This window comes from Tenacibaculum agarivorans (assembly GCF_001936575.1).
Classification (GTDB): Bacteria; Bacteroidota; Bacteroidia; order Flavobacteriales; family Flavobacteriaceae; genus Polaribacter; species Polaribacter agarivorans.
This window is the reverse complement of the sequence record NZ_MSMP01000006.1, coordinates 115344-173014: the sequence shown is the minus strand read 5'-3', so window position 1 is coordinate 173014 and position 57671 is coordinate 115344. Positions and strand designations below refer to the sequence as shown.

Annotated in this window: 40 protein-coding genes (2 of these 40 cut by a window edge); 20 read left to right on the top strand and 20 right to left on the bottom strand. The window is 31.6% G+C overall.

From position 1 onward, the window contains the following. The 8 genes from BVC87_RS06475 to BVC87_RS06440 all read right to left on the bottom strand — a co-directional run. Nucleotides 1-1124 carry the beginning of a M4 family metallopeptidase gene (locus BVC87_RS06475; RefSeq protein WP_075341541.1) on the bottom strand. The gene continues 3073 nt to the left of window position 1, outside the view, so the window shows 1124 of its 4197 coding nt (coding positions 1-1124); the start codon lies at nucleotides 1122-1124; its stop codon lies off the left edge, out of view. Nucleotides 1125-1541: 417 nt separating this feature from the next. Continuing rightward, nucleotides 1542-6269, bottom strand: coding sequence for a hypothetical protein (locus BVC87_RS06470; protein WP_075341540.1), 4728 nt, complete (start codon nucleotides 6267-6269; stop codon nucleotides 1542-1544). A gap of 11 nt (nucleotides 6270-6280) precedes the next feature. After that, nucleotides 6281-9400 (bottom strand): leucine-rich repeat domain-containing protein, encoded by a 3120-nt coding sequence (locus BVC87_RS06465; RefSeq protein ID WP_075341539.1) that lies wholly within the window; start codon nucleotides 9398-9400, stop codon nucleotides 6281-6283. A gap of 30 nt (nucleotides 9401-9430) precedes the next feature. Further along, nucleotides 9431-13870, bottom strand: coding sequence for a hypothetical protein (locus tag BVC87_RS06460; protein ID WP_075341538.1), 4440 nt, complete (start codon nucleotides 13868-13870; stop codon nucleotides 9431-9433). A gap of 325 nt (nucleotides 13871-14195) precedes the next feature. Next, the gene (locus tag BVC87_RS06455; RefSeq protein ID WP_075341537.1) at nucleotides 14196-16061 is read right to left on the bottom strand and encodes a helix-turn-helix domain-containing protein; all 1866 of its coding nucleotides are present in this window, start codon (nucleotides 16059-16061) and stop codon (nucleotides 14196-14198) included. 11 nt (nucleotides 16062-16072) lie between these two features. Next, nucleotides 16073-17713 (bottom strand): tetratricopeptide repeat protein, encoded by a 1641-nt coding sequence (locus tag BVC87_RS06450; RefSeq protein WP_075341536.1) that lies wholly within the window; start codon nucleotides 17711-17713, stop codon nucleotides 16073-16075. 112 nt (nucleotides 17714-17825) lie between these two features. Next, entirely contained in the window at nucleotides 17826-19601 is a 1776-nt protein-coding gene (locus BVC87_RS06445; RefSeq protein WP_075341535.1) for a tetratricopeptide repeat protein, read from the bottom strand. An 81-nt stretch (nucleotides 19602-19682) separates the two neighbouring features. Then, nucleotides 19683-21392, bottom strand: a complete 1710-nt coding sequence (locus BVC87_RS06440; RefSeq protein WP_075341534.1) for a 7TM diverse intracellular signaling domain-containing protein — start codon at nucleotides 21390-21392, stop codon at nucleotides 19683-19685. A 232-nt stretch (nucleotides 21393-21624) separates the two neighbouring features. Here BVC87_RS06440 and BVC87_RS06435 point away from each other — a divergent pair, with 232 nt between their 5' ends. Both BVC87_RS06435 and BVC87_RS06430 read left to right on the top strand, forming a co-directional pair. Next, on the top strand, nucleotides 21625-22530 hold the full coding sequence (locus BVC87_RS06435) for a hypothetical protein (RefSeq protein WP_075341533.1): 906 nt from the start codon (nucleotides 21625-21627) through the stop codon (nucleotides 22528-22530). Between the two features lie 97 nt (nucleotides 22531-22627). Then, nucleotides 22628-24169 carry a glycine--tRNA ligase gene (locus tag BVC87_RS06430; protein ID WP_075341532.1) on the top strand — a complete coding sequence of 514 codons (1542 nt, stop codon included), beginning with the start codon at nucleotides 22628-22630 and terminating at the stop codon, nucleotides 24167-24169. 488 nt (nucleotides 24170-24657) lie between these two features. Here BVC87_RS06430 and BVC87_RS06420 read toward each other — a convergent pair whose 3' ends face one another. Further along, a complete protein-coding gene (locus tag BVC87_RS06420) occupies nucleotides 24658-26322 on the bottom strand; it encodes an SGNH/GDSL hydrolase family protein (protein ID WP_075341530.1) in 1665 nt (554 codons plus the stop codon). A gap of 15 nt (nucleotides 26323-26337) precedes the next feature. Beyond that, the gene (locus tag BVC87_RS06415) at nucleotides 26338-29160 is read right to left on the bottom strand and encodes a TonB-dependent receptor (RefSeq protein WP_200799170.1); all 2823 of its coding nucleotides are present in this window, start codon (nucleotides 29158-29160) and stop codon (nucleotides 26338-26340) included. Nucleotides 29161-29346: 186 nt separating this feature from the next. Between BVC87_RS06415 and BVC87_RS06410 the strand changes: the two genes are divergently transcribed. Together BVC87_RS06410 and serS are read left to right on the top strand one after the other, a co-directional pair. Continuing rightward, on the top strand, nucleotides 29347-30279 hold the full coding sequence (locus BVC87_RS06410; protein ID WP_075341528.1) for a bifunctional riboflavin kinase/FAD synthetase: 933 nt from the start codon (nucleotides 29347-29349) through the stop codon (nucleotides 30277-30279). Nucleotides 30280-30337: 58 nt separating this feature from the next. After that, nucleotides 30338-31612: a serine--tRNA ligase gene (gene serS / locus BVC87_RS06405; protein WP_075341527.1), complete on the top strand. Its 1275-nt coding sequence runs from the start codon at nucleotides 30338-30340 to the stop codon at nucleotides 31610-31612. A gap of 53 nt (nucleotides 31613-31665) precedes the next feature. On the opposite strand, the gene BVC87_RS23670 is transcribed toward serS, so the two are convergent. Beyond that, entirely contained in the window at nucleotides 31666-31809 is a 144-nt protein-coding gene (locus tag BVC87_RS23670) for a hypothetical protein (RefSeq protein ID WP_200799167.1), read from the bottom strand. Between the two features lie 124 nt (nucleotides 31810-31933). On the opposite strand from BVC87_RS23670, the gene BVC87_RS06400 reads away from it, so the two are divergent. From BVC87_RS06400 to BVC87_RS06375, 6 genes are all read left to right on the top strand, one after another. Next, the gene (locus BVC87_RS06400) at nucleotides 31934-33706 is read left to right on the top strand and encodes a tetratricopeptide repeat protein (RefSeq protein WP_099098834.1); all 1773 of its coding nucleotides are present in this window, start codon (nucleotides 31934-31936) and stop codon (nucleotides 33704-33706) included. Nucleotides 33707-33737: 31 nt separating this feature from the next. Beyond that, nucleotides 33738-34067 (top strand): DUF4286 family protein, encoded by a 330-nt coding sequence (locus BVC87_RS06395; protein WP_075341525.1) that lies wholly within the window; start codon nucleotides 33738-33740, stop codon nucleotides 34065-34067. 3 nt (nucleotides 34068-34070) lie between these two features. After that, the gene (locus tag BVC87_RS06390) at nucleotides 34071-34694 is read left to right on the top strand and encodes a M23 family metallopeptidase (protein ID WP_075341524.1); all 624 of its coding nucleotides are present in this window, start codon (nucleotides 34071-34073) and stop codon (nucleotides 34692-34694) included. Further along, entirely contained in the window at nucleotides 34684-35511 is an 828-nt protein-coding gene (rsmA, locus tag BVC87_RS06385; RefSeq protein WP_075341523.1) for a 16S rRNA (adenine(1518)-N(6)/adenine(1519)-N(6))-dimethyltransferase RsmA, read from the top strand. The genes BVC87_RS06390 and rsmA overlap by 11 nt, the downstream gene beginning before the upstream one ends. Continuing rightward, nucleotides 35480-36829 (top strand): magnesium transporter, encoded by a 1350-nt coding sequence (gene mgtE / locus BVC87_RS06380; RefSeq protein ID WP_075341522.1) that lies wholly within the window; start codon nucleotides 35480-35482, stop codon nucleotides 36827-36829. The genes rsmA and mgtE overlap by 32 nt, the downstream gene beginning before the upstream one ends. 95 nt (nucleotides 36830-36924) lie before the next feature. Continuing rightward, a complete protein-coding gene (locus BVC87_RS06375) occupies nucleotides 36925-37515 on the top strand; it encodes a DUF5025 domain-containing protein (RefSeq protein WP_075341521.1) in 591 nt (196 codons plus the stop codon). 57 nt (nucleotides 37516-37572) lie between these two features. Here BVC87_RS06375 and BVC87_RS06370 read toward each other — a convergent pair whose 3' ends face one another. Then, a complete protein-coding gene (locus BVC87_RS06370; RefSeq protein WP_075341520.1) occupies nucleotides 37573-37998 on the bottom strand; it encodes a MarR family winged helix-turn-helix transcriptional regulator in 426 nt (141 codons plus the stop codon). Nucleotides 37999-38208: 210 nt separating this feature from the next. Between BVC87_RS06370 and BVC87_RS06365 the strand changes: the two genes are divergently transcribed. The 5 genes from BVC87_RS06365 to BVC87_RS06345 all read left to right on the top strand — a co-directional run bounded on the left by BVC87_RS06365 (nucleotide 38209) and on the right by BVC87_RS06345 (nucleotide 42652). Next, a complete protein-coding gene (locus BVC87_RS06365; protein ID WP_075341519.1) occupies nucleotides 38209-38970 on the top strand; it encodes an SDR family oxidoreductase in 762 nt (253 codons plus the stop codon). A gap of 12 nt (nucleotides 38971-38982) precedes the next feature. Next, entirely contained in the window at nucleotides 38983-40206 is a 1224-nt protein-coding gene (locus BVC87_RS06360; RefSeq protein ID WP_075341518.1) for an acyl-CoA dehydrogenase family protein, read from the top strand. Continuing rightward, a complete protein-coding gene (locus tag BVC87_RS06355; RefSeq protein WP_075341517.1) occupies nucleotides 40206-41273 on the top strand; it encodes a phosphotransferase family protein in 1068 nt (355 codons plus the stop codon). The genes BVC87_RS06360 and BVC87_RS06355 overlap by 1 nt, the downstream gene beginning before the upstream one ends. A gap of 6 nt (nucleotides 41274-41279) precedes the next feature. After that, nucleotides 41280-42104, top strand: a complete 825-nt coding sequence (locus BVC87_RS06350) for an SDR family NAD(P)-dependent oxidoreductase (RefSeq protein WP_075341516.1) — start codon at nucleotides 41280-41282, stop codon at nucleotides 42102-42104. Nucleotides 42105-42178: 74 nt separating this feature from the next. Beyond that, on the top strand, nucleotides 42179-42652 hold the full coding sequence (locus BVC87_RS06345; RefSeq protein WP_159439328.1) for a nuclear transport factor 2 family protein: 474 nt from the start codon (nucleotides 42179-42181) through the stop codon (nucleotides 42650-42652). Here the strand turns inward: BVC87_RS06345 and BVC87_RS06340 are convergent, their stop codons facing one another. The 3 genes from BVC87_RS06340 to rsmI are packed head-to-tail and all read right to left on the bottom strand — an operon-like array spanning nucleotide 42653 to nucleotide 45111. After that, complete coding sequence (locus tag BVC87_RS06340) at nucleotides 42653-43330, bottom strand: LysE family translocator (RefSeq protein WP_075341514.1); 678 nt, start codon at nucleotides 43328-43330, stop codon at nucleotides 42653-42655. Nucleotides 43331-43352: 22 nt separating this feature from the next. Then, nucleotides 43353-44399, bottom strand: coding sequence for a ferredoxin--NADP reductase (locus tag BVC87_RS06335; RefSeq protein ID WP_075341513.1), 1047 nt, complete (start codon nucleotides 44397-44399; stop codon nucleotides 43353-43355). 40 nt (nucleotides 44400-44439) lie between these two features. Further along, complete coding sequence (rsmI, locus tag BVC87_RS06330) at nucleotides 44440-45111, bottom strand: 16S rRNA (cytidine(1402)-2'-O)-methyltransferase (protein WP_075341512.1); 672 nt, start codon at nucleotides 45109-45111, stop codon at nucleotides 44440-44442. Between the two features lie 135 nt (nucleotides 45112-45246). Here rsmI and BVC87_RS06325 point away from each other — a divergent pair, with 135 nt between their 5' ends. Both BVC87_RS06325 and BVC87_RS06320 read left to right on the top strand, forming a co-directional pair. Further along, on the top strand, nucleotides 45247-45843 hold the full coding sequence (locus BVC87_RS06325) for a hypothetical protein (protein ID WP_075341511.1): 597 nt from the start codon (nucleotides 45247-45249) through the stop codon (nucleotides 45841-45843). A 12-nt stretch (nucleotides 45844-45855) separates the two neighbouring features. Then, a complete protein-coding gene (locus tag BVC87_RS06320) occupies nucleotides 45856-46230 on the top strand; it encodes a DUF6326 family protein (RefSeq protein ID WP_075341510.1) in 375 nt (124 codons plus the stop codon). 6 nt (nucleotides 46231-46236) lie between these two features. Here BVC87_RS06320 and BVC87_RS06315 read toward each other — a convergent pair whose 3' ends face one another. After that, nucleotides 46237-46812 (bottom strand): Crp/Fnr family transcriptional regulator, encoded by a 576-nt coding sequence (locus tag BVC87_RS06315; RefSeq protein ID WP_075341509.1) that lies wholly within the window; start codon nucleotides 46810-46812, stop codon nucleotides 46237-46239. Nucleotides 46813-46865: 53 nt separating this feature from the next. Further along, nucleotides 46866-49166 (bottom strand): FdhF/YdeP family oxidoreductase, encoded by a 2301-nt coding sequence (locus tag BVC87_RS06310; protein ID WP_075341508.1) that lies wholly within the window; start codon nucleotides 49164-49166, stop codon nucleotides 46866-46868. A 189-nt stretch (nucleotides 49167-49355) separates the two neighbouring features. Here BVC87_RS06310 and dxs point away from each other — a divergent pair, with 189 nt between their 5' ends. The 3 genes from dxs (at nucleotide 49356) to BVC87_RS06295 (ending at nucleotide 54551) form a co-directional block, all read left to right on the top strand. Further along, the gene (dxs, locus tag BVC87_RS06305; protein ID WP_075341507.1) at nucleotides 49356-51134 is read left to right on the top strand and encodes a 1-deoxy-D-xylulose-5-phosphate synthase; all 1779 of its coding nucleotides are present in this window, start codon (nucleotides 49356-49358) and stop codon (nucleotides 51132-51134) included. 293 nt (nucleotides 51135-51427) lie between these two features. After that, nucleotides 51428-53392: an FAD-dependent oxidoreductase gene (locus BVC87_RS06300; protein WP_075341506.1), complete on the top strand. Its 1965-nt coding sequence runs from the start codon at nucleotides 51428-51430 to the stop codon at nucleotides 53390-53392. After that, nucleotides 53382-54551: a hypothetical protein gene (locus tag BVC87_RS06295; protein WP_159439327.1), complete on the top strand. Its 1170-nt coding sequence runs from the start codon at nucleotides 53382-53384 to the stop codon at nucleotides 54549-54551. The genes BVC87_RS06300 and BVC87_RS06295 overlap by 11 nt, the downstream gene beginning before the upstream one ends. A 141-nt stretch (nucleotides 54552-54692) precedes the next feature. On the opposite strand, the gene BVC87_RS06290 is transcribed toward BVC87_RS06295, so the two are convergent. The 3 genes from BVC87_RS06290 to atpA all read right to left on the bottom strand — a co-directional run. Next, nucleotides 54693-55184, bottom strand: coding sequence for an energy transducer TonB (locus BVC87_RS06290; protein ID WP_075341504.1), 492 nt, complete (start codon nucleotides 55182-55184; stop codon nucleotides 54693-54695). Between the two features lie 94 nt (nucleotides 55185-55278). Then, the gene (atpG, locus tag BVC87_RS06285) at nucleotides 55279-56139 is read right to left on the bottom strand and encodes an ATP synthase F1 subunit gamma (RefSeq protein ID WP_075341503.1); all 861 of its coding nucleotides are present in this window, start codon (nucleotides 56137-56139) and stop codon (nucleotides 55279-55281) included. A 63-nt stretch (nucleotides 56140-56202) separates the two neighbouring features. Next, a protein-coding gene (gene atpA / locus BVC87_RS06280) for a F0F1 ATP synthase subunit alpha (RefSeq protein ID WP_075341502.1) crosses the window boundary here: on the bottom strand, nucleotides 56203-57671 show its 3' portion. The gene runs 112 nt beyond the window's last position; only the last 1469 of its 1581 coding nucleotides appear in the window; the start codon falls outside the window, past its right edge — the gene reads right to left on this strand; its stop codon occupies nucleotides 56203-56205.

Sequence of the window (57671 nt, the reverse complement as noted above, 5' to 3'; positions counted from 1 at the left end):
CCATCACCGTATAACATAAAACCAGTCGTATCATTCAATGCTGCCCAAGCTGCATTGGTCCAATTCGCATCATAATGTACCATAGATAATAATGAACTATTAGAACCATTATAACTATTCCAATTGTGTTCATTTTTCCAATAATCGTATATCTGTGCGGTACCCCAATGTACATCAATAGCATAAATATTATCGTCAGTAGCCATTTCTACGGCAGACCAATTGTTATCTGCATCGGTAAATTCATATATTGGGCCGTTCACATAGTCTGTTCCCTCTCTCATATCTACCGTAATAATTCCTTTTTTAGTCCCTAAACCTTGTGTTGATAAATTCCATGTACTTTGAGCCGCTCTAGTTTCATCATTTAGGATATAATTACTTCCATCAGATTTGGTTTCAAAATTCACACTTCCTGTGTAGGCTGCAAATCCTGATGCAGAAGCCATTAAAGAAGCTCCAAAGTTTCTTGTTTCTTTGGTATGACTGTGTGAAGTATGATTCTCTTCTTCAAAACAAGCAAATAATTGATTTTTATATTTTAAGATTTTACCCGTATTCGCATCGACATATAAAATCCCTAACTTCATTTCAGGTTTCGTAGCCCCTACAGTTACTGCATAAGCTAAATTAATTTCACCAGTTCTTCTATTCGGTAAAATAAGTAACTCTAGTTTAGGTTTCGTCAATTTAGACAAGCCATCTCCTGGCCAAAACACACCTTTCCCCATGTGTTGTTCTGCTATAGAAATTATAGCTTGTTCAGACAATCTTGGTCTGGTATTTACTTTGGAAACGTCATAATAATTTCCGTTATACGAATCTAATTGGCCATTTTTCTTATGCACTTTAACTTGTCCATATTCAACTTTCAAACCTTGATAGTATTGTTGAAATGTTTCGTGATTATTTTTACGCTTGTCAGTTCTTGCACTCTGTCTTCTAAATTCAGATCCGGCTGTTGATTTCAGTTCTGAATTCAATATACTTTGAGCGTTTAATTTCTTTTTTGCCTTAGCTATTTTAGTTAATGAAACTTTTTCTAATTTTTGCTGTTTTTGTTGTCCAAAACCATTTGTAAAAACGATCAATGACACCATAAGTAATAGTAATTTATTTTTCATAAATAAATAGTTTTTGGGGATATATTGTTAATTCTTTAATGTAAAATTCCACATGTGTCTCATCAACACGAAGGACTTAAACCATTTTTGAAATATAATTTCACATCAATAATTTTTTGCTTCGATTATCGAGAAGTCCTTGGATTGTTCTCGATAGTTCTGCTGAACTTGATTCAGTACATTTTTTACTACGTTAATACTTCATAAAAAATACTCGAACTGACATGTGCGAAAAAATTAATCGTAAATCCTATTAAATATTACAGATTTGCTTTGCTATATATTCGTTGCTAAAGTAGTATGAGGGACTAGTAAAAATCAAAAAATCATAGGGGGCAAAACAGGGGGCATAACCACAAAACACTGTTTTACAAGTATTTTCACAAACATTTATTAGATCTACCCCCTATTTTATGATTAAAATTGTTCTCCTTTACCTACGTTTTGAAGTAATTGGTTTACATCACTATTCTGGATTTGACCATCCATATTCATATCGTAAACCGTATATCCTGATTTTCCTATTTCTTGAACTGTAAGATTTACATCTGCATTTTGAATTTGACCGTCGTCATTAGTATCACCAAGTGGGATTCCAAAATATCCATTTCCTAAATCAATCATTGCATTTGTTCCTCCATTTATACTGTTTGTATCTGTAAAATCAATAGCTGTAGTAATTGTATTTAATGCATGTGTTACACTAGAACCTATAGTTAAGTGATTTCTATGTGTGATGGCTATATAATATTCTCCTTCCCAAGCTGTAATGGTTGGATTTGAGGTTCCATCTACATCCACTATATTTCCATTCTTTAATAACAAGGCTGATTTTCTAAACTGTATTTGAGTAGGATCATCTTTGCTTCTCAGTTGAATTTCCACCCAATCTACTACAGCTGTATCACCAGTAGTATCAAAAACAGTAGCTTCACAAGTAATACCGTCTATGTAAGGCGATGTAGTTGGTAACAAGTCATTTGCTCGTAACGTATCATCCATGGTATTGGTTGTGCTATCAAAAGGACCTTGTAAAAATACTTGAGTATCTACAACACACGATTCACAATTAGTACTAAACGTTGATTGACTATCTATAACCGTCCAATTATTGATTGCATAATCCACATCATCTACCTGAATACAAAACAGGTTTGGATTACCATCTGCTTCCATTCTAGAAAAGTTACTATTGTTCCCGTTATTGATTTTTAATATGGATAGATTTGCATCATCAACTCGAAGATCATTTAGTTGTATATTTTTTGAAATATCTAATGCAATTAAGTTTGTTTCTCCTAAATCTAATGTTAGTAATGAGAATAATGACGAAACATCAATCGTTTCTATAGCTGTTCCATCTGCATAGATCGTAGCTAAATTATTCAAGTTATCCCCAAAAATTACTGTAGTTAATAGTGGATTATCATCAATATCAATTCTTGTTAATGCTGTATTATTTGTAAAATCTAAACTTGTTACCTGATTTAAATCGATATCAAAATCTTTTAATGCCGTGTTTTTAGATAGATCAATACTAGTTAAATTATTAGATTCTAAATTAATGTCTTCAAGTAATGTATTTTCAGAAAAGTCTACGGAAGAAAGACTATTGTAGCTTAGATCAGCATTTTCTAATATCGTATTCTTTGTTAAATCGATAGAAGTAAGATTATTATTATCTAAATCGAAATTTTGTAGATTGATATTTGTTGTAAAATCGATAGCATCAATATTATTATTATCAATTTCTGCTGATTGTAGTAAAGTACAACCTGTAAAATCAATAGCCGTTAAACTAGTCATATCATCAGCATCTACCTTAGTTAAATAAATATTATTTGTAAAATCTAAACTGGTAAAATTATTTTTATCACAATCAATTTCTTCTAGTTTCAAGTTTCCAGAAAGATCTAAGGTTGTTAATGAATTTATAGAACAATTTAATGATGTTAACGATGCGAAATATTCAATTCCCGTTAAATCTGAAATACTTTGGCTATTTACATCTAAATCGGTTAAGAAAAAGATATTCTCGAACGGGACTTGATTGTCACCACTATTATCATCATAGACTGCTAAAGCCGTTTCAAATGCAGCATCTGGAATAGCAATATAAGCAGTACATTCCGTTTCATTAAAATTGGTTTGATTATCAATATCAGTGAAATTTGTAGTCGCATAACTTACACTATCTACTAGAATACAAGTTAGATTTGCATTACCGGTGGCATCAAAAGAACTTAAAATGGTATTTGCTCCATTTTTAATATTTAACACTAATAAATCATTCGTGTTTACATCCAAGCTGGTAAGATTTATCAAGCTAGACACATCTAAAAGTTGTAATGTATTAGTACTTAAATTGATGCTTTCTAAGTTCGTATTCCCTGAAAAATCAGCAGTTTTTAATTGATTTCCACTTGCATTCAATGTAGTTAAATCAGTAAACCCTTCAATACCTGTTAAATCAACTATGTTTTTGTTTGAAACATCTAAGTTAACAAGGTTTTCAATACTACTATTTGGAATAAAGTTATCATTTGCTATATCGTCTAGAATTGAAAGTGCTGCTTCAAAATTATCATCAGGAATGTAGGTGTACGAATCACAACCAATACTATATTCAACAGCTGATGTAAAATTATTGGTTGCATAATTTACATCATCAACTGATACACAAGATAAATCAGTATTTTGTCCAATACTTAAATTAGTGATTTGTGTTACATCAATATTTCTAAGATCTAAACTTCTTAAATTATTGCTATAAAGTTGTATTGTTGTAAGCTTTGTATTATTGCTTAAATCTAAAGTTTCCAGTTGATTAACACCTGCACTTAAAAAGGTAAGGTTAACAGCATCTGTGAAATCTAATGCAGTTATATCACCAGTATTTACTTGAAATAATTCTAAAGCTGTATTTCCATCTAAAACTAAAGTAGTTAGATTACTATTTCCACTTCCATCAAGAGTTTTCAGATTTGTAAGTCCAGAAAAATCAAGGCTTTCAAAGTTACTACTACCAAAACTAAAAAACTCTAATGCTGTATTACCTGACAAATCGATGGTAGACAAAGTTGTGTTTTTTACTAATAAACTTTCTAGATTAACTAGCGTAGTTACATCTAAATTAGTTAATGGATTTTCATCTAATTCTAAATATGTTAATGCAGTATTATTTGATACATCAATACTACTCAAATTACAGTTTTCAGCTAATAAACTTGTTAAATTATAATTATTAGAAAGGTCTATTCCTCCACTTAAATTTAGATTGCCAACAGAAAGGTATTCAAGGTTTTCATTTTTAGATAAGTCAACACTTGTTAACGTATTATTTCCAATAAATAGTGTTTTTAATGCTATGCTTTTTGAAAAATCTACAGTAGTAATTTGGTTACTATTAGCTCTTAGTTCTTCTAATGCTGCAAAAGCTTCGATACCAGTAAGGTTTGCAATATTCTTACTTCTAATGTCAAGACTTGTAATAGTTTGTACTCTATCTCTAGGTACTTGTCCATCTCCAGAAAGATCATCATAACCCAAAGCTTCTAAAGCGGCTTCAAAATTAGCATCTGGAATACTTACATACGTACAATCCGTCTCATTAAACGTTGTAAACTCATCAATACTAGTCCAATTTGTCTCACTATAGGCAACATCGTCTACCAACACACAGGTTAAACTACTGTTATCAGAAATACTAAATGTACCTATACTGGTATTATTACCGTTTTTAATATTTAAATAGCTTAATTCATTTTCACTTAAATAGACTCTATATAGATTTGTGTTGTTAGATAAATCTAATGAGGAAATATTATTCTCTCTCAAGTCTAATCTTGTAAGCGAAGATAAATTTGAAACGTCTATGGAACTGATTATACATTTGTCCATGATAATTTCATCAATAGCAGTCAAGTTTCCGAAGGTTACAGTTGTTAATAGTTCATTTTCCTCTGCATTGATATCAACTAAGTTATTGTTATCGGGAAAATGTAAATTTGTAAATAGATTTTCTCCTAAGTCTACTTCAATTAAAGCTGTGTTTGTAGTAAGGTCAATAGTAGTTAAGTTATTTTCTTCTAAGTCTAATTCTTCTAATAAGACATTGTTTATTAAATTAATTGAAGTAATATCATTGAATGATAAATTGAGTTCCCTTAATTTAGCATTTGTAGTTAAGTCAATACTTGTAAGATTAGAAAAAGAGATTTCTAATTCATCCAGTTCCGTATTAGTACTTAAATCAATACCTGAAGAAAAGTCATTACCCGAAGCAGATAAATAACTAATTAATCTGTTATTTGATAAGTTTAATCCAGTTAAATTATTTCTATAAACTCCCACTCTTTCAAGTAATGTATTTCCGCTTAAATCAATACTTGCCAATTTATTATCTCCAATATTAAGTACAGTTAAATTAGAACAAGTGACAAGATTAACACTGGTAAGATCATTAAAGTCACAGTTTAGCTCTTCTAATGCTGTATTTGTACTTAAGTCTAATGTTGTTAATTTATTTCTACCTATTAGTAACTGTTTAAGTTTTATGTTTGCTGATAAATCTATATTCGTTAATGAATTAAAGTTACAGTTCAGTTCTTCTAGCGAGACAAAACTTTCAATACCTGTTAAATCTGAAATGTTTTCATTTGATATATTTAATGAGGTAATTTCATAGATACTATTTGTTAGTACTCGACCATCATTTTGAAAATTATCATAGCCTAGCTCCCAAAGTTTATTCTCAAAATTAGTATCTGGTATACTTGTATACTCAGGAAGTACAGTAAGTGTAACATATTCCGAAGAGTCTGACTCGCTACAATCATCAAGGATAGATGCAGCATATTGATATCCATCATATTCAGCAGGAATATTTTCTAACGTCAATGTTGTAGTTTTAGCTCCAGAATAAATATCATTATTAGAAATTATAGATGCTGTACCAACTCCAGTACTTCTATACCAGTACACTTCTTTATAATTGGCAGCTTCTATTGAAAATTGAACCGTTCCGTTTTCTAATACTGTTACAGATACTGGTTTTTTTGTAATTATTGGGTCCTCATTGCATTCTTGTGAAAAAATCAAAAATGGGATGCTTAAAAAAAAGAGTATAAGTAGTTGTTTTTTCATGATGTTTTGTCTTAAAATTGTTCTCCTATACCTATGTTTTGTAGAATGGTATTTACATCAGAGTTTTGTACCTGCCCGTTCATGTCTACATCAAAAATACTATATCCTGAAATCCCAATTTGTAAGACCGTATTTGATATATCTGCATTTTGAACTTGACCGTTTTCATCTACATCACCCATAGGCATAGCAAAATATCCATTACCCATGTCTACCAAAGCACTAGTGCCATTAAAAACATTTGCTACAGTTTTCATATCTAATTCTAGTGTACTTTCACTGCTTAATGTATGAGTAGTATTAGAGACTATAGTCAAATGGTTTCGATGAGCAATAGCAATATAATAGAGTCCTGACCAAGCAGAAAATTCTACATTTTCTGTATTTACTCCTACAATCAACCCTCCTTGTTGAAGTTTTGCAGATTGTCTATATAAAATCTCATTAATATTATTTGGATTTCTTAGTTGTATCTCAACCCAGTCTACTATTGAAGTATCGTCTGAACCACTAAATGAACTCCCTTCAAAAACGGCTCCATCACCATATGGAGAAGTTGTGGGTAGATAACCTTCATCATTTAAATCGTCTCGCATTAATGTAGGGGCAGTACCAGAATTATCAAGTTCAAACGCACCTTCTAGAACTACAGAAGGGCTCACTAATAATGTCTGGCAATCTAAACTAAAAACTGTTTGACTATCCTTATTCGTCCAATTAGTATTTGAATAGCTCGGATTATCAACCTCTACACAGTATAGGTTTGTATTATCCTTTATATTTATAAATCCGATATTTCCATTGTTCCCATTTTGAAGATTTAATGAACTTAAATCTGTTTCAAAAAGGGTAATACTTTCCAAACCTATATTGGTTGATAAATCTAAAGTTACTACAGAACTTCTATATAACTCTAATTCTCTTAATACTGCGGCGTCGGTAAGATCAATAGATTTTAGATTTGGCGTTTCAAAGGCAATTAATCTAGTTAATTCATTGCTAGTACTTACATCTAAGGTATCAATTAAGGTTCTGTATACATATAATTCTTCTAGAGCTTCTGCATTAGTAAGATCTATACTTGAAATATCACTCTCATATATATTAATTGTAGTTAATGATGAGGTATTGGAAGCATCTAATGATGAAGTTATTGCCGCTGAAGCCTCTAATGACAATAGATTGTCCATACCGCTTATATCTAAATCTACGATATTATTACCTTCAATGTCTAGTACTTGTAATGCTTTAAAATCTTTGATACCAGTAAGGTCTGTAATACTAGCGTCAGATACGTTTAATGTAGTCATTACTTCGATTAAAGCAGTAGGAACTTGCCCATCTCCTGACTCATCATCGTCTATTAATGTTTCCAAAGCTGCTTCAAAATTAATATCAGGAATCTGTGTATAACGACAATAGGTATCACTAAAATTTGTGCTGCTATTTTTACTCCAACCGCTTAAATAAGTTACATTGGCATCATCAACTAAAATACAAGTCAGATTCGGATTATTTCTAACGTCAAAACTATTAATTTTAGCGTTATTTCCGTTTTTAATATTTAATGAATATAAGTCGGCATTGTAAGCTCTAAATTCTGTTAGGTTAACACATTTAGAAAGATCCAAAGCGGAAAGGTTAGTCCAAGCTACATCTAAATCATCTAGTAAAGTATTATTGGTAACATCTAGTGTTGACAGGTTAGAAGTAGATAGATCAGCATACTCTAGTAATACTGCATCGCTAATATCTACTTCAGAAATATTCGTTTGATTTAAGTCTAGGTATGTTAATTTAGATAACCCTGTTAAGTTTATTGTTTCTAAAGAAGTAGCTTCATTTAAATCAACACTTTCTAACAGTGTGTTGTTTGAAAGATCTATAGTTGAAAAACTATTTTCTCTTAAAGACAAACTGGTTAATGCAACAAAATCTTCAATTCCTGTTGTATTTTGAATGCCTTTTTCATTAAGAGAAAGTGAGGTTAAATTTTCAATATTAATGGTTGGTACTTGTCCATCATTGGCAATATTGTCATAAGCGGATAATGCATTCTCAAAATTAGTATCAGGAATTTGCGTATATCTACAAAAGTCTTCTGTATAAATATCTGTGGATTGTACATTTGTCCAATTACTTTGAGCATAACTTAGATCATTAACAGCGACACATAAATTCTGATCACCATATAGGGTGGCGAATGTAATATTTGAGTTATTTCCATTTTGTACGTTGATATATTTGGTAGCAGAAGAAACTACAACTAATTGTTTCAATAAGGTATTCTTTCGGAAATCAAAAGATTCAATGCTATGTCCAGTCACTTGAATATCTGTTAAAACGACATTTTTAGAAACATCTAAACTGGTTAAATCAGAGGTTACTAATACTAACTCTCTTAAGGCTATTAATTCACTCAAATCAATTTCACTGAGAGGATTCCTACTCAAGGTTAATGTTTCTAAGACTTCTAAATTTTCTCCATTAAAACTTGTGATATTATTATCTGATGCATTTACCGTATTTACATTCGGATTGAATTGAAGATCTAAGCTAGTTAAATTGTTATCGTTACAATACAATTCTTCTAAATCTCCTAGATTATTTAAGGTTAAACTAGAGATATCATTCTCAGAACAGTCAATAACTTCAAGAAAATCGGAAGAACTAAAATCAATACTAGAAATATTGTTTCCTGAACAGTATAAAAAACTAATATCTGTTGCTGAAGTGATATCTATACTATTCAATTCGTTATTTTGGCAGTATAGTTCTTCCAAACTATTGATACCTCCAATATTCAGACTTGTTAATGCGTTATCATTACAACGTAAAATGGCTAAAGTTGATAAATCACTAACATTTAAACTTGTTAAATTGTTTCCCGAACAATTCAATTCTTCCAGAAAAATAAAATCTTCAATACCCGATAAGTTATTAATTCCTAAGTTAGAAACATCTAGTTTAGCTATATTTTCAATTTCTTCAGTTGGAATCTGATTATCTCCAGGATTATCATCATATTTAGCTAAAGCTGCTTCAAAATTATCATCTGGGATTTGTGTGTATTGTGCATTTATAGTAAATGCTATTACATTAAATACTACAAATAGTATATACTTTTTCATTTTGATCGTGATTTAGTTTCTGCTTATTGCTTAAAATTGCTCTCCTTTACCAATATTTTGTAAAATGGTATTCACATCGGCATTTTGAACTTGACCATTCATGTCCACATCAAAAATGTTGTACCCCGAAACCCCAATTTGCAAAACTGTATTTGATATGTCTGCATTTTGAACTTGACCATTTTCATCAATATCGCCTAGTGGTATTCCATTGTAACCATCTCCTAAATCTATTAATGCTGAAGTTCCCCCTGAAATATTTGATGCATTTGTAAAATCTATAGTATCAATAGTACTCGTGAAGGAATAGATTGTATTGGATACAATGGTTAAATGATTTCTATGCGCAATACCTACGTAAAAATCACCTTGTAGTTGACTGAATGGTACGGGGGAAGTACCATCAGTATCTACCACAGTACCATTTCTCAGTAATAAGGCAGATTTTGTATCTACGATTTCTGTAATGTCAGTTGCATTCCTTAATTGTACCTCAACCCAATCTACTACTGCATTTTCTCCAGTAGTATCAAAAACCGTAGTTTCACAAGTTTCATTTGAGTTATACGGAGAAGTAGTTGGAATTAATACCGTGGTATTATCTCGTAAATTATCATGCATGATGATATTATTGACACCTAACTCAAAAGCACCTTCTAAAATAACTTCTAAAGCAACAGCAAAATTATATCCACAATCTTCATTAAATGAAGTTTGATTATCTATGTAATAAACATCATTAATTTTTGAAGTTGCATCTACAGCATCATCTACTTGCACACAAGTTAAGTTTGAATTTCCAGTGGTATCTATGTAAGTGAAATTACTATTGTTTCCGTTTTTAAGATTAACAGCAGTTAAATTACAATTATAAGCACCTAAGTCTATTAGACTAGTATTACTACTCAAGTCTAAATAGCCTTCAATTGGATTATCATAGATATAGAGTTCTTTCAATAATGGATTGTTGGTTACATCTATACTCGTTAAATTATTTTCCTCTATGTAGACTTGTTCCAATAAATGATTATTTGAAAGATCTATAGCAGTTAAAGAACAAGATGAAAGAAATACATTGATTAAAGCAGTATTTTGAGAAAGATCAATAGTTGATAGATTACCATTTTCATCTAAAAATATTTCTTGTAATAGTGGATTTTGAGTAAGATCTATTTCAGATATGTTATTTCTCCAAAGGTCTAAAGTTTCTAATAAAGGGTTTTGGGTAACATTTACAGTTGTTAAATTACTATTATTAGATATGCTTATACTGGTAAGCTCAGGGTTCCCTGAAAAGTCTATACTCGTTAAATTACTAGCAATTGAGTAACGGAAACTTGTAATGCTTACGAAATCTTCTAACCCTGTAAAATCTGAGATTACACTACTCCTAAAATTTAATCCTGTTAAGCCGCTTGCACGAGCTGAAGGCACTTGTCCATCCTCTGCAATATCATCTATAAAGGCTAATGCAGCTTCAAAAGCTGGATCTGGTATTTGTGTATATCCGCAATCTGTTACCGTAAACGTGACATTGCTATCAATATTAGTAAAGTTGGTATTTGCATAAATTACATTATCAACCAACGTACATACTGATACCGAATTATTGGTAAGATTAAAGTCTGTAAGTAGGGTATTATTCCCATTTCTTAAATTAAGGTCCGTTAATGCATTGTCTTGACAATATAATGTCTCCAAATTTATATTCGTTGAAACATCTAAACTTGTAATCCCAGTATTTTGGCATTGCAAATCGGTTAATGCTGTAGCTCCTGAAACGTTTAAAGAGGTTAGTCCTCCTACGTTGTAACAATGTAACGTAGTTAATGCTGTATTTGTAGAAACATCTAACGCCGTAATTTGCGTTTGATATACATACAATTCTTCAAGTGCAGTAGCTCCGTTTGTATTGATAGAAGTTAAAGGAGCACTGTTCGCATTTACAATTTCTAAGGCCGTGTTTGTGCTTAAATCTAAACTTGAAATTTTAGATGTATACAACTGTAATTCTTTTAAACTTACCGCACCTGTGGTATTTAAATTCGCTAAAGAACTACCATAACTTGTAATTTTTTCTAAAGCTGTATTTGTACTTACATCCACACTGGTGAGATTTGTAATGTTAAATATACTTAGCTCTTTTAAGCTAGTAGCTCCTGTTAAAGTTAATGTACTTAAGTCATTTGCACTATTACAATGTAAGATTTCCAATGCAGTCATGTTACTGACATTTACGGTTTCAATATTTGTAGATTCTGCATAAATCTCTTTAATCACGGTATTTCCACTTAAATCTAATGTCTGAATTTGATTAGAAGAAACAGTCAAAATTTCTAAAGAAGTGAAATCTTTAATCCCAGTGATATCTGATATAGTAGAACCACTTAAATCTAAATTAGTTACTGATTGAATAAATGCAGTAGGAGCTTGACCATCTCCATTAATATTATCATATCCTAAATCGAATAATCGTGTTTCAAAAGCAGTATCTGGAATGGAAGTATAAGTTAAAGAACAAGCCGAAGTTGTATATACACTAGCATCATCAATATCTGTCCAATTTGTAGTTGCATAACTTGCATCATCTACAGAAACACAAGTTAAGTTGGTATTACCAGAAAGATCCATATCTACTACAGCCGTATTTCCTGTGCTTTTTAAGTTTATAATAACAAAAGCACCATCTATTAATGACACTTCTTCCAATAATGGGTTACTACCCAAATCTATAGACAAAAGCCCTAAATTTTCCGCAGTTAACACAGTTAAAACCGTATTTTTAGACACATCAATAGTTCGTATGAAAGTACTTGATATGTTAATATCATTCAACAAAATATTTTTTGAAAGGTCTAAACTTGTAAATGGATTGTTATCACATATTAAAGTTTCAAGTAAGGTATTTGAACTAACATCTAACGCAGCTATTTGGTTGTTTTGACAACGTAAATGTTTTAATTGAGAATTATTACTTACATCTAAACTGGTTAAACTATTACTGTAAATGTTTAATTCTTCTAAAGCAGTGAAAGCTTCAATACCCGTTGCATCTGAAATGTTATTATTAAAAACACTTAACGATGTAACTCCACTAATCAAATAACTTGGTACTTGCCCATCTCCAGAAAAATCATCGTAACCTAAAGCTTCTAAAGCTGCTTCAAAATTAATATCTGGTATTGCTGTATAATCACAATTAACCGTATTAAATACCACTCCAGTATCTATATTGGTAAAATTTGTTTGTGCATAGGCTACATTATCAACTAGTATACAACTTAAACTAGAATTTCCTGTGGCACCAAAATCTCTAATACTTGTATTATTTCCATTTTTAATGTTTAAAGAAGTTAGGCTATTATTGCTAACATCTAATCTTTCCAATTTTGTACTTAACGAAAGATCTATTTCAGTAATAGCATTTCCATCTACAAACACTCTTCGTAAAAGTGTATTCTGAGATAAATCAAGACTTGTTAGTAAGTTACCAAAAAAATCTATTATTCTTAATTTGGGATTTTTTGATAAATCAATAGTGTCTATTTGATTTTCAGCTAACTCCAATTCTTCTAGATTAACTAGAGCACTCACATCTATTGCTGTAAGTGAATTACTATTAGCAATTAATTGCGTTAACGAGGTAAAATATTCAATTCCTGATAAACTACTGATGCTACTATTAGAAACATCTAAAGTCAATAAGCTTTCAATGTCAGCAATAGGTACTTGACCATCAGAGGCAACATCGTCGTAAGCACTTAAAGCAGCTTCAAAATTGGCATCTGGAATTGGAATGTAATCACAACTTGTATTTATGAATCTTACTCCACTATCAATGTTTGTGAAGTTTGATTCTGCATAAGAAATATCATCTACAATAATACATGTTAAATTCGCATTTCCCGTGGCGCTAAAACCTCTAAAATTTGTGTTATTTCCGTTTTTAATGGTTAACGACGATAAATCATTATTGCTAACATCTAATCGTTCTAAAACTGTATTTAGTGAAATATCTACACTTGTGAGTAAATTGCTATCCAAATAAGCATTCTCTAATACATCGTTTTCCGAAAGATCTATACTGGATAATTGATTACCAAAAAAATCTATTTCAGTTAATTTAGTATTCGCTGTTAAATCAATAGCTGTTAATTGATTTTCAAAAAGTGTAAGAACTTCTAAATCGACAAGATTACTTACATCAATACTTGTTAATGAATTTCCATTAGCTGTTAATTGGGTAAGCGAAACAAAATCTTCGATACCTGACAAACTACTAATATTTTTATTCGCCACATTCAGTGTTGTTAAACCCTGAATACTAGAAGTTAGTATTTTACCATCACCAGGTGTATTATCTAAAGAAGATAATGCGGCTTCAAAATTGGCGTCTGGAATTAGAGTGTATTGTGCGCTTGCACTAAATACAATACAATTAAGTACTATGAATAGTAAACATTTTTTCATGAGGGTGATTCAATAAGTTTTAATATCCTTTACGTTAAAAGCTTACACAGCTTTCTATTTAAAATCTTTGAGTCGCTGCTTCAAATTTTTTAAATCATTCAAATGCTTTCTCAAGAATTCTTCTTGATTTTTCATATACGTTGATGAATCCCATTTTACAAAGTGTAAAATGGTACTCTTCATTCTGAATATGCTTTTAAAAAATTCCTGTTTTAACATCGTTAGTGTTCTGGGTTCAAATTCGATGCTAAAGTATAGTGGAAGGGGTTTCAGATCCAAAAAAAGACAGGGGGCAAAATAGGGTGCACAGATTTAAACCATTGACTTACAAAGATATAATGTAATCATCTAAATTCTCTTCTGAAGATAAATTTAGCTTTCTTTTTAAACGAAAACGAGAGGACTTTACAGCTTCTAATGAAGTGTTTCGTATACTTGCCACTTCTTTTCTACGTAACCCAATTCGTATTAATGAACAAATTTCAATATCTGTTTTGGTTAAATCTGGATGTAACTTTCTTAATTTTTTGATAAACTCAAAGTTTGCTCGTTCTATGTTTTGTTTGATCAACATTAACTTCTCATTATCTGCCTTACTTACTTTTAAATCTACAATGATGCTTTTTAGGGTAATCCCTTCTTTTTCATTAGATAGCTTTTGCAAATTTTCAGCAATTCGTTCCTTAGACTTAATATGTTGCATCGTCTCAGTTAGCAACTCATTGATTTCTTCGGTTTTTGTAGCAATCTTATTATTGAGTAATATATTTTGATAGGCTTGCTCTTTTAGCTTTTGTTTGTTTTTGATGTAAATGATTAGACTAATTCCTGCGAAAAGTAAAAAGAGTATTCCTGTAATCGCATTCCTTCTATTTGCAGCCAGTTTTTTCTCCGTTTCTAATTGTTTAATTTCAGCCTCTTTTTCTGAAATCTCTCTCAAGCGTCTTTCGGTTTCAAATTCTGCTTGGTAATATAAAAACGTGTTGTTTTTCTGTATTTCATAAATAGAATCTTTAACCTTAGCATTAATTTCATAAAGTTTAGCTACTTCTTTATAATCACCTTTTTTGCTTAATATATCTGCCAATTTTTTTCGTGCTGTGGTCTGTGCACTTAATCTATTGGTAGTTTTTATATTAGATAACGATTCCAATATCGGTAGTAAAGCTTTATCATTTCCAGTGAGTTCGTAATAAGCGGCTTTTGCCATTAAAACATCTGTTTTCAAGTATTGAGATACGTTTTTTTGTGTTCGCTCTTTTAGTTGCTCCATGTATTTTTTTGCTTCAGAAACATTTTTCTTTTTACATGCTAATAACAATTGATAGTTCAAAATAAATAATTCTTGATATGGCTTATAATAAGGATCACTAACACTATCTTTTACTGAAATCATTTCTTTTATATTCAATTGCATCTTATCCAAATCTTCTAACTTGTAATATGCATTTACATTTTGCCCTAAAAGTTGTGCTAACAAAGCAAAGTTTCGATTCTTTTTTGCCTTTTTAACCAGACGCTCTCGTTCTTGTATACTTTTTGCAACAAATCCATTATTACTGTATAATGAGGTTAATTCTGAACCTACCAATAAAGCATAATACTTATCTCCTAACAGTTCATACAATTGTTCAGCTTCCTTAAAATTCTGTATAGCTTCTAAAAATGCATTTTTATCGGTAAGCGCTTGTCCACCAAAAAATAAGGCATCTGCAGCAAAAATAGAATCCCCACTTTTTAAAAATAGTGACGCAGAATTCTCATAATCTTCAGCTGCGGCATCGAGTTGTTCTTTGTTGTAGTTAATAGCTGCGCGTTTCAATAGTAAATGACCTAAAGAGCTTTCTTTGGTATATTTCTCTTTAAAACCTAAAAGAGAATCACATAATTGTTCTGCCTTTTCATTTTGACCTACATTGATATAATACTGGATTAAAAAACGAGATTTTGAAGCCATTAAATCATACTCCTCTGAAACTTGTGCTAAGTTTAGATACTCTTTAAGGTAATTTTCTTGCTCTTTTTTATTCGCTCTAATCAGTTCTTTGGTTAAATAATCAAGTACATCCAACCTAGCTTTTTGATTTGTAGTCTTTTCTAATACTGATTGTAAAGAATCTATTTTATGTTGTGCTACGCTATAATTACCTAGTAAAACAAAAACGACTAAAGGTATAATATGTTTAAACATCTGTTGCTTTTTTAGAGTGAATTGATATATTGATCTAAATCTTGATTAGAAGTCAGGTTTAGCTTTCTTTTTAACCGAAAACGAGAGGATTTTACGGCTTCTAATGAAGTGTTTCGTATACTCGCCACCTCTTTTCTACTTAAACCTATTCGAATTAATGAACAAATTTCTATATCTGTTTTCGTAAGATCAGGATGTAGTTTTTTTATTTTTTTGATAAACTCAAAATTTGCCTGTTCTATATTCTGCTTAATCAGCATCAATTTGGCATTATCTGCTTTATTTGCTTTTAAATCTGCGATAATGTTTTTAAGTGTTATCCCTTCTTTTTCATTAGATAACTTTTGTAAATTATCTGCTATGCGTTCTTTAGACTTAATGTGCTGCATTGTTTCTGTTAACAACTCATTAATCTCTTCTGTTTTTGTGGCTATTTTATTATTAAGCAGGATATTTTGATAGGCATGTTCTTTAACTTTTATTGCCTTTTTGAAGTAAAAGAAAATCATGATTCCAGAAATAATGAGTAATAACGTTACTACAGACCAAAACTTAGTATTAGCCTGCTTCGCCTGACGCTCTTCTATTACCATCCTATCAGCAACTATGGTAACACTGTCTATGGATTTTTGAACTTCATACTTTAGTTTAGCATCTAAGTCTGCCAGCTCTTTATATTTTTCCGCATTCCGAAGAGAATCTCTCAATATTGCATGATCCTTATGAACTCGAAACCCTTCTTCAAATCTTTTGTTTTTTTCTAGAATGTCTAAAAAATATGGATACTCTCGCATTAGACGATCCTTCTGTCCTGTACTTTTTAGATAATTTATAAACTGCCTTTTTAAAATATACGCCTTGTTGTGGTTCCCTAACAAACTATAACTTGTTGCTATTTCAGAGAGAGCATTCATTTCCGCAGCTTTAAACCCTAATTGTATGTAATTCTTATAAGCTTTTTCTCTTAGTTTTAAAGCTTCCCTATGCCTTCCGTTATCACTTAAAACTTCAGCATACTGCATACGATTTATCGCCCCAATATTTTTATCACCTAAAGAATCAACAAACTTAATAGCTTTTTTAAAGTAATATTCAGCTTTTGGAAAACTATCCATATTTGCATAATGACTTCCATATAAATTTAATATTGTTGCTTTAAAAGAGTGTACTGACTTCCCCTTGAGAATGTTACGCTGTGTCATTGCATAAGCCGAGTCATAACATATTTTAGATTTCTCATACTCGCCTTGCCTAACCCATATGATACCCATTAGATAATAAGAATAGGCATTATCGTCTGGATCTCCGTAGTCTTTTTTAAATTTTATAGATTTTGATAGTAATTTAAATGCCTTATCAAATTCTCCTTCATAAATACTAGCAATACTTAGTCTGTTCAACACATCTGCTTTCCTATTTTTGAAATATATTTTATCTGGATACTTTTTTATTAGTGTATCTAAAGTTGGTATTGCATTAGTAAAATAGTCTTTTGCTTTAGTATAATCCTTTTCAAAAATATGTTTAGCCTTTACAAATTCTTTTTCAAACTCTGTACTATCTTTTTCAAAAATATTTTTTTGAGCGTTTATTTTTTGAGTAATTACCAGAAAAAACACAATGCGAAAAAGTAATCTAATTCGAGAATTCATGAGTGAGGGTTAAAAAGTGAAAACTTAAATAGAGTACCAAAGAATAAAAAATCCTTTTAAAAAAAAATAAAACAAAGGGTTCAAAGGGGGTGCAACAAGTTAAAAAACTAATTTACAACCCTTCAACATATCTATCTAAATTTTCATTTACAGAAAGATTTAGCTTTTTCTTCAATCTAAAACGTGAAGATTTTACGGCTTCTAATGATGTATTTCGTATGCTAGCTACCTCTTTTCTACTCAAACCTATTCGAATTAATGAACAAATTTCGATATCTGTTTTAGTCAAATCTGGATGTAGCTCTTTTAATTTTTTAATAAACTCAAAATTTACCTGTTCTATATTTTGCTTAATCAACATGAGTTTAGCATTATCTGCCTTATTCGCTTTTAAATCTGCGATAATACTTTTAAGCGTTATTCCTTCTTTTTCATTAGATAGCTTCTGTAAATTATCTGCTATGCGTTCTTTAGATTTTATATGACGCATAGTTTCGCTTAGCAATTCATTAATTTCTTCAGTTTTGGTGGCTATTTTATTATTAAGCAAAATATTTTGATAGGCATGCTCTTTTATTTTTTGCTTATTTCTTAGATAAAGAACACTAAAAATTGCTAAGAAAAGTACAGTTAGTAAACCTATGACTGAATTTCTTCTGTTATTTACCAATTGCTGTGCTATTTGTAAACGTTTTTTCTCTTCAGTAAATTGTAAACTATCTCTATATTTTTGTTTATCAACTTCATGACTGATTTCTAGATTTTTTATTCTTTGTTGGCTCTTTGTGTTATAGACCTCCTTATTTAACTTCATGTAAGATTCTAAATCTTTAAGAGCCAAAGTGTTTTTATCTAATTCTTGATACATTTTGTAACGATTCTTATAAGCATTCATTAAGCTATGTTTTGACTTTACCTTAATCGCTTTATCTATTGCTGAATTTAGATACAATAGTGCTTTATCATACTTTTTAAGTCCCATATAAGTACGGCCTAAATTACTTTCTGTAGCTATGATTGATAGTCTTTTATTTATTTTTGTTACATAAGCGTAATATTCTAATAATAGCGGAAGCGCTTCTTTAAACCTGTCTGTTTTTGTAAGCATAACTGCCTTATTTCCTCTAGATTGCTGACCCCCTTCTTCATTATTGGCTTTTTTATGGTAATAAATTGCTTGATTTATTGAATAAAAAGCAGAATCTTGATATTCTTGTAACTGGTATACCCTTGATAGCATATCATAATTATTACCCAAACCTACATACCTTTTAAAGTGTTCATTAATTGCTATTGCTTTTTTAAAATATGTTTTAGCTTTTGAATATTCATTTTCATTTTTGTAAACAGATGCCATATTGTGATATGTAATTCCTAACTTCACAGTATCAGCAACTTCTATAAGTAATTTCTCGGCAGCAAAATAATGTTCTAAGGCCTCAGCATACCTACTTAATCTTCTTTTATAAATTCCTAAGTGTATTAATACTTTAATTTTTTGATCTCGAATGTCATAATCTGCATTTTTAAAGGTTTTAAGTATTTGAGTAGCGTAAATAGGTATTTTATCAAAATCTCTACCTTTTTGATGACCGCAAAATTTTAGGAGTGCTTCTACTTCTAAAGAATCAGTTTTTGCCTCTACCAGTTTTTTTGCTAAAGATCTTAATGTAGAATCTTTAACAATAGCAGTATATTCCTTAAGATATTTTTCCCGATCGTCTTTATAACCAGTAATAAACTTTTTAGTAATCTTATCTATAGAGATGCGTTTTGATTCTTCTCTATTTATAGTATCATTTATCTTTTTTGTGGATGCTATTTTACCTTGCCCTATTATACTGATGGTAGATAATAAAAAAAGAGAAAAAAGGATACGTTTAAACATGTAAGGGAAATTTAATGCAAAGTAATACATTACTTAATCTAGTACGGATTCAAAAAAAGGATATGAATTTAGACCTACGCTTTATAACTTCTTAATATATCTATCTAAATTTTCATTTATAGAAAGATTTAATTTTTTCTTCAATCTGAAACGTGAAGACTTCACAGCTTCTAATGATGTGTTTCTAACACTTGCTATCTCTTTTCTTCGTAAACCCACTCTAATTAACGAACAAATTTCTAAATCTGTTTTGGTTAAATTTGGATGCAAATCTTTTAATCTATTAAAGAACTCATTATCCAACTCTTCCATTTCACTTTTAATCTTAATCAAGTTGGCATCTTCAACCAATTCTGATTTTACATCAGCAATAATATTATAAATAGAAATAGATTCGTCTTCCGCAATAACTTTCTTAAGGTTTTCTACTAGTTTTTCTTTAGATTTTATCTGCTTATACGATTCTGATTTTAGCTCTGATATTTCTTCTTGTTTTTTATCCATTAAGGAAGATAGTTCTTCAAAATCTCCTGATAACTGAATAAGATCTTTTTCTCTCTGTTTTTGAATTTTCTTATTGACAAGAATTTGAAAAAAAACATAGACTAATAAACCATAGTTTATTAAGTACTTGCTTTGAATAATCAGCATTGCATTTAATAAATCATTAGCCAATAAAAAAGCAGCAACACACACTCCCAAAGCTATTACTTTAGCTAAAGGTCTTCCGTCTTTTAACGCTCGTATAACTTGATATCCTCCAACACCAATAAATAATAATCCATACACCTGAAAAAAAGGTGCGCTGAGCGTGGTATAATACACAGGTGCCAATAACACATAAACGATTCCTAACAATGCTATGACAACACTAGAAATCACAAATTTTGAATTTATATATCCTGGCAATAAGTAAACTTGATATAAAAATACAGAAGCTAGTCCCCCATAATATCCTATGTAGCGCATTCTTTGTACTATGCTAAAATCTATATTTGGAAAGAAATTATAGATTAATACTTCTCCAATAAATAATTGTCTAGATGCACCTAACAAACAAAACAACCCGAAAAATAAGTAAAACTTATACCTTGGAAAACTGTAAAAATTAATAATTTGACCTACTCCAAAAAGAATAATTACAAAAGTTATAATACCTTCTAATAAAGGTTTAGTTTTATTTTGTTGTTCAAAATAGCTTTGATCTTCTATAGTATTCAACATGGCAATTCCTCCTCCTAATCGATGTTTATGATTTGAAATCAAAAACATGATATCTAATACTGCTTCTTCAGGTAATTCTATTCTCAAAGGTCTACCGTCTAATTTTTCCGATGTACTCTCTTTAGAAATTTTACCATGAGAAGCTACCTTTCTTCCATTGATCCATACTTCTGCTCCTCCTAAAATTCTAGGAATATTTAAAATTATTTTATTTTTCTGATTGGTAAGCTGCCTTTTTAATGTTATACGATAAGTCCCATAGCCTTTTGAAGGATAATCTAATGTAGTCCATAATACAGGAGGCCACTCAATCTTTTCTGGTTTTTGTAATTTTTCAACAGAAAATTTTCCCTCGTCATCTAGAGGCCATTGTTTCCAGTAGAACAAACCGTCTCCTTGAAGAATAGTTGTTGGTTGCTCCTCAAAGTTTACTTGAGAAAAATCAATTACACCTTTTTCCAATCTAGGTTGTTGATTACTATCTAGATCACTACAACTAACAGTAAAACCTATTCCTATAAAGAATAGTATTTTAAAAAATAATTTATAATATGTTCTTTTTAACAAACTGCTCAAAATCCTAAATAAATTAACTTATTAAAAGATAATACAATAAATTCTATTTTGATTACAAAGATATAGACTAAATAATTAGCGCAACGCCCAAAAGACCTAAGAAATCTTATAAATAACTGATAATTATTTTTTTAGCAAAAAATTTATAATTTAGTAATATTATACTAATTTTGCCGTTCTTAGCTTTAGGATGATACATAATAGTTAAACCCCCATTGAGAGAATGAGTAGGAAAAAACACATAAAGCCAAATGGTTTTAAGTATTTAGTGGCTACGCTAGTAATACTGCTAATCGTTTATTCTTTTAAATTGAATAATGATTATCAGAAATTAGAAGATGCTTTTTCTGACCAGAAAATTGAACTTCAAGCTGAATTAGATGAAATTATTGACGATTATAAAAATATAAACGTTAAGAATAAGGATTTATCTCAACGCTTAGTGAAAGAAATTAATAAGATTATTGATCTTAGAGATTCTATCAAAAACTTGAAAAAAGCAAATTACAATCTGATTGTTAAATATTCTCGTAGAATTGTAAAATTAGAACGAGAAAATAGGCGCTTGTTTATTCAGGTTGACTCGTTAAACAAACAAAATTATGAGTTACTGCAAGAAAACATAGTGGTTACTCAACAATTAGAAGAAAAAAACAAGTCAGAAAAAAACCTGTTTAACGAAAACAAAGTACTTACTGCCAAGCAGAAAGAATTAAGAGCAAAGGTAGATGTAGCTGGTATTATTAAAGTAAAAAATATTTTAGCTTTAGCCATGAAAGAAAGAAGTAGTGGTAAGTTAACTAGCACTTCTAGGTCTAGAAGAACAGATGCTTTTAAGGTAAAGTTTGACTTAGAACCCAATCCAGTTACTGATCCTGGAAAAAAGGAAATTTTAATTCAAATTTTAGACGAAAATAAAAATGTAATCGCCGCTAAAGGTGATAAAAAAATAAAAGATGGTTCTACCATAGTGTTCAGTGATAATATTTACGCTGATTATGATAATACGCAATTGGGTGTAGTCTCATTAATTTTAGTAGATAGAGATGATATTGCTAAAGGAACTCACACAGTTAACACATATGTTGATGGTGTTTTTACAGGTAAAACACAAATAAAACTAAGATAAAATCTATTTTTATAGACTATAAAGTGAAGAATTACAATTTCTTCACTTTTTTTTTTAGAACGGGTAAAAAATTCAAACCAAATTTTATTTTTGCATCATGGCAAAACAAGAAGATCAATTTAAAAAGGTTATTTCTCACGCTAAAGAGTACGGATATATTTTTCAATCTTCAGAAATTTATGACGGTCTTAGTGCGGTATATGATTATGCTCAAAATGGAGTAGAATTAAAGAAAAATATTAGAGAATATTGGTGGAAAGCAATGGTGCAAATGAATGAAAATATAGTCGGTATAGATGCTGCTATATTAATGCACCCAACTACGTGGAAAGCATCTGGACACGTTGACGCTTTTAATGATCCTTTAATTGATAATAAAGACTCTAAAAAAAGATATAGAGCAGATGTTTTAGTAGAAGATTATTGTGCTAAAATTGAAGCTAAAATAGATAAAGAAGTTACCAAAGCTGGCAAAAGGTTTGGAGATGCTTTTGATAAAGAACAATTCTTAGCTACAAATCCTCGTGTTTTAGGATACCAAGAAAAAATAAATACTATTCTTTCTCGTTTAGCTAAATCTTTAGAAAATGAGGACTTAGCAGATGTAAAAGCGCTAATTGAAGAGTTAGAAATTGCAGATCCTTTAACTGGTTCTAAAAATTGGACAGATGTTAAACAATTCAATTTAATGTTTGGTACCAAATTAGGAGCTTCTGCTGATAGTGCAATGGATTTATATTTACGTCCTGAAACTGCTCAAGGAATTTTTGTTAACTTCTTAAATGTTCAAAAAACAGGTAGAATGAAGCTTCCGTTTGGAATTGCGCAAACAGGAAAAGCATTTAGAAATGAAATTGTTGCCCGACAATTTATTTTTAGAATGCGCGAGTTTGAACAAATGGAAATGCAATTCTTTATTAAACCAGGAACGCAAAAAGAATGGTATGAGCACTGGAAAGAAGCTCGTTTAAAGTGGCACTTGTCATTAGGAATGGGAGAAGATAATTATCGTTTCCATGATCATGAAAAATTAGCACACTATGCAGATGCTGCTGCTGATATTGAATTTAAATTCCCATTTGGATTTAAGGAATTAGAAGGAATCCATTCACGTACTGATTTTGATTTAAGTCAACATGAAGAATTCTCTGGTAAAAAACTACAGTATTTCGATCATGAAGAAAACAAGAGTTATGTACCTTACGTTTTAGAAACTTCTATTGGTTTGGATCGTATGTTTTTAGCTGTTTTCTCAAATGCATTACAAGAGGAAGAATTAGAGAATAATACCACTAGAACTGTATTAAAATTACCTGCTGTTTTGGCACCTACTAAAGCTGCTGTTTTACCTTTAGTAAAGAAAGACGGATTACCTGAAATTGCACGTAAAATTATTGACGATTTAAAATGGGATTTCAATGTTGCTTATGATGAAAAGGATGCTGTTGGAAGACGTTATCGCCGTCAAGATGCAGCTGGAACACCTTTCTGTATAACTGTAGATCATGATACTTTAGAAGATAATACAGTTACCATTCGTCATAGAGATACTATGGAGCAAAAAAGAGTAAAAATAGACGATTTAAGAGACATTATTAAACAAGAGGTAGATATGCGATATTGGTTAATGAAAATGTAATTAAAACATCTTATATGAATATGTAAAGCCCTTTAGCGAATTTGTTAAAGGGTTTTCTATTTTTGCACTATTAGTATGGTAATTATTTTACAAAAACAATGTCATCACGAGAAACGAAGCGATCTTGTATATCGAGAAATAGATTACTTCATTACGTTTCACTCCATTCGTAATGACAAGTTCTAACTATTTCATAATAAAAAATATAATTTTAGGCTCATGAAAAAAATTATTACAGTCTTGTTCATCATCTTCATTGTTTGGATGTGTGTAGGTATATATTTATTGAACACATTACATCCTAAAGCTCAAATTGTAATGGGATTAGGGGTTCTATACATGTCTTTTATATTAATGCCTGTATTTATTTATCATCGTTACAAAGATGGCAAATACAAGAAATATATTATAAACACAGACAAAAACAATACAAACAAAAAAGGTTGAGAAAATTCTCAACCTTTTTTATTTATGTTAACAATATTATATTAATTCACCAATGATGGAGAATAGTTTGTAGGATAATTATCTGCCTTAGCTAAACCGTCTTTAGCTTCCTTGAAATTAGTACCATACTTACTATCAATAGCTTCTAAAAACTTATTAGCCATTAAAGCATAACCTCTACCCGTTAAGTGTACTCCATCTAAACTAATTAGACCTCCAGTAACTAAACTAGTATTTAAAATATATGTATCAAACTCTAATCCTTGGTTAGCTGCAGTTTCTAAAATACTATTTAAATCTACAAAAGCAAGATTTTTACTATCTGCTATAGACTTTATAGTTACGTTATATGCATCTACTGCTTCTCTAATTTCAGCTTGCTCTTGAGGCGTTAATACCCACTTATCAGCTAAAGGTAAAGTAATACCCTCTGCCGAAAATTGACCTGCTAAAGTTTGTGGTAATAAACCTCCACTTGCCGTAATTAATTCCGCTACTTTATCTGTATTTACTGTACCAATTACACTACTTAAAGGTAAAACAAATAAGTCTTGAGCAGTTGCTGATCTAGCTTTTCCGTATTGATTACCTAATAACTGAGCTACTAATGGTGCAGCAGCAGCAGGTAAACCTAATGACTCAACAAAAGGCACAAACGTTGGACTAGCTCCTAAAGCCATAGCTATGTTAGCAGTTAAATCTGTAGCATCTTCATCATAAATCACTAAAGGATTTGAAGTATCTCTTGAGAATACAATAGATCTTTCAGCTTCTCCTGCCGCAGCGTATACTTGATTTACAGCTCCATAAACATTATTCAATAATGTGATTTGTCCAGATAAATCAGTATTTGTTCTTGGATCTAATGGATTGTAAGGCACTGTAGTAAAATGTGCTAAAGAAGTGATATATGGTAAATTAGCAATCACCCCTTTAGTTGCTGGGTTTGCAGTAAGCGCATCTACCATTCCAGATAATATATTACCAAATACATTTGGATCTGTAATATCAGCAGGTCCATAAGTAGAAGGATCTAAATTTCCTTTTTGATTTTCTCCAATACCTCCAGCTAAAGCATATCCTAATACATCATTACCACCAACTTCAGATAGTGTAAAAAATGTAGGTAACTTTGCGGCAGCATCACCAATAACTGTGGCTGTTGCTGAAGAAGAAAACCTAGCAAAATAAGGATTTGCCTGACCTAATGCCACACCAGCAACATTACCGTAACCAGGTGCTACAAAATGGAAACTCTTTGCTCCAGGTACCCCGTAATTATTCATACTGCCAGGTACAGCCATGGTTACTTCTGTAGACGGAGTAGCTCCTGTAGTTGCTAAAGAAGTTGGCCCTGTTCCATTAAAATATAATCTAGGTCCTTGAATTTGAGTTCCTCCTAGTAATAAACCTCCTACATTATCAGACATTAATGGTTGATTGAAATCTCCACCATTCGCTAAACCAAATTTAGTTGCTAAAATATTTGGGAATGAATTCTCTTGCCCAGCTTTAAATAAAGCGTTATCTGCAAATCCTGCAGTAAAAGATGCACCTACAGAAATATAATTTGAAAAATCTACATCAGCCACATTAAGTTCTGCCTGTGGTCCTTCTGGAGCTTTAATCTCCTCTAAATCATTATTAACATCACACGCTCCTAACCCTAAAAGAAGTGCTATAGGTAAACTATATTTTATTTTCATTCTACGTTGCTTTTTTTAATTATTAATTGTCCAAGAAATAAAGTACTGAGATCCTATTGCTCCAACACCCGGTGCACTTAAGTACTCTTGCCCTGTTAAGTTTGCTCCTCCTAATTTAAACACAGATTTGATTGAAGGAACTTTGTAATTAATCTGTGCATCAATAACTGTTCTGGCATCTATAGTTGCATCATGGAAAGTAGACTCCCAGAAGTACTCATCTTGCCATCTAGCGTTAATATTGAAACCAAAGTTTTCAAATAAGTTAGTATGACCAAATTGAACTTTTACTTTGTGCTCTGGAGTATTAAATCCAGCTTCAAAATCAGGATCAGAACTTTGATCAAAATCAAACTTAGCATAGGTATAGTTTAATCCTACATTGAAACCATTAAATACTTTAGTACTTAATCCAATAGTAGCACCATAAGAACTAATATCAGCTTCTGTATTAGTATATGCTGTAAATATTGTTGTATCACTATTTCTTAGAGCAGCTAAAGCTATATCATTTTCAGTAACTCCTGGAGAAACTTCAGTAGTACTACCTATTACACCATATAAAGGAGCTACAACATTTTCATTTGCAATAAAATCTTCATACTGGTTATAGTATACACTTAAATCTACACTTAATTTATTATCTGCTAAAGGAATTGCAGAACGGTATCCTACTTCATAAGCAGATACTTTTTCCGGTCTTACTAAATTAACATCAGCTTTAACTGGTGCTGCAATTTCTCCTCTTGTGAAAGCTTGGATAGAATTTAAAGAAAATGAATTATCATATCCATTTCTTCCTGTTAAACTGACGCTTGGAGCTCCTACTATAGCTTCTCCTGCTGCACTTAAATCAATTTGTGGTGTAACAAACCTATCTAAGTTATCTGGAGCAGAACCTATTAAGAAAGATCTACCAACATTTAAACCAATGTATTGATCTTGAGTAGTTGGGTTTCTAAATCCAGTTTGGAAAGATGCTCTGAAGTTATGGTTCTTCTCTTCACCAGCTGCATAAGCTACAGAAATTCTTGGTGACACATTTCCATCAAAATTTTGAGCTTTATCATAACGAATAGATCCTGTTAATTTTAATCTATCATCTAATAATTTTCTTTGTAATTGTGTATATAAACCAAACTCATCGTAAGTAATAGGTCCATCAAAATCAGTATAAATAGTTCCTCTAGAACGTAGATTATATTCTCTATAAGAACCTCCTACTTGAACTTCTGCAAAATCGATATACTCTTTTAAGTTCAAGTTAGCATCAACATGACGAATTTGAGACTCATCTTGGAATTTAGAACCCGTTGCTAAATCTGGATCAGCAATTACTTGTTGGAATAACCTATTGAACTCAGCAGAACCTGCTTCTGGTCTTACGCCTGATCCATCATTTCTTGGCACCCTAGTTGTTCCATTATTAATAAATCCGTCTGCATAATCTCTTGCAAACTGGTGGTTAGATGCTTGAACTCTTGGATCAGCTCCTAAATATGCTGCAGCATAATCTTGGAACCATGCTCTATCGCCTTTCCAAGCTCTGTTTAAGTTAATAGCAGTAAATCTTGTATCATAAGAATCTCCTGCATCTTCAGAAGTTAAATATCCTCTAACAAAGAAATACTTTCCTCTAAACTCTAATTTATGTTGCTCCATAAAGAAGTTGTTGATGTAGTAACGGTTTGCTCCTTGGTAAATAGTGTTACCTCTACCATATTTAGAATTCCAAATTACTTCTAAACGATCGTTACCCCATGGACGATAGTGTAAAGACGCACCGAATTTCATACTTCTAGCATCATAGTCCATTAAATCTCTTTCTCTGTAACCCGTTCTACTTACATTTCCGATAGCTCCTCCTAAATTAGTTGAAACCTCATCTCCGTAAGTATTTAAACCATCATAGTTAGGATCAGACGCTCTATCTCCAAACGTATATTCTCCATCTAAACTATTTCTCTCATCTGTTGCAAACCATTCTGTTCCTTTTAAATAAGAAATAGTTGCTTTAGCAGCAAAATAATCATCAAAAGTATGTGCTAATCTTAAACTTGTATCGTAAAATTCATTATTTCCTGCAGCATCTTGGCTAGTTAAACCTGTTTTAAATACAAAGCTAACTCCTGGATCATCAAAAGGACTCTTACTTGTCATAAACATGATACCGTTAAATGCATTTGCTCCATATAATGCAGAAGATGCACCAGGTAATAATTCAACACTCTTTACATCTAATTCAGATAAACCTAATAAGTTACCTAAAGCAAAGTTTAATGCTGGAGACGAATTATCCATTCCATCTACTAACTGCATAAAACGTGTATTTGCGAAAGTTGCAAATCCCCTAGTGTTAACAGATTTAAATGTTAAACTGTTTGTATTAATATCTACTCCTTTTAAGTTTTCTAAACCGTCATAAAAAGAAGGTGAAGATGTATTTTTAATTGCTCTAGAATCAAATCGTTCCACAGTTACTGGTGATTCCATAATTCTTTCAGGAGTTCTAGACGCCGAAACAACAACCTCATCTAATGCTGTTGCATTTTCTTTCAATGCAACTGTAACTACTTGATTGTTTTGTGTGATTTCTACTTTTTGTGTTTGATAACCTAATGAAGAAATTTCAATAGTAAATGGTGGTGTATCAGAAACTGTTAATGTAAACTTTCCATCAAAATCTGTATTTGTCCCAACAGACTTTCTAGAAACCTTAATGTCGGCTCCTGGCAGAGGCCCACCTAAAGTTGCATCATTAACCGTACCTGTTATGGTGGTCTGTGCAATCATTAAAGTGCTACTAAATAGTACTATTGTAGCAATTAATCTTTTCATCATAATGTAAATAATTTGTTAACTGAATTGCAAAATACAATTTTTTTTCATTCATAAAATATTTTAGCACTTATTATTACTATTTAATCAAAAAACTATGTGTTTTTTTATAATTATGACATTTTATGAATGAAAATGCATTCTTGTATTTTTTACTTGTAAATTTGTCTAAATTAATATTTGAATTTGGAAACAGTGTATTCAATTTCCGATTTTACACCAACTCAAGAAACCTATGTTACGATTGGTACTTTTGACGGGGTGCATATTGGTCACCAAAAGATAATTAAAAATTTAGTATCTCAAGCGAAAAGCAATGGAAAAAAATCTGTTTTGCTAACTTTTTTCCCGCATCCAAGAATGGTACTTCAAAAAGAAGTTTCTGTAAAACTCATAAATACCATAAATGAGCGTAAAGAATTATTAGAAAAAATAGGTTTAGACTATTTAATTATTCATCCTTTTAGTAGAGCGTTTTCAAGATTAACCGCATTAGATTTTGTGAGAGATATTTTAGTTAATCAATTAAAAACATCCAAACTAATTATTGGATACGATCATCACTTTGGAAAAAACAGAGAAGGTAACATAGAACAACTTTCAGAATTCTCTCAAATTTACAACTTTGAAATAGAAGAAATACCAGCACAAGATATAGATAGTGTTGCGGTAAGTTCTACAAAAATCAGAAATGCTTTAAAAAGTGGAGAGCTTAAAACTGCTAATGATTACTTAGGTTATGAATTTACATTAAAAGGTGAAGTTGTTAAAGGTGAAAATATTGGCACTAAAATAGGGTTTCCTACAGCAAATATAGTTATTGAAGAGGAGTATAAATTGATACCAAAATCAGGAGTATATATTGTAAAATCTCTTATAGAAGGTATCGAATATTTTGGAATGATGAATATTGGTAATAGACCTACACTTAATGGTAAAGATCAAACTATTGAAATTCATTTTTTCGACTTTCAAGATGATTTATATGGTAAAAACATCAATGTTCAGCTAATTTATTTTTTACGAGAAGAGCAAAAATTCAATTCAATACAAGATCTAACAACACAATTAAAATTAGACAAACAATCTTCATTAACATACATTGAGAATAATCTATAGTTATCCATTGTTTAAATGTTAGGCTTCGTGTATCTTTGTCGCTTAAAATTTTTAACTCATGTTACAAGTTCAGTTTGTTAGAGAAAACAAAGCTATTGTTTTAGAAGGATTAGCGAAACGAGGTTTTGCTAATGCGGAAGAAATTATTGATGAAATGTTAAACGCAGATGAAACCAGAAGAGCTACTCAAGTTTCATTAGATACCGTTTTAGCTGACTCTAACAAACTATCCAAGGAAATTGGAAGCTTATTTAAATCTGGTGAAGTACAAAAGGCAAATCTTTTAAAAGAAAAAACAAGTCAATTAAAAGAACACTCTAAACAGTTAACTGAGGATTTAAATACAGTTACTCAAAAACTTCAAGATTTATTATATCAAATTCCTAACGTACCACACACATCGGTAGTTGCAGGAAAAAGTGAAGAAGACAATGAGGAAATATTCCGTGAAGGAGATATTCCTGAATTAACTGACAATGCATTACCTCACTGGGAATTAGCTAAAAAATATGATATTATAGATTTTGATTTAGGATCTAAAATATCTGGAGCTGGATTTCCTGTATATAAAGGAAAAGGTGCTCGTTTACAACGTGCTTTAATTAGCTATTTTTTAGATAAAAACGCGGCAGCAGAATACAAAGAAGTTCAAGTTCCTCATTTGGTTAATGAGGCTTCGGGACTAGGGACTGGACAATTACCAGATAAAGAAGGACAAATGTATCATGTTACTGGAGATGATTTGTATTTAATTCCAACAGCAGAAGTACCTATAACCAATTTATACAGAAATACTCTAGTAAAAGAAAGTGATTTACCGATTACACTTACTGGGCATACACCATGTTTTCGTCGTGAAGCTGGTAGTTATGGTGCTCATGTTCGTGGGTTAAATCGTTTACACCAGTTCGATAAAGTTGAAATTGTTCGAATAGAGCATCCTGATAATTCTTACAAAGCTTTAGATGGAATGGTGGAACATATCAAAGGTATTTTAAGAGAATTAAAACTACCGTATAGAATTTTAAGATTATGTGGTGGTGATACTGGATTTACATCAGCGCTTACTTTCGATTTCGAATTGTATTCTACAGCTCAAGAGCGTTGGTTAGAAATTAGTTCAGCTTCTAATTTTGAAACATTTCAAGCAAATCGCTTAAAGTTACGTTTTAAGAACAGTGAAGGTAAAAATCAATTAGCACACACTTTAAATGGTAGTTCTTTAGCTTTACCAAGAGTGTTAGCTGGAATTTTAGAAAATTACCAGACAGAAGACGGTATTAAAATACCTGAAGTTTTAGTGCCGTATTGTGGATTTGAAATTATAGACTAAAAATAAAATATAGAGTTAGTAATCAGTGCGCGCCGCTGATTACTGATTTTATATTAATTCGAAACAACAACATTCATTAGTCTTTTATATTTGTTTACTTCTAACAAAGCCTCAAAATATTGAGCGATTTGTCCGTTTTTCATAAATTTTTTTGCTTTCTCGTTAGCTACTTCGTATTGTCTAGTTAAATTTTTCATGATAAAGTTGTATTAGTTATATATTGTATTAGACAAAGTTCGTGCCAAAATATTACAGTAAATTCAAAAAAATCATTCTTTTTAATTTAATTTTAACATTAAACTTGTTTATTTTTGAGTGATGATGAAACGTTTTTTCCTACTTATTTTTCTGATTAACAGCATAATTACCAGCGCTCAATCAAATGAATTTGCTTTAGCAGAAAATTATTATAGAAATAATGAATACAAAAAAGCTATTCAATTATATAAAGGTTTAGTAAACAAAAGTCCTTACAATACTACCTACTTACAAAGGCTAATTTCCTGCTATCAAGAGACAAATCAATTTAAAACAGCGGAAAGTGTTTTATTGGAAAAGCTAGAAAAAAGATCAAATCTTACTTTTTTAAATGTGATTATTGGCTACAATTATGAAAGACAGCAAGATACTATTGCTGCTAAAAAGTATTATAAAAAAGCCATAACATCTATAGCTAAACGGTCTGGTTATGGAGCCACCATTGCTAACATGTTTAAAAACTACAATAAGTTAGACTTAGCTATTGAGGCCTATAAAAAAACTTCTGAAACCAATAAAAATGTACATTATGAGTTTCAAATTGCCCAAATTCATGGTGAAAAAGGTAATTTTTCTCAAATGTTTGAAGAGTATATCAATTATTTAGATATTAATGATAATTACTTGAATACAGTTAAAAGGTTTACATCTAGGTATATTACTGACGATAGTGAGAATGAAAACAATATTTTGTTTAAGAAGGCACTTTTACGTAAATCAGCTAGTAATCCTAAAGATATCTGGAACGATCTTTTAAGTTGGTTGTTTATTACACAAAAAGACTATGGTAAAGCTTTCATTCAAAACAAAGCTTTATACCAAAGAGATCCTGAACATTTAGTTAAAATCTATGACTTAGGAGAGATTGCTTTTCAAAATAAAGATTATGAAACGGCTAAGAAATGTTTCGATTTTACCATTGAGAAATCCAATTTTCTAGAAGATAAATTTGGTGCTATATTAATGAATCTAAAAATTGCTATTGCTACCGATACGCCTGAAATTGAACAAAAATTCCAACAAGTATTTAATGAGTTTGGGGTTAATAGAAATACTTTTTCTATTCAAATAGCCTATGCGGATTATTTAACATTCAAAAAGAATCAGCCTGAAGAAGCGAAAAAAATACTTGAAGAAGCGATTAAGTTTGCTGATAATCGATATCAAAAAGCCAAAGTAAAATTAAAATTAGCAGATGTTTTAGTATATCAAGATACCTTTAACAAAGCCTTAATTTACTTTTCTCAAGTGCAATCTCGATTTAAAAACCACGAACTAGGGCAACAAGCACGATTTAAAGTAGCACAGACCTCATATTTTAAAGGTGATTTTAAATGGGCTAAAGCACAACTCAAGGTACTAAAGGGGTCTGCTTCACAACTTATTGCAAATGATGCTGCTGATTTATTTCTAATTATTTCTGATAATCAACCTAAAGATAGTCTTCCTAACGGATTATTATCATATGCAAAAGCAGATGTACTCGATTATCAAAATAAAAATGAAAAAGCAATCGCACTTTTACATAATATTTTAACAGAATTCAAAGGCCAATCAATCGAAGATGAAGCTTTATTTAAACAAGCCTCTCTATTTTCAAAAACAAAAAAGTTCAACGAAGCTATAGAAAATTATACTAAAATCATTAGTCTTGATCCTCAAGGGATTTTGGTGGATGATGCACATTATCAAATGGCTGAATTATATGCAAATGAATTGAACGATAATGAGAAAGCAAAAGAACATTATCAAAAAATAATTTTTGATTATCCATCTAGTATTTATTTGGTTGATGCTAGAAAGAAATTTAGAAAACTACGGGGAGACAATATATAAACACAGCAAATCACAATACAAATAAAAAAATATGTACATATACAACGTTACTATAAATATCGATGAAACTGTTCATGATGAATGGTTACATTGGATGCAAACCCATATTCCTGAAGTATTAGCTACAGGTAGATTTACAAGTGCTAAAATGGCTCAGGTTTTAGTAGAAGAAGAAATGGGAGGAGTTACCTATTCTATTCAGTATACTGCTAAAACTAGAGATGATTTAGATGATTATTATAAGCATGATGCTGAAAAGCTTCGCTCAGAAGGAATGAAAAAATTTGCTGATAAAATGTTGGCTTTTAGAACTGAATTAAAAGTTGTAAAAGAGTTTTATCCTACAGTGGTAAGTAACTAAGCAATGAAAATAAGATTTTTATCTTTTTTTATTTTTACAGCCCTTCTTTTATCTTGTTCAAAAAAGAATAATAAGAAAACTTTAATTGCAGAAAGAGATACCAAAATAGTTTCAATTTCTTATAAAGACACTATACAAAAAGAGTTTATTGCAAATAGTTTTGACTTTCCTGTGGGCATTCCAAATGCAAAAGGATATTATAATGCCCAAAAATTTCAAAAAAATTATCATTTAGGTGATGATTGGAATGCTGTTACAGGAGGTAATACTGATTTAGGTGATCCTATTTATACTATAGCCAACGGATACGTAAAAGAAACTAGAGATTATGGTGGTGGTTGGGGAAACGTAATACGAATTTTGCATTTTCTACCTAATGAAAAAATAGTAGAATCATTATATGCGCATTGTGATACCATACTTACAACTCAAGATAAATGGATAACTAAAGGTACTAAAATTGGCACTATAGGCACTGCAAATGGCGCATATTATGCACACTTGCATTTTGAAATAAGAGAAGATATTACATTACCTTTGGGCAATGGATATTCGAAGAATAGTAAAGGATATGTAGATCCGACCGATTTCATAAAAAAACATAGAATAGTACAAGATGAGCGTTAGAGCGAAAAAACACCTAGGACAGCATTTTTTAACGGATGAAAATATAGCGAATAAAATAGCGGACTCGTTAACTGAAAAAGGATACGATCAGGTATTAGAAATTGGTCCAGGAATGGGTGTCCTTACTAAACATATTCTTAGAAAAAGAAAGTTTAAAGTTACCGTAATGGAATTGGATTCTGAATCTGTAACGTATTTACACGAAGTTTTTCCTGTAGAACACATAAAACTTGACACTTCAAAAGAGAACTTTACTATTATTGAAGGCGATTTCCTCAAACAAAATCTTCATCAAATATTTAATGGAGAACAGGTTGCTATAATTGGTAATTTTCCTTACAATATTTCTACTCAAATTGTATTTAAAGCCATTGAAAATCGTGACATCGTGCCTGAATTTTCAGGAATGTTTCAAAAGGAAGTAGCACAACGAATTGCTGAAAAAAAAGGAAGTAAAGCTTATGGTATTTTATCTGTAATTGCCCAAGCTTTCTATGACGTTGAATATTTATTCACTGTCCCTCCTACAGTATTTGATCCACCTCCAAAAGTAAACTCTGGAGTAATGCGTATGATTCGAAAAGAGAATTATACCTTACCTGTAGATGAGAAACTATTTATTCGAGTAGTTAAAACTGCATTTAATCAAAGAAGAAAAATGTTACGAAGCAGTTTAAAATCTATGAATCTCTCGGATAACTTAAAACAAGACCCTATATTTGCCATGCGTCCCGAACAATTATCGGTACAAGAATTTATAGAATTGACGGACAAAATAGCAAGTCATGGCGATAGAAATAACGAAAGAACTTCTTGAAAACGTTTCCAACTTAATCGCAAATCAAAAAGATACTGCGCTTTCTGATCTTTTTACTGATGTACACCATGCTGACATTGCTGAAGTTTTAGATGAATTAAACTTTGATGAAGCTGTTTATATTATACGCCTCCTAGATAGTGAAACAACTTCTGAGGTATTAATGGATGTTGATGACGATGTTCGTGAAAAAGTATTAGAACAATTATCTGCCAAAGAAATTGCTGAAGAAATTGAAGAATTAGATACTGATGATGCTGCCGATGTAATTGCTGAACTTCCAGAAGGACGTAAAGAAGCAGTAATGCAACAAATTGAAGACGAAGAGCATGCTAAAGAAATTGTTGAATTACTTCGATTTGATGAAAGCTCTGCCGGAGGTTTAATGGCCAAAGAGCTTGTAAAAGTTAATGAAAATTGGTCGATATTAGGTTGTGTAACCAGAATGCGTGAACAAGCCGCAGAAGTTACTAGAGTACATTCTATTTATGTAGTTGATGATAGCGGAAAACTCAAAGGTCGGTTATCATTAAAAGATTTATTGATGGCTTCTACAAGGTCTAAAATTGCCGATGTATACATTCCTAGGGTAGATTTTGTAAATGTTCATGATGATGCAGAAGATGTGGCAAATAAAATGCGTAAATACGATTTAGAAGCCATTCCTGTAGTAGATGAGTTGGGTATTTTAGTAGGTAGAATTACTATTGATGATATTGTAGATGTAATTAAAGAAGAAGCTGATAAAGATTATCAATTAGCTGCTGGTATTACACAAGATGTAGAAGCGGATGATACTATTTTAGAGCTAACCCGAGCACGTTTACCTTGGTTATTTTTAGGATTGATCGGTGGAATTGGTGCTTTTTTAATTATGGGCGGATTTGAAGATTCTTTTAAAGAAAATGCTGTACTATTCTTTTTTACTCCATTAATTGCTGCAATGGCTGGAAATGTAGGGGTTCAATCCTCTGCTATTATCGTTCAAGGTTTAGCCAATGATGATGTAAAAGGAAGTATAAACCAACGTCTCATTAAAGAAATGCTATTAGCAACACTCAATGGTATTGCTTTAGCTATTGTTCTCTTTCTATTTATTTATATCTATAACGGACAATTAGAGACTTCTTTTGCTGTTTCTGTATCCTTAGTAGTCGTTATTATAGTAGCAGGGCTTATTGGTACTTTTATTCCATTATTTCTTGATAAAAGAGGTATAGATCCAGCTATAGCTACAGGTCCCTTTATTACTACTAGTAATGATATTTTTGGGATTTTAATCTATTTTACTATTGCTAAACTAATTTTGGGAGTTTAATTCTCGTTACTCTTTTAGACTTTATTTTTAGATGATTTTTTTTACCATAGGCATGGTATTTGCTGATAAGTGAAAAACTTAAATACATCTAAAACATGAAAAATAATCTACTACTAATAGTATCTACGCTTTTATTAATTCTTTCTGGCTGCAACGATAATGAAAATTCTAACTCTATAGAAAAGCTTAATGAATTTAAAATGCTAGTAGATGATGAATTATGGCTACCCTCACAGATAGATAAAGACTTCTGTATGCATACTTTCTCTTGTTCACGATCTGAAATTGACGGTAAACCTTTATATACTATTAAAGCTTACAGGGACTCTAACCTAATAACTGATCTAACGAGTGAAAACTTTTTTCATATGCAAATAATGAATGTAAATAGCATAGGTAAATACTCGATTTCTGACGCTGAAGGACACTTTAAAAATTATGCAAAGTTCTTTATTAATAAAGATGGAAAAAGAAAGTTCTATAGAAACAGTACAAACAATGACTTTGAGGTTGAAATACTGGAGTTTTTCCCAAAAGAAATAAGTTTTTTAACTGGAATTCGTGGTAAATTTTCAGGTAAGTTATACAACGTTGAAGACAAAAATGATTTTATAGAAATTACTAATGCTACTTTCTCATTTAAAAAGACAAATACAACTACCTTCAATCAATGTAATAACGATTAAAACTAAATGACAGATTATAAATTTGCTTGCACATACAAATATTGAAATTTATTCTTTTTAACTCACTTTCATTGCTGCTTCGTAAACATCTTTAGTTAGCTTATCAATCAATTCTTCTCCGATTAATGCAGCATATCTTTTTTCAAATCGTTCAATGCAAATTTTAATCTGTTTCATTATACTCTTACCTTCTTTCGTTAAACGTACTTCGGTGCTTCTACCAACCTGCTTACGTTGCAACAAATTTCTGTTTTCCATTTTTTCAATAAGTCTAGTAACTGTAGAAGGTGTAAGCTCTAATGATTCGCTAATTTTTTTCGGGTTAATTTTATCTTGAGCAGCTACTTCCATTAAAAGATAAGCATACGATGAAGTTAAATTTAATACTGCTAATTCTTCATCCATTAATTTAGTCATACTTCTAGCTAATACATTAGAAGCATGGCATAAGCATACAGAATATTTAGATTTTGTTTTAGTCATCACTTACAAAAATAAATATTTTTGTTTGTACATACAAATACATCTGTATTTTGCTTGGTTATTCAGTTAATTTTAATGGCAATATTATAAATTTAAAACAGTATATCCTCATTTTTTCACAATAAACAACCTCTTTTATTAACATAAGTGAAAAAAGAAGTCAATTCTTATTACTACTTTTAAAGGATACAAATTAAATAACCAAATATTTTGAAAAGAAAAAACATACTTATTACTGGTGCTAGCTCTGGTTTAGGAAGTGGAATGGCTAGAGAATTTGCCAAACAAGGTTGTAATCTGGCTTTATGCGCAAGACGAGTAGAAAAATTGGAAAGCTTAAAAACTGAGTTAGAAAGCATAAATAGTAGTATTCATGTTTTCATCAGACCTCTAGATGTCACTATTCAAGAAGATGTTTTTAAAATCTTTCAAGCATTCAAAAACGATTTTGAGTCTATTGGTGGAAATTTAGATCGTGTAATTGTAAATGCGGGTATGGGTAAAGGAGCTCCTTTAGGCAAAGGATTCGCTAAGCAAAATATGCAAACAGCAGTAACTAACTTCTGTGGTGCTCTAAATCAAATGGAAGCGGCTATGGAAATTTTTAGAGCTCAAAACAACGGTCATTTAGTCGCTGTCTCTTCAATGTCTGCCTTTAGAGGATATCCAAGAGCCATGAATGTTTATGCGGCTACAAAAGCAGCATTAAAAAGCCTAGCGGAAGGTGCTAGGATAGACATGCTGAATAAGCCTATTACTGTATCCACCATTTTCCCTGGTTTTATTCAATCTGAAATGACTGATAGTATAGGTAAACCACCTCCTTTCATGATTCCTCTTGAAAAAGGTTCTAAACTTTTAGTAAAGGCTATAAATAAAGAAAAAGCCAATGCATATGTACCTTTTTATCCTTGGTATTTTATTAAACTATTAATGCCCTTTATGACATTAAAAATGTTGAAGAAATTTTAAATCTCGTATCAAATGAATTTCAATCCATCAGAAAAATCTAATGAATATTTAGCTCGTCTTAAACAATTCATGAACCAATATGTGTATCCTTTTGAATCTGAATATTCGAAATACAACACCACTCATAATGTAGGTAGTGATTGGACAAAATGGACAGAGCATCCAAGGTTAGAAGAATTAAAAGAATTAGCTAAAAAAGAAGGTTTATGGAATCTCTTTTTACCAGACAATGAATTAGCTGAAGGACTTAGTGTTTTAGAATATGCACCGCTAGCCGAAGAAATGGGACGCGTATATAATTCTGCAGAGATTTTTAATTGCAATGCTCCAGATACTGGAAATATGGAAGTATTATATCATTTTGGATCTGAAGAACAAAAAAAAGAATGGTTACAACCTTTATTAAAAGGTGAAATGAAATCTGTTTTTTGCATGACTGAGCCTGATGTTGCTTCCTCTGACGCTACTAATATTGAAACATCAATCATAGAAGATGGTGACGAAATTATAGTTAATGGTAAAAAATGGTGGTCTACAGGATTAGGACATCCTATGACAAAGCTAGCTATTGTTTTAGGAAAAACAGATACTACAGCTGAAAAGCACAAACAGCATAGTATGGTATTAGTACCCTTAGATACACCTGGTGTTGAAATTAAACGAATGCAAAATACTTTTGGAACTTATGATGCTCCTGCTGGACATGGAGAAGTACATTTTAATAATGTTAGAATACCTAAGAAAAATCTAATTCTAGATTTTGGTGCTGGTTTTGCGATTGCTCAAGGAAGATTAGGGCCAGGAAGAATTCATCATTGTATGCGTTGTATTGGCGCTGCTGAACGTGCTTTAGAACTCGCTATTATAAGAAGTGGAACTCGACAAGCTTTTGGAAAACCATTAGCTAAACTGGGTGGAAACTCTGAGCATTTTGCACAAGCAAGAATTGCCATAGATCAAGCTCGGTTGTTGACACATTATGCGGCTTGGAAAATAGATGAACAGGGTGTTAAAAATAGTATGACAGAAATTTCTGCTATTAAAGTTGTAGCTCCTAAAGTATTACAAGAAGTAACAGATATGGCCATGCAAATTCATGGCGGAGCAGGATTATCTGATGACTTTCCGTTAATCAACTTTTTTATTCAGGCAAGAGCTCTTCGTTTAGCCGATGGTCCAGATGAAGTGCACATGCGTATGATTTCTAGACTAGAATTCAAAAAATACCTTAGCTAATGGCAACTACTATAAAAGATTTAGAAAAACAGCAACGTTCAGGTGAAGAACTCGATTTAGATAAGCTATTACCTTGGTTACAACAACATCTTCCTGATATTGACAATAATCCAACCATTACGCAATTCTCCGGAGGAGCATCGAACTGGACGTACAGATTGCGTTTTGCTAATCATGATATCATTTTAAGAAGAGCTCCTTTAGGAAAAAAAGCCGCTGGTGCACATGATATGCCTAGAGAGTTTTACTTACAACAAAAACTAAAACCGCATTATCCTTATGTCCCGAAAATGATCGCTGTGTGCGAAGATGAATCAGTTTTAGGTTCTACTTTCTACCTTATGGAACGTTTAGAAGGTATTATTCTTCGTAAAAATCTTCCTAAGATAGTTCAATGGGATGAAGCTACGACTAAAAAGGTTTGCTATTCTTTTTGGGATAAAATGATTGAACTTCATCAGGTCGATTATCAAAAAGAAGGCTTGGATAGTTTGGGTAAAGGTTCTGGTTATATTGAACGGCAAATTTCTGGCTGGAGTAAGCGGTATACCAATGCTAAAACTTGGAATGTTCCTTCAGGAAAAAAGGTAATTCAATGGCTAGAAAAAAATCTTCCTAAAGAAGAAAAACTATGTATTATACATAATGATTTTCGTTTGGATAATGTTGTAATTGATCATTCTAATCCTGAAAATATTTTAGGAGTTTTAGACTGGGAATTAGCAGCAATTGGAGATCCATTAATGGATTTAGGAAATAGCTTAGCGTATTGGGTAGAGGAAAAAGATGATTTCTTTGTAAAATCTATTCGAAGACAACCCAGTAATATACCTGGTATGTTAACCAGAAACGAAGTTATAAAATACTATTGCGAAAAAACAGGTAGGCAAGTTGATGATTTCCGTTTTTATAGAATTTATGGACTCTTCAGACTAGCAGGTATTGTTCAGCAAATCTATTATCGTTACCAAAAAGGCTACACTAAAAATAAGGCTTTTAAAAACTTTTGGTTGATTTCTATTTACCTTATAAAAACCTGTGAAAACATTATCAAACAACGAAAATAAGCATCCATGGAACTAAAAACTTTACATAAAAAATATCCAAATAAAACTGCATTTATAACTGGTGCAGGTTCAGGACTTGGTTTAGCATTTGCGAAATTACTTGCCGAAAATAACTGGACATTACACCTCTCAGATATCAACATTACTTCACTAGAAAATAATAGTTCATTATTTCAGAAAGCTAAAGAAGTGTATAATTATACTCTTGATGTTAGTAATAAAGAACAATATGCTCAAGTTCAGCAACAAGTATTAGCTAATATAGAAAGTCTAGATCTTTTAATTAATAACGCAGGAATTGGAGATGGATTATTGTTTAAAGATTATCCTATCGAAAAATGGGAGAAAATGATTGAAGTTAACCTGATGGGTACTTATTACGGATGTCATTTTTTTACGCCACAACTATTGAAACAGCAAAAAGGTTTAATACTTAATGTTGGTAGTTCGGCCGGGTTTATGAATGCACCAGGGATGTCTGCCTATAGCGTATCTAAAGCGGCTGTATATTCACTTTCTGAAACTTTATACCATGAATTAAAGTTGAAAAATATTCATGTTAGTGTGCTTACACCAACTTTTTTCAAAACCAACATTATGGAAAATGCTAGTTCTAAAGTGTTTAAAGGTTTTGCCGAAAAACAGATGAAATATTCAAAAACTAATGCAGATGAAGTAGCTAGAATTACATTAGAACAAGCCTCTAAAGGAAAGTTTCAGATTATCCATCCTACAGATGCTAGACAGAAGTTTTTCTATAAAAAGTGGCTACCTAAATTAGTAGAAAAGCAGTACTTTAAAATGATGCAAAAACTCTCTCAATTCTCATAAGTTCAATTATTATTTACAATAAAATGTAACTTTATAAACAAAAGAAATAATCAACTCATAAAACCTGAATGTATATGAAAATTAATAGATTTCTTTTACTTATATTTTCTATTGTATTCTTTAGTTGTAAATCCACTGTACAAGAAGCCGGTTTAACTAAAAAGGATAAAGAAAATTTATCCCAAGCACTTACAGTTTTTAACAATGCTTTTCAAGAGGGTAATACTGCGGTTTTAGCATCTATGATTACAGAAAACTATACCCATACTAATGGAAATTCGAAACCGATAGGAAAGAAAAGTTGGTTATCGTATTTACAAAAGAGATCACAAAAAATAAAAACGGGAGAGCTACAAGTAATTCAATATAGAATGGAAGATTTGGCTATAGAATACTTAAATACTACAGCAATTGTTACAGGAAAAGTATTAGTTTCTAGTAAAGTTAGTGACACGATCAAAAGTAATGAATATAGAATTACAAATCTTTGGGTGCATACACCAGATGGATGGAAAAGAGCTGGCTTTCATGATGGTAAAATAAAGTAATTACTTTCTAATCTCCACCTTCTCTATAATTTCATCTATTTTTTCTTTTGGAATAAATCCTTTGAGCATCATTATTGCTCCGAAAACAATTAATAAAACTCCCATTCCTCTTTTAACTCTGTAAATAGCCACAGGAGTTAATTTAGATCGTAGTTGTTTTGCTAGAAGAATTTTAATGATGTCTGTTGTAACATATCCAATAATAACTACAGTAAAATACCTGAAAATTGCAGTAGGATTCATCTCTAAACTAGGGCCAACAACTACCATAATACCCAACCAACCAGCTAATACTCCAATATTAATAAAGTTTAAAAAGAATCCATTTAAAAACAACCTAAAGTAATTATTACTTTTAGGCACATTAATCGAGGACTCCTCAACTTCTTTTTTATTGCTTTTATCCAAATAGGTAATCAATCCATACACAATTAATACTAATCCTCCAATGAAGAATAGTCTAGGATCATCTTTTATTTTTTCTAATAAATTCCTACTCCCAAAATATGCAATACACATAAAAGTAATGTCTCCTAAAACAACACCTATATCAAAAGCTAATGCCGCTCTAAATCCTTTTAAAACACTTGTTTTCAGAAGCATAAAGAATACTGGACCAATCATGAATGACATGAAAAGTCCAACTAGAAAAGCTTCTTTATAATCAAGTAAACTCATTTCTTAGCAATTTTAATATTGGTTAAACATCATCAAAATCCACCTTAAGTGTAGGTGTAACAGGATGCGCTTGGCAAGTTAATACAAAACCTTCTGCTAACTCTTCATCAGTTAAAATTTGGTTTTTAATCATCACTGCTTTTCCTTCGGTAACTTTAGCGATACAACTACTACATACTCCTCCTTGACAAGAATATGGAGCATCAATTTTATGTCGTAAAGCTTCAGCTAAAATATCAGTATTTTGAGGCATCGTAAATACCGTTTCCTCATCATCCAATAATACTGTAATTTCCGATTGTCCTTCTTTAACTTGCTTAGCTGCTTCTTCATCTATAGATGCAGTAAATAATTCATATAAAATAGCTTCTTTATTAAAACCATTTTCTGCTAAAGTTTCAGAAGCTACTGTAATCATTTCTTCTGGACCACACAAGAATGCTTTATCAAAAGCAACATCTTTATAAATGTTTTTTACAAAGTAGTTTACGTGAGCTTTATCTATTCTTCCAAAAACAGATCCTTCTACATTTTCTCTACTAAACACATAACTTAGATTGAATTGATCAGGATATTGTGTTTTTAAATCATTAAGCTCATTATAAAAAATAGTATCGTTAATTGATTTATTTCCATATACTAGAGTAAAAGTAGCTGTTGGTTCAGATTCTAACACCGATTTAATCATAGACATTACTGGTGTAATTCCACTTCCAGCGGCAAAACCGATATAGTTTTTATTCGCTTCAGGTTCTAATAAGAACTTACCTTCAGGAACTGCTACTTCTAACACATCTCCTGCTTTTAATGTTTCATTCGCATATACCGAAAAAGTACCGTTTTCTACTGCTTTTACACTTACCTTAACCTCATTACTCTTTGGTGATGAACATAAAGAATATGCTCTTCTTACTTCTTCTCCATTAATTACGGTTTTTAAAGTTATATACTGACCTGCAATAAAATTGAACTTTTCTTTATTATCGGCTGTAATATCAAAAACTAAAGAAACAGCAGCAGAAGTTTCTCTGATAATATCTTTTATGGTAATGGAATAAAATTGACTCATTGCTAAAAATTTGACCACAAAAATAGGAAAGAAAACTCACTTATTTCTTTCCCTCAACAATTATTACTATTTCGCCTTTGGCAGGTTTATTAGTATAGTATGACAGTATCTCTTTTACGTTTCCACGTTTAGTTTCTTCAAACATTTTTGTGAGTTCTCTGGAAACTGATACTTGTCGATCTTCTCCAAAGTATTCTGCAAAATTTCCCAATGTTTTTAGCAACTTATGTGGGCTTTCATAAAAAATCATAGTTCGGGTTTCTTCAGCCAACAACTTTAATCGTGTTTGTCTTCCTTTTTTTACTGGGAGAAAACCTTCAAAAACAAACTTATCATTAGGTAAACCTGAATTTACTAAAGCAGGAACAAAGGCCGTAGCCCCTGGTAAACACTCTACTTCAACCCCACTTTGTATACAAGCACGTGTTAACAAAAAACCTGGATCTGAAATTGCTGGAGTACCTGCATCAGAAATTAACGCAAAAGTTTCACCGCTTTGAATTCTATTGACAATATGATCTACTGTTTTATGCTCGTTATGCATGTGATGAGATTGCATTGGAGTATTGATCTCAAAATGCTTTAACAACTTTCCACTGGTTCGTGTATCTTCTGCTAAAATGTAATCTACTTCTTTTAAAACTTTTATAGCTCTAAACGTAATGTCTTCTAAGTTCCCAATCGGCGTGGGTACCAAAAAAAGTTTGCTCATACTACAAAGGTAATTATAACTTATAGTTTACAACTAAAATCATAATAAAGAATGATTTTTAAAGCTTTTGTATTTATTGACGAAAGTCAATGCATTGGTTTCAGTTGTTATTCAATTTTGTATAAAATCTAAATTATGAAATACAAAATTATTACAGCTATCATGTTAACTTCGTTGACTCTACAGTCACAACAGCAAAGAACCTTAGAAAAAAAATGCTACATAGGAAGTTCTGCCTTTATGCTTGCCAATCTCGTTGATGATGATGAACCACCTAGATTTTACATGATTGATTTAGGGTATAGAATTACAAAGAAAGATGTAATCTCTATAGAAGCAATCACTTGGAATTATTATGAACCCATTGGTATGAGTATTAATGAAAAAAATAATGGCCCTAATTTCCCTGGTCGAGTTGAAGCTTTTGGTTTAGGTCTAACCTATAAAAGATTTATTTGGAAAGGAACTTTTGCAAAAGTGCATTCTACAGCAATGCATCAAAATTATTTGGATGAATCTGATAGAAAAATTCAGAGTGGATTTCAGCTGTTTAATACATTACGTATTGGATATCAGTTTCGCTTTTTTAAAAACCGATTTTTTATCGAACCTTCTTTTGCTATAACTAATTGGCCTATAAACACAAATCTCCCTAATTCTTTTCAGGTATTAGAAAACAGATATAAAAAATATGCTTTCGAACCTGGCTTTCATTTTGGATTTAACTTTTAAAATCAAACTATCATGAGTCATAAAAACATCAAAATTTATTTTATACTATTATGGATAACAGTGCTAATTAATATGATCTTTGCTGACATCTTTTCAATTATAGTTGAGTTGGTAAAAGGTGATGTTTTAGCAATTCCGGGAGAGGTAACATCAATAATGGCAATTGCCGCTTTGGTTACTAATATTCCTATTTTAATGATTTTTTTATCATGGATATTACCCGGTACAATCAATAAACTAGCGAATACTTTTGTCCCAATTTTAACTAGTATTTATATCATTGGTGGCCGGTCTGAATTACCCCACTATTATATTATAGCTAGCATTGAAATTGTTTTGCTGATCCTAATAATTTTTAAAGCAAGACGATGGAAATTAAACGTTTAGAGAAATTTATTTTTGAACCATTCGAGCCCTTATTCTACTAAGGGTTTCGGGTTTTACACCTAAATAACTTGCTATTTGGTATTGCGGTACCCTATTAAGTAAATCTGGTCGTTCTTTAACAAGCTTCACATATTTATCCTCGGGTTTTAGTCGATAAAATTCCGTTAGTTGTTCCCTTTGTTCTCCAATGATTCTATCCATTTCTTCTAAACAAAACTCTTTAAATCGAGGAAATTTATTGTAAAATGCTTTCTCTTTGTCAACATCAGTAATAACCACTGTAGTTTCTTCTGAACACACAAAATTTATTTTTGAAGGTGTTTTATTAGATATGCTGCTCTGATTTGCTAAGGACTGATTTTCTGTATAAAAAGCAATTGTTTTTTCTTCACCGTCTAACAATACATATTCTCTAACACAGCCTTTAATTATAAAAAAACTTCCCTTTGCAACTTCTCCTTCTCTTAATAAATAAGCTCCCTTTTCAAAAGTTTTAATAGGAAATGTATACGCTATAAATAACTCTTCTTCCTGAGTTATTTTAGTCATTTGAGATATTAAGCTTACAAAAATGTGTTTCATTTAGTTTTTGTATTTATGATCTCTCTAAATTTCTTATAAATTCTATTGAATTCCTAATCTATTTTTTCCACCTTAACAATTACCGATTTACTGATTGGAGTTTGGCTTTTATCTGCATATTCATGAATAGGAATTAACAGATTTGTTTCAGGAAAATAAGCTCCTAAATTACCTCTTGGTATATTATAAGGAATGACTTTAAAATGTAATGCCTTTCGTTCTTGATTGTTATAATTACTGGTTAAGTTTACGACTTCGAATTTTGTAAAACCAAAATGCTGCATATCTTCTTCATTCATTAAAATAACTCTTCGTTCGTTAAAAATTCCTCTGTAACGATCATTCATTCCATAAATAGTGGTATTAAATTGATCGTGCGAACGAATTGTCATCAATAGAAATTCATCATCTGCAATATTATGTTCTGGTAGTTCGCAACAAGTAAACTGGGCTTTTCCATTAGGTAATTTACTAAAATCCAATTCTCGTACATTATTCGGTAAATAAAAGCCTGTACCTTTAGATTTTTCTTCCATTCCTTGGAAACCTTTTACTACCGATTCTAATTTTTCTCTTATCAGCTCGTAATTATTTCCTAATTCTTGCCAATTTACAACATGTCCTTCATTAAAATAGGCACTGGCAATATTCCCAATAATTTCAGGCTCACTTCTTAAGTTTTCTGAAGATGGACGTAACATTCCTTTAGTACGATGCACTTTTCCCATACTATTTTCTACCGTAAGAAAACGTGTTTTTCCATCTTTAACATCTAATTCTGATCGTCCTAGGGTTGGTAAAATAATACTTGTTTTTCCTGCCGTCAGTTGTGTTCTATTCAATTTGGTATTTACATGTACCGTTAATTCACAGTTTTGAAGTGCCTGAGCGGTATATTCGGTGTCGGAAGCTGCCGAAACAAAGTTTCCTCCTAAAGCCATGAATATTTTAGCTTTTCCTTCATACATGGCTTGTATTCCTTTTACCACATCATAACCAGAATGCGTAGGCGCATCAAAACCAAAAGTATCTTTAATGGCTTTATTAAAATTCTTATTTGCATGGTGCACAATTCCAACCGTTCTATCTCCCTGAACATTACTATGCCCGCGTACAGGACAAGTACCCGCTCCTTCTTTACCTAAACTTCCTTTTAGCAACAGTAGGTTTACACATTCTTTAATATTATTTACTCCATTTTTATGCTGTGTTAATCCCATTGCCCAGCAGATGATAATTTTATTTCTATGTGCTAAAATTTCAACTACTTCATTTATTTTTTCTTCAGAAACCCCGCAATTAATTAATAGTTCAGCCTCTGAAAAACCTTGTAAATGTTCCATCAAACTCTCATAACCATCTGTGTAGGTTGTAATGAATTCATGATCAAAAACAGTTCCTTCCTCTTTATCAATAGCAGCTAACTTTAGTAAGATTAACTTTAATAAAGAAATATCTTGATTTATTTTTACTTGTAAGTGAACATCTGTTAATTGCTCTCCTCCTAATACAACACCTTTAAACTCTTGAGGGTTTTTAAAACGAATTAAACCTGCTTCTTCTAAAGGGTTTACACTAATTACCTTACCACCATTTTCTTTACACTTTTGCAAAGCAGATAACATTCTTGGATGGTTGGTTCCTGGATTTTGACCAATAACCATTACAACTTCAGCCTTGTCAAAATCTTCTAATTTTACAGAACCTTTTCCAATTCCTAAGGTTTCAGATAATGCAACACCACTAGACTCATGACACATGTTTGAACAGTCAGGCATGTTATTGGTACCAAAAGCTCGGATGAATAAACCATACAAAAATGCAGCTTCATTACTAGAACGACCCGATGTGTAAAAAATACCTTCATCTGGACTATCCAACTCGTGTAATTTTTCAGCGATAAGTTTGTACGCATTATCCCATGAAATAGGTTCATAATGCACTTTGCCTGGATATAATACCATTGGTTCCGTAATACGTCCACTCTTTCCAATCTGATAATCTGTCCATTGAGATATTTCTTCTACAGAATATTTTGCAAAGAAACTGGCATTAACTTTTTTATCAGTAGCTTCTTCGGCAAAAGCTTTTGCTCCATTTTCACAATATTCAGCAACCTTAGATGGTTTTTCAGGATCAGGCCAAGCACATCCAGGACAATCAAAACCTTCTTTTTGGTTCATTGCTCCTAAACCTTTCAGCCCTTTAACTACTCCCATCTCTTTAAATACATGATTTAAAGCTACTTTAACTGCTGGAATTCCTGCAGCATAATCTTTAGGTGGAGTTAATTGGAGATCTGAAAATTCAATAGTTCCTGTTACCGAAATATTTCGTTGGTTGCTTTTACTCATAAAAAGGTATTTGATAGCAATTTACTAATTCGTAGGAATTCCTGAAGATTAAACTACTAAATTGTACGAAAAGCACTTGTTATGAATAGCATAAAATCATACAATTTATACTGTTTTTGAATAATGACATGTATGAATACCTATTACGGATTACTATTATCTGACAACTGAAATTACTACCTTTGCTGTATGTCTAAAAACGTGTTAGATCATATTATCTTTCCTGAAGATATAAGGCAATTACATTCAGAGCTACTACCTCAATTAGCGGAAGAGCTTCGACGATTTATTATTGATATTGTTGCGACCAAAGAAGGACATTTGGGAGCAAGTTTAGGTGTAGTAGAACTTACTATTGCTTTGCATTATGTTTTTAATACTCCTGAAGATCAACTAGTTTGGGATGTTGGACATCAAGCGTATGGGCATAAGATTTTAACTGGTAGAAAAGATACTTTTCATACCAATAGACAGTTAGAAGGAATATCTGGTTTCCCAAAAAGAAGTGAGAGTAATTATGATACTTTTGGTGTTGGACATTCCTCTACCTCAATCTCTGCTGCTTTGGGAATGGCTATTGCTTCACAATTAAAGGGAGAACACAAACATCATATTGCCGTAATTGGTGATGCTTCCATAGCTAGTGGAATGGCTTTTGAAGCTTTGAATCATGCTGGAGTTACCACAGCGAATTTATTGGTCATTCTAAATGATAATGCCATTGGTATTGATCCTGCTGTAGGTGCATTGAAAGAGTATTTAACTAGAGTAAAATCGAAAAGAAGCGATATTGAACAAGATAATATTTTTGAAGCTTTAAATTTCGACTACTCTGGGCCTATTGATGGACATAACTTATTGGAATTAATTGATGAACTTGAACGTTTGAAAAAAATTCCTGGCCCTAAATTTTTACATGTAATTACCACAAAAGGAAAAGGGTTAAAACAAGCAGAGGAAGATCAAGTTAAATATCATGCTCCTGGAAAGTTTGATAAAGTTTCTGGTGATTTACTACCGAAACCACATAGTATTCAGCCTCCAAAGTATCAAGATGTATTTGGAAAAACTATTGTGGAACTAGCTAAAAAAAATGACAAGATTGTAGGGATTACCCCTGCAATGCTAACAGGAAGTTCTTTAAAGTTTATGTTAGAAAAATTCCCGAATAGAACTTTTGATGTTGGTATTGCCGAACAACATGCGGTTACTCTGGCTGCTGGAATGGCTACTCAAGGTTTAATTCCGTATTGTAATATTTATTCTACATTTTTACAGCGTGCTTATGATCAAATTATTCATGATGTTGCACTTCAAAATCTTCCTGTTATCTTTTGTTTAGATCGAGCGGGCATTGTTGGACAAGATGGGGCAACACATCATGGTGTTTTTGATTTAGCGTACTTACGATGTATTCCTAATCTTATCATTTTTGCACCTCGAAATGAAATTGAACTGAGAAATATACTATACACAGCTCAATTGGGTTTGAAACATCCCATTGCAATTCGTTATCCTAGGGGAAGGGGAGTTACTATTGACTGGCGACAACCTTTTACAAACCTTAGAATAGGAAAAGGAGCTCGTTTACAAGAAGGAAATGACTTAGCAGTGTTATCTGTAGGTTCTGTTGCTAAAAATGTTTCAGAGGCCTTAAAAATGGTTTCAAAAGAAAACAGTGTAGCACATTACGATCTTCGTTTTATAAAACCTTTAGATGAAGAATTGTTACATAACATCTTTAAGAAATTCGAAAATGTGATTACCATTGAAGATGGTACAGTAAAAGGTGGATTTGGTGCTGCTATTTTAGAGTTCGCATCAGAACACAATTATAAAAATACGATCAAAGTTTTAGGTATACCAGATGAGTTTGTTCATCATGGTACTGTTGAAGAATTATATCATATTTGTGGTATTGATTCAATATCTGTTTTACTTGAAATTGAATCTTTATTGAAACAATAAAAGTATGAAGCTTTTTAAAAGCTATTACAATTGTTTATGATTCTTTGGATTGAATGTTGAGATAAGAATACATAGATCTAATGATTCTTTGTAATACGTTAATCGTTTCTACATTTCGTTTAGTATACTAGTGTTTACTACTTGACATTTCATAGACAAAATGTGTTTTTCTTAAATTCATCATTAAAATTACTTCATATTCTTAAAAAAGGTATGTACATTTAATTAAAGAGTTAAAAAGTTCTTTTTTAACCTTAACAACAGACCTTATTAAAACGACAACAAATAAATAAATGAAAAGACGAAAATTTTTTAAGAATACTGTAAAAGGTGCTATCGGAGCTAGTATGATACCTTTACTAGGAACCTCATGTACTAATGAAAAAAAATTAGAAGAAAAGAATAATGGTAGTGAAATTAGTTCGCAATCTAATAATACAACCCCTGAACAATGGCACCAAATGGGAACTGGTAAAAAGCCAAGACCAAATAGAAAAAAAACAGTGGTATGTGATGTGGCTGTTATTGGCGGAGGTGCTGCTGGTATGTGTGCTGCAATCTCTGCTGCTAGAAATGGAGCTAAAGTAGTTTTAATACAAGACAGACCTGTTTTAGGAGGTAACTCTTCAAGTGAAATTAGAGTACATTTAAACGGTGTAAATCATTTAAAAAATGGATTACCTGAAAGAGAAACTGGTATTATTGAAGAAATATTATTACACAATCGTTTTTACAATCCTCAAGATTCGTATCCTGTTTGGGACCATGTTTTATTTGATTTTATTACTCGTGAACCCAATATAGATTTAAAATTGAATACTTCAGCTATTCGTGCAATTATGAATGGGGATAAAATTGAAGCTGCGTATTGTTGGCAAATGACAACTGAAATGGAATTCACTGTAAAAGCTGATGTATATATAGATTGCTCTGGTGATGGTCTTTTAGGTGCAACTGCTGGAGCTTTATACAGAACCGGTCGAGAGGCTTCTTCTGAGTTTAATGAAAAATATGCTCCTAAAGAAGCAGATGGCTGGCAAATGGGATCTACTGTATTACTAGGATCCAAAAATATGGGAAAACCAATGTCTTTTGAACCCCCACATTTTGCAATTAAATACGACGCCGAAAAATCACATAAAGGACGTAATCTTATTCCTTTTGAATTAGGTTATTGGTGGGTTGAACTTGGTAGTGAAGACGATATTATAGGCGAATATGAAGATATAAAGCAAACCTTAATGGGACATGCATATGGTGTATGGGACTATATAAAGAATTCTGGTAAATTTCCCGAAACTGAAAACTATGCTTTAGATTGGGTTTCTTCATTACCTGGAAAGAGAGAGAGCCGTCGTTTCATTGGTGATTATATTCTTTCAGAGCCTGATATGCTAGGAAATAAACAGTTTCCAGATGCCGTTGCTTTTGGAGGTTGGTCTTTAGATGAACACAATCCTGGTGGTATTGCAAATCTTAGTGAACCTCCTAGTTATTTTCATGAAGATTTTTCTGAACCTTACCAAATTCCATTTCGTAGTTTATATTCTAAAAATGTGCCTAATCTTCTATTTGCTGGTAGAAATATTAGTCAAACTCATATAGCACTTTCATCATCTAGAATTATGGCTACATGTGCCTTAGAAGGTCAAGCCGTAGGTACTGCCGCCTCTTTATGTGTACAAAAGAATATTTTACCAAGAGAACTTGGCCAAAAATATATTAATGAACTACAAGAACAACTGTTGAGAGATGATGCTTTTATCCCTTATCGCCCCTCAAAAGATGATAAAGATTTAGTAAAACAAGCGAGTTTAATTTTTGCTTCAAGTACTTCTTCTGGTGATGCTAACTACTTAAATGATGGTTGGTCTAGAGATTATAATAAAAAAATTCACCATTGGGAGTCTGAAGGTTTACCTGCGGAAGTACAAATAGAATGGGAAGAAAAAGTTAGTATTTCTAAAATTGAAATTAAATCTGACACCAATGTTAAACGTAACATCATGCTACGTAGAGATAGTTTGAATAATGATGTTTATGGAACTTCAATTCCAAAAGAGTTATTGAAGTCATTAGAAGTTGAAGCTCGTATAAATGGGAATTGGGTACAACTAGGAACAGAAAGTAAGAATCGTAAACGTTTAATAAAGTTTGATTTTAATACTGTTCAAACTACCGCTATTAGGATACGTTTAAAAGAGACTTATGGTCATAACAATGTCAAATTATTTGAGATTAGGTCCTATGAAAGTTAGACCATATATATTTCTATTATTCTTTTTATTCACGTGGTTTTTAACCTCTTGTTATGAGAAAAAACCGCCTACTCCTTTACTTCAAAAAAAAGTAAATACTGCTATTGTAACTGACAATAAAATAGAAATCCCTCATAAAATAAATGTATTGCATAAAGGTATTAGCTTAACGGAACCTGTAGCATGCACATTAATAGAAGTGAAAAATGACAAAAAACAACCCATAGCTTATTACATGAATGTAAAATCAGTTGTTTGTGGTGATAAACGTTGTCGAGTAGATTTAATAAAAATTTTCTGGGATATACTAGGAGGTTATAGTCATGTAGAACTACCTGACGGAGTAGATCTGGAGAAAGATGAGGGGGAAAACTTTACTAATGATGATTATACAAAGCTAAATATTATATTGAGTGACGCTGATTCACCTTTACAAAATGTTTATAAACATGAAATTGTAAGTACTATAGGTAGTGAAGGTATTGATGCTTTAACTGGAGCAACAATTTTAGTAGATAAAAGCTCTTATGTTGAAGGTGCTGTTTGGACTTGTTATTCTATTTGGCACTGGATACATGGAGATACAAAACAAATCCTCAGAAATATTACTGGGGATTCTTTTTCGGAATTACAGTTAAAGGATTACTTAAAATCTAATAAAAAAGAGCAACAACTATTTGCCTTAGAACAATTGACTATACGAAAAGATTTTTCAAAAGAAACAATGACACTCGTTTCAGAAATCATTCAAAAGAAACCATACTTAGTAAAACCTAGTATTCCATATCTGAATAATACTACCAATTCTTTTTTTAGAAAAACAATGCAAACACTCATAATCAATTCAAATACTAAGAATAGATTACTATGTTTCAATGAAATTTTAAAAACTAAGCAGCCGTTATCTACTTCTTTTTTTGAAAGTTTAGACCTTAATTATTCTTCATTAACTTTTGAAGAAGTTCATTTACTTTTGAAGATTTTTATAGCAAAAAAATTGACCACTAATAGTATCAAAAACAAACTTATTGAACTTTTAAAAAGCAAGCATTTTTTAACAGCAAGAAGAGTCTACTGGTTTCTCAAAAATCAAAAACTTACCAAAGAACAAGAGAAAATTTTACATCAATTTTATAAAGCTAATCAAGAGCGTATGTGACTTTATATGTTATAAAGCTCTATGATAAAATATGAGTAGAGCTTATTATTATTATCAAAACCAATCCATATAAAGAAGAAAATTCCTAAATCTTTATCTAACTAAGGACAAAAACTGTTGTATTTGGCTTTCTTTTATAGTTTATTCTACTCTGAAAGTAATAGGTAATGCATAGCTTACTCTAACAGGCTCGCCTTCGGATAAACCAGGTTTCATTTTAGGTAGCAATTTTGCAATTCTATATGCCTCTTGTTGTAATTTAGGGTGCGGTGCATTTACTTTAATATCTTCTATATCTCCTTCTTTTCCTATCTTAAATAAGATATAAACTCTTTGAATCCCTTTTTCTAAACCAATACACTTTTCTTCCGTTATATTTAACTCTTTATTAAATACTTTTTTTTTATCTATACAATTAACATCTCCTAGATTAAATGTTTTTTGAACATGTTTACGCATTTTCATATTGAAGCAATTTTTTTGTTCTGCTTTACTTCCGAGCGTTTCACATCCGGGAAATACTGGCGGTTCATCTATAATTGAAAAACCAATTTCTTCAAGTTCTTTATCTCTGTTTTGAGCTATTCCTTGTAGACTAAAAATAATAGCAATTATTAAAAGTAAATTTTTCATAACAATGTTTTATTATATTACAATCGCTGTATTTTAAAAAAAAGCGAGTTAGGTTGACTAACTCGCTTTCAAATATAATAAATAATCTATTCTCTTAGTTATTCAATGCTTCAGCACCACCAACAATTTCTAAGATTTCATTAGTAATTGCAGCTTGACGTGCTTTGTTGTACGTTAATAATAAATCATCACGTAATTCTTTAGCATTATCAGTCGCTTTATGCATTGCAGTCATACGAGCACCGTGTTCGGCAGCAAATGAATCACGAATTGCTTTGTATAATTGCGTTTTTAACGACTTAGGAATTAATTCTAAAACTATTTCTTCTTTAGAAGGTTCGAAGATATAGTCAGAGCTAACATTGTCACCTCCCTCAATAGGTTTAATAGGTAAAAATTGCTCTACCATTGCAATTTGTGTAGCAGCATTTTTAAATTGGTTGTAGATAATTTCGATTCTATCGTAAGTACCTGCAACATATAAATCCATTAATTGTTGAGCAACTTCTGCAGCACTATCAAAAGTTAAATTGTCAAAAATACTATTGTTATTTTCAACAACGTTATATTCTTTTGATAGGATATCGTTTCCTTTTTTACCAATAGTTAAAAGGTCAACTTCTACCCCGTTGTATGTTTCATTAATTGTACTAACAGTCTTTTTAATGATTGAAGAGTTAAATCCTCCACATAAACCTCTGTTAGAAGTAACAGTAACTAATAAAACTTTGTTTACTTCTCTTTGTTCAGAATATGCACCTCCTGTGTTTCCTTCTAAAGTAGCACTTAAACTTTGTAAAAGTTCAGTTAACTTAGAGGAATAAGGACGCATAGCTGTAATAGCATCTTGTGCCTTTTTCAACTTTGCAGCAGATACCATTTTCATGGCAGATGTAATCTGCATTGTTGATTTAATTGAAGTAATTCTGTTACGTATTTCTTTTAAGTTTGCCATCTATATGAACTTAAAATTGTTTGAATTTCCTCATTACTAAAGCAATGAGGAAATGTTTTTTAATTATGCTGAATATTTAGCAGAAATCTCTTTAGCTGCTTGCGTTAATACATCAGTAGCTTCATCAGTTAATTTACCTGATTTTAACGTGTCTAATGTATCTCTGTGCTTTGCATTTAAGAACTCGATATAATTTGCCTCGAATTCTTTTACTTTATTTACAGGCACATCCTTTAGTAAGTTCTTAGAACCTGCATAAATAATAGCGATCTGATCTTCTACTGTAAATGGATCTCCTTGATTTTGCTTTAAAATCTCAACATTACGTTGACCTTTAGAGATTACATTCATTGTAGCGGCATCTAAATCAGAACCAAACTTAGCGAATGCTTCTAATTCACGGTACTGAGCTTGATCTAACTTTAATGTACCAGATACTTTCTTCATTGATTTAATCTGAGCAGAACCTCCTACACGAGATACAGAAATACCTACGTTAATTGCTGGACGTACACCCGAGTTGAATAAATCAGACTCTAAGAAAATCTGTCCATCAGTAATCGAAATTACGTTTGTTGGAATATATGCAGAAACATCTCCCGCTTGAGTTTCAATAATTGGTAATGCAGTTAAAGATCCTCCACCTTTTACTTTACCTTTTAAAGACTCTGGTAAATCATTCATTTGAGCAGCAATAGCATCATCATTAATAACTTTTGCAGCACGCTCTAATAATCTAGAGTGTAAGTAGAATACATCTCCAGGATACGCCTCACGTCCTGGTGGACGACGTAATAATAAAGATACCTCACGATACGCAACCGCTTGCTTAGATAAATCATCATAGATGATTAATGCTGGACGACCAGTATCACGGAAATACTCTCCAATTGCAGCACCTGCGAATGGAGCATATACCTGCATTGGAGCAGGATCTGAAGCGTTAGCTGCAACGATAGTTGTATATGCTAAAGCTCCTTTTTCTTCTAACATGTTAGCGATAGCAGCTACTGTAGAACCTTTTTGACCTACTGCAACGTAGATACAATATACTGGCTCACCTGCATCGAAAAATTCTTTTTGATTTAAGATTGTATCAATTGCAACTGTTGATTTTCCAGTTTGACGGTCACCAATGATTAACTCACGTTGTCCACGTCCGATTGGAATCATAGCATCTACAGACTTAATACCTGTCTGTAAAGGTTCAGTTACTGGCTGACGATAGATAACTCCAGGTGCTTTACGCTCTAAAGGCATTTCGAAAGTTTCACCTTCGATTGGTCCTTTACCATCTATTGGGTTACCTAATGTATCTACAACTCTTCCTACTACACCTTCTCCTACTTTTAAAGAAGCAATTCTTTCTGTACGCTTTACTGTAGAACCTTCACTAACTCCTGTTGAAGGACCTAATAATACTACACCTACATTATCTTCTTCTAAGTTTAATACGATTCCTTCTAAACCGTTACCAAACTCAACTAATTCACCATATTGTACGTTAGATAAACCATATACACGAGCGATAC

What these genes read in the sequence shown, in the direction of transcription:
- BVC87_RS06470 (WP_075341540.1), bottom strand. Translation starts at nt 6,269, where the DNA reads ATGAAAAAACAACTACTTATACTCTTTTTTTTAAGCATCCCATTTTTG.
- BVC87_RS06465 (WP_075341539.1), bottom strand. Translation starts at nt 9,400, where the DNA reads ATGAAAAAGTATATACTATTTGTAGTATTTAATGTAATAGCATTTACT.
- BVC87_RS06460 (WP_075341538.1), bottom strand. Translation starts at nt 13,870, where the DNA reads ATGAAAAAATGTTTACTATTCATAGTACTTAATTGTATTGTATTTAGT.
- BVC87_RS06455 (WP_075341537.1), bottom strand. Translation starts at nt 16,061, where the DNA reads ATGTTTAAACATATTATACCTTTAGTCGTTTTTGTTTTACTAGGTAAT.
- BVC87_RS06450 (WP_075341536.1), bottom strand. Translation starts at nt 17,713, where the DNA reads ATGAATTCTCGAATTAGATTACTTTTTCGCATTGTGTTTTTTCTGGTA.
- BVC87_RS06445 (WP_075341535.1), bottom strand. Translation starts at nt 19,601, where the DNA reads ATGTTTAAACGTATCCTTTTTTCTCTTTTTTTATTATCTACCATCAGT.
- BVC87_RS06435 (WP_075341533.1), top strand. Translation starts at nt 21,625, where the DNA reads ATGAGTAGGAAAAAACACATAAAGCCAAATGGTTTTAAGTATTTAGTG.
- BVC87_RS06430 (WP_075341532.1), top strand. Translation starts at nt 22,628, where the DNA reads ATGGCAAAACAAGAAGATCAATTTAAAAAGGTTATTTCTCACGCTAAA.
- BVC87_RS06420 (WP_075341530.1), bottom strand. Translation starts at nt 26,322, where the DNA reads ATGAAAATAAAATATAGTTTACCTATAGCACTTCTTTTAGGGTTAGGA.
- BVC87_RS06415 (WP_200799170.1), bottom strand. Translation starts at nt 29,160, where the DNA reads ATGAAAAGATTAATTGCTACAATAGTACTATTTAGTAGCACTTTAATG.
- serS (WP_075341527.1), top strand. Translation starts at nt 30,338, where the DNA reads ATGTTACAAGTTCAGTTTGTTAGAGAAAACAAAGCTATTGTTTTAGAA.
- BVC87_RS23670 (WP_200799167.1), bottom strand. Translation starts at nt 31,809, where the DNA reads ATGAAAAATTTAACTAGACAATACGAAGTAGCTAACGAGAAAGCAAAA.
- BVC87_RS06400 (WP_099098834.1), top strand. Translation starts at nt 31,934, where the DNA reads ATGAAACGTTTTTTCCTACTTATTTTTCTGATTAACAGCATAATTACC.
- BVC87_RS06395 (WP_075341525.1), top strand. Translation starts at nt 33,738, where the DNA reads ATGTACATATACAACGTTACTATAAATATCGATGAAACTGTTCATGAT.
- BVC87_RS06390 (WP_075341524.1), top strand. Translation starts at nt 34,071, where the DNA reads ATGAAAATAAGATTTTTATCTTTTTTTATTTTTACAGCCCTTCTTTTA.
- rsmA (WP_075341523.1), top strand. Translation starts at nt 34,684, where the DNA reads ATGAGCGTTAGAGCGAAAAAACACCTAGGACAGCATTTTTTAACGGAT.
- mgtE (WP_075341522.1), top strand. Translation starts at nt 35,480, where the DNA reads ATGGCGATAGAAATAACGAAAGAACTTCTTGAAAACGTTTCCAACTTA.
- BVC87_RS06375 (WP_075341521.1), top strand. Translation starts at nt 36,925, where the DNA reads ATGAAAAATAATCTACTACTAATAGTATCTACGCTTTTATTAATTCTT.
- BVC87_RS06370 (WP_075341520.1), bottom strand. Translation starts at nt 37,998, where the DNA reads ATGACTAAAACAAAATCTAAATATTCTGTATGCTTATGCCATGCTTCT.
- BVC87_RS06360 (WP_075341518.1), top strand. Translation starts at nt 38,983, where the DNA reads ATGAATTTCAATCCATCAGAAAAATCTAATGAATATTTAGCTCGTCTT.
- BVC87_RS06355 (WP_075341517.1), top strand. Translation starts at nt 40,206, where the DNA reads ATGGCAACTACTATAAAAGATTTAGAAAAACAGCAACGTTCAGGTGAA.
- BVC87_RS06350 (WP_075341516.1), top strand. Translation starts at nt 41,280, where the DNA reads ATGGAACTAAAAACTTTACATAAAAAATATCCAAATAAAACTGCATTT.
- BVC87_RS06345 (WP_159439328.1), top strand. Translation starts at nt 42,179, where the DNA reads ATGAAAATTAATAGATTTCTTTTACTTATATTTTCTATTGTATTCTTT.
- BVC87_RS06340 (WP_075341514.1), bottom strand. Translation starts at nt 43,330, where the DNA reads ATGAGTTTACTTGATTATAAAGAAGCTTTTCTAGTTGGACTTTTCATG.
- BVC87_RS06335 (WP_075341513.1), bottom strand. Translation starts at nt 44,399, where the DNA reads ATGAGTCAATTTTATTCCATTACCATAAAAGATATTATCAGAGAAACT.
- rsmI (WP_075341512.1), bottom strand. Translation starts at nt 45,111, where the DNA reads ATGAGCAAACTTTTTTTGGTACCCACGCCGATTGGGAACTTAGAAGAC.
- BVC87_RS06325 (WP_075341511.1), top strand. Translation starts at nt 45,247, where the DNA reads ATGAAATACAAAATTATTACAGCTATCATGTTAACTTCGTTGACTCTA.
- BVC87_RS06320 (WP_075341510.1), top strand. Translation starts at nt 45,856, where the DNA reads ATGAGTCATAAAAACATCAAAATTTATTTTATACTATTATGGATAACA.
- BVC87_RS06315 (WP_075341509.1), bottom strand. Translation starts at nt 46,812, where the DNA reads ATGAAACACATTTTTGTAAGCTTAATATCTCAAATGACTAAAATAACT.
- BVC87_RS06310 (WP_075341508.1), bottom strand. Translation starts at nt 49,166, where the DNA reads ATGAGTAAAAGCAACCAACGAAATATTTCGGTAACAGGAACTATTGAA.
- dxs (WP_075341507.1), top strand. Translation starts at nt 49,356, where the DNA reads ATGTCTAAAAACGTGTTAGATCATATTATCTTTCCTGAAGATATAAGG.
- BVC87_RS06300 (WP_075341506.1), top strand. Translation starts at nt 51,428, where the DNA reads ATGAAAAGACGAAAATTTTTTAAGAATACTGTAAAAGGTGCTATCGGA.
- BVC87_RS06295 (WP_159439327.1), top strand. Translation starts at nt 53,382, where the DNA reads ATGAAAGTTAGACCATATATATTTCTATTATTCTTTTTATTCACGTGG.
- BVC87_RS06290 (WP_075341504.1), bottom strand. Translation starts at nt 55,184, where the DNA reads ATGAAAAATTTACTTTTAATAATTGCTATTATTTTTAGTCTACAAGGA.
- atpG (WP_075341503.1), bottom strand. Translation starts at nt 56,139, where the DNA reads ATGGCAAACTTAAAAGAAATACGTAACAGAATTACTTCAATTAAATCA.